The following is a 54448-nucleotide window of genomic DNA, read 5'->3' as shown; positions in this document are numbered from 1 at the left end:
CCAGCGCCCATTCGTCATCAGATACATCAGACGGGTACGGCTTGCGGGCACTCATGTCCAACAGCCTGATCGTTACCAACCCGCTGGTCCATAACAGCCTCTAGGTTGGCGATGTCGGTTCACACCGGAGGTTCCGCCAGTCAGCAAGGATGGCATTATCCAGGGTGGCGCGTTACTAGCCTTGTTTAGAGCAAGCACTTCGACCGAGCCAATCGGCATGAGAGATTGATCGGACGTTTTCAGCGAGCCGTGCGAAGGTAATTACCAGAACTTCAGACCGTATCGCCTCGCGCCAGAAGGTAGTTGGCAAAAAGCTGTGCTGTTCTGGGCAGTCGTTCCGCCTGACGCCAGATGATGCAGATTTGAGGACGTGCCCAAGCTTCATCCAGTTCAACGAAGCGCAGCCCATAGAGCCGGCTTTGTGACTCCTGTAGAAAGGAGGGAGCCACACCCACCCCCATGCCCGCAGCGATCATCCGGCAAACCGCCTCAAAGCCACGCACTCGGATGCGGCTGCGCTTGATCATTCCACCCTGTTTGGCAGCATAGTCGAGCAGCTGTGACAGTGCGGTACTCGCCGATTGCTCGACCTGCTCATAGGTCAGCAGCGCGGCATAGGTGAGTCTGCGGCGCCGTGCAAGCACGTGTCCGGCAGGTAGAACGGCCGCGAGATTGTAGCCGCGCCAAGGCATCATCGTCAGGGCCTCCGGACGGAAAATATTCGGACCAATGCCGATCTCAGCGCGCCCTTGCAGGATATCCTCCATCAGCGCTGGCGTCTCGAATTCCTCTAGCTCGATCCGGATCTCGGGATGCTGCTTTGCGAAGGATTGAATATCGGCCGGCAGCCCCGCCGATAAAGCCGAGGAAGACGCACGTACACGTAGATGGCCACGGACCCCTTCTCCGTATTCCTCCATCTCTTGCTGCATCGCGTCCGCAACCCGCAACAGCTGCCGAGCATGGTGAAGAAACGCTTCCCCCGCTGCGGTGGGCGTCACCCCCTGCGGACCTCGTTCCAGCAGGGCAACGCCGATGATCGCTTCCAGATCCGACAGGCGCTTGCTGATAGCCGAAGCAACGATGTTCTCGCACCGCGCCGCTCGCGCGATGCTGCCGGCTTCCACTGTGCTGACGAACAGCCGGGCTGAAAGCAGCGCAGCGCGGTGCATTGCTGTCCCGTCTCGTTTTGAGATGGGGGGCGACGCCAAAGGTCGCTTCCCTGGGGGACGAGTCATCGCAACACTCCTGTCGCAAAGAAGGGGAGGCGGAGGCGGCATCGTCCCTCTCCGACAGGACCCACCCGGCGGAGGCCGGGATCAAGGGAGGAATGTACCATTATGCTGCGCCGCCATCTCGGGGCCCTGGCCCTTGCCGGTAGCTTGCCGGCGATAGGGCTCTCACGAAAGGCCCGAGCCCAGGCCTATCCTTCGCGGCCGATCCGCATGATCTCGCCATTTCCGCCCGGCGGCGGCACCGATTTGCTGGCTCGCGCGCTGTGCACCCGGCTTGCCGAGGCGAAAGGCTGGACGGTGGTGGTCGAGAACCGGGCAGGTGCCAATGGGGCGATCGGCCTGGCTGAGGCCGCTCGCGCGCCGACCGAGGGCTATGATATTGTGCTCGGCCAGCAAGACAATCTGGTTCTGGCGCCGCTATTGACCAAAGTGGCGTTTGACCCTGTGAAGGACTTTGCGCCGGTCGCCTTCGCTGTCCAATCGCCACCGGTTATCACGGTGGCTACCCAATCGCCGTACAAGAGCTTCGCCGACTTGGTGAAAGCCGCCAAGGCGGCGCCCGGCAGCCTGGCTTTCGGTAGCTCTGGCAGCGGCAGTTCCTCGCACATCATCAGCGAGATGTTACGCTTGCACGGCGGTATCCAGCTACAACACGTGCCGTATCGCGGTTCCAATCCTGCCATGGCCGATCTGATGGGCGGGCATGTGGCGGCAGTTGGGTCTTCCATTGCGTCGGCCAGCAGCGCCCTGCAATCCGGCGCAGCACGGCCGCTGGCGGTTGCCGGTGTCACACGAAGCTCTTCACTCCCGGATACGCCGACCTTGCGTGAACTCGGCTATGACGTCGAGATGACGACCTGGTGGGGAGTGCTGGGTCCGGCCCGGATGCCGCAAATGGTCACCGAGCTGCTGAACAAGGAGTTCAACCAGCTCATGAGCCAGCCAGAGCTGATCCGTGTGCTGGCGCAACAGGGCATGGAGCCAGCGCCATCCACCCCCGCTGCCTTCGCCGAGTTGATTCGCAAAGACGTCGAGACCTGCCGTGCCATCATCAATCAGATCGGCATGAAGCTGGACTGAACCAGGAGCAAATCATGCCGGATAGCGGCTACGCCCCCCAATACGGCCCGAGCCAGGGCTTCGTCGAGATCTGCGAGGCTGGAACTCGCGACGGGCTTCAGATTGAGAGCCAGATCATCCCGGCTGCGGAGAAGATCGCACTGGTGGACGCCATGCTTGATAGCGGCATCCGCCATGTCGAGGTGACTTCCTTTGTCTCGCCCCGTGCCGTGCCGCAGATGGCCGATGCCGAGGAAGTGCTGCGCGGCATCCGCAAGCGCGCCGACACCAATCTCATGGCGTTGGTGCCTAATCTCCGTGGTGCCGAGCGGGCGCTGACCACGCCGGTCGATGGTGGAGTGCTGCTGATCTCAGCATCCGAAACGCACAACCGCAAGAACCTCAACCGCGGCATCGACGAATCCCTGGAGAGCTTTCCCGCAGTGGCGGCACGTCTCCGCGATGGCGGCAAGGAGGTCCTGGGCGGCGTCGCAGTGGCCTTCGGCTGTCCTTTCGAGGGCGAAGTCGATCTGGACGGCATCATCCGCATCGGCCAAGTCTATGCCTCACTGGGCGTGAGGCACATGACGCTGGGCGACACCACCGGCATGGCCGCCCCGCGCAATGTGCGCCGCACGCTCAGGGCGTTGCGCGCGGCGCTGCCAAGCATGGAATTTACCATGCACCTGCACAACACGCGCGGTGTTGGCCTCGCCAATGTCCTTGTCTCGCTGGAGGAAGGCGTCCGGCGCTTCGACTCCGCCGCTGGCGGGCTTGGCGGCTGCCCCTTTGCCGCCGGTGCTACAGGCAATATCTGCACTGAGGATCTCGTCTACCTGCTGGATGAGAGCAACTGGACAACGGGCATCGACCTCGAGAAGAGCATAGCTGTGGCAAAGCGCATGGAGACGTTGCTCGGCCGGGCCCTGCCGGGCCAGGTCATGCGCGCAGGACCCAGGCTCCGACTGCACGCGGTGGATGCCGTACCGACGGCGGCCGGCTGAGCATGCCGCAGCCGCTTTCAGGGGTACGTGTCGTCGACCTGACGCGTATCCTCTCGGGTCCTTTCTGCACCGCGCTACTTGGCGACATGGGAGCAGACGTTATCAAGATTGAACCGCCGTCCGAAGGCGATCCGGTGCGCAGCGCCGGAGCTGGGCGAGACGGGATGAGCTGGTACTTCGCCGCTTTCAATCGCAACAAGCGCTCTGTCGCATTGGACCTGCGCAGCGAGGTAGGCCGTGAGACTCTGGCCGGCCTGCTGGCGAAGGCCGATGTGCTGGTGGAGAACTTCCGGCCCGGCGTCTTGGACGCGATGGGCTTCGGGGCGGCACGGCTGGAAGCGATCAACCCGCGTCTGATTACCGCCAGCATCAATGGCTATGGCTCCTCCGGCCCCTATGTCGCGCGCCCGGCCTTCGACTTTGTTATCCAGGCCATGAGCGGCTTCATGAGCACCAATGGCACGGCAGATGGCGAGCCGCTCCGTAGTGGGCCGCCCATCACCGATCTTGTCGCCGGTCTCTACTGTGCCTTCGGCATCGTCAATGCGCTGCATGCACGAAACAGCACGGGACGCGGACAGCGGGTAGAGGCGGCAATGATGGATGGCATCATCAGCTTGTTTGCTTATCTGGCCTCGGATCATCTGGTGACTGGCTCGGTTCCCGCTCGCGCAGGCAATCACCACCCGATTACCGCGCCGTATGGATTGTTCACCACGGCCGATGGTGAGCTGGCCGTAGCTCCCAGCACCGAGGCCATCCTGCGCCGTTTCCTGCGGACGTTGGACCTGGAAGCAGTGCTCTCGGATCCACGCTTCGCGAGCAATGCGTTGCGCATGCGGCATCACAGGGACTTGGATGCGCTCATCAATGCCCGGATGAGCAGCGAGCCGAGGCAGATCTGGCTGGAGCGATTGAACGCGGCAGGGGTTCCCTGCGGCTTTGTCCAGGATATTGGGGAGGCACTGTCCGATCCGCAGGTGCTGCATCGTGAGATGGTGCTCGATGTGGAGCATCCTGGGCACGGCACTGTGCGCATGCTGGGATTTCCGGTGAAGCTCTCGGAAACGCCGTGCCGTATCCGACATCCCGCGCCGGACCATGGTGCTCACACGGGCGAGGTGTTAGCCGAGTGGCGCAGTGACAAATAACCTGCTTGAGAGACATGGATTTGCAAGAACATGTGGTATGCCGCCTGAGATTCGGGAGGTATGGGATCACACAAAGTCATCATAAGGGATGCAGGGCAGGGGCTTTCCTGGTTCATTCCAAAGAGGCGCTGGGCCATGGACCTCGGCAGAGCTTGGCCGAAAGCTGCCTGACGAAGGTCGGACCTTGATTAGGCGGACCTGGACGTATGGCTTGGGGCGGCCGACCACCAGAACTGGCCTATAGCTGGCTTTGTGTGGCTCTAAACTCCATGGCCTATGGTGATATACACTGACCTATGACCAAAGACCTGATCACCCTCGCTGTCGCGGAAGATAGTGACATCAACGATTTTAAGAAGGAGCTACAAAACGCCTTCGCAGTGGCCGTAGCGAATGAGTTCGGATCGCTGCCGGGGGGACCGATCCCAGCTGATGAAGTTCTTGCTAAGTCAATCAGTGCTCCGAACTCCGTGGTGCTGCGCATCCTTCGCGATGGTCAGAAGGTCGGCGGTGCTGTGCTCACCATCAACACAGAGACCCATCATAACTCACTTGATCTCTTCTTCCTGAAGCTGGGCCAGCACGGTCATGGTATCGGCCTCAAAGCCTGGTTTGCCATTGAGCAGAAGTATCCCGAGACGATCACTTGGCAGACGCACACTCCGTATTTTGAGAAACGAAACATCCACTTCTACGTCAACAAGTGCGGCTTCAAGATCATCGAATTCTTCAACAAGTATCATTCAGATCCAAACCACCCTGGCCAGGATGACCTGCCCGGCGGCGACGGTGACGCGTTCCAGTTTGAGAAGGTCATGCGCACCGTCGAAGGCATGGCCAAAGGCCAACTCCCATGACCGCTTCCCACCCGATCCGGTCCACTCGTGGCCGAGGGTACGTGACCGATTTGTGAAAGATGGCAGCCCGAACATCTGAGAAGGGCGCCTAGCCGTCAATCCAGCCTCCTTGTGGGCAACATCGCCATGCACCAAATCGCGCCGGGACAGAATTGAGGCACTTCCTCGAGGCTCCCTGAGGAGCAGGACTTATCGGGAACAAGATGAGTAAGGGCTGGATAGCAGCTGCCTCTCCAGTCTTTCATCGGGGGTGAGCACCATGCACTCGTCGGAGTGCTGGCCGGAAGCGGCCAGGCCGCTTCCAAAATCACATTACGAAGGATCAGACACTCGGCGAAAGCTGCCGCTTTACCACCCGTGGCCCGAAGCGGGCTGTCTGAGGGCATGGCCAGCGGCCGATTGGCAGGGCATCCTCCCGGAGATCCAGGAGAAGAGCAGACTGTGACCCAGGCATCCGAAGAGCAGAACTCCCATTCTGCACCACTCGTGGCCATCAGCCTGATCCTGTTCTCCAGTCTGCTGTATGTGGTCGGCTACTCCCTGTCCAAGGTGCTGGTCGAGAGCTACGGCCTCACAGCCCTTCAGGTGACCTTTTTGCGTTGCGCCATGGTGCTTGGTGGGGGTCTGTGCCTGCTCCCATGGTCCGGCTCCGGCATCAACCTGCCGCGCCTTCTGGTGCCGCCGCGGGCGTGGGAGCAACGGGCTGCGGCAGCCGCCCTTGTGGTGTCGAACGCACTGGCGATCGTCTCCTATAGCTTGATGCCGGTGACCACCGCCTCTGCCCTTGGCTTCACCACACCGTTGCTGCTGGCTGCCTTTGGCAGCCTGTTCCTGGGTGAGCGCGCATCCTGGGTCCGCTGGATCGGCACAGGCATCGGCTTCTCCGGGATGTTGCTGATCGTGCGGCCAGGCACCAGTCCGGTCGGCCTTGGGATCGTGGCCGCGCTGGGCGCCGCCGTGACCTACTCGCTGTACCAGATCCTGATTCGTCGCCTGCGCACCGTGGCCTCCAGTCTGGACACCGCCTTGCAGGTTGCGCTGGTCGGCACCGTGCTGCTGGCCGGACCAATGATGGTTCTCTGGCAATCCGTCAGCTTGCAGGCCCTAGCGATCATGGCGCTGTGTACTCTTATCCAGACGGCCGCCCTGGCCAGCCTTGCCGCCGCTCTACGTCGTGGGGAAGCCTCACAGCTGGCGCCATGGCAGTTCTCCGGCCTCCTTTGGGCGATGCTGATCGACGCGGTGATGTTCTCGCTAGTGCCGAGCGCCTACTCGATCCTTGGAGGCGTTCTGATCATTGGTGGCGGCATCCTGGCGCAGCTTCGCTTCGGACGATGAGCGAACACTGTGGCAAAGCACAACTGATGCCGCTCTCGACCTTGGCCAGAAATGCCGGTTAGATTGACTGGCGCGACAGGCGCCCTGCACCGTTCCCGTGCATCGAAAGCAGTTGTAGTGATTATTCATACCAATAATGATGGGCTGAATGCGCATCCGCCGGTCCACCTTGATCTCCCTCAGCCCAGAATTTCAAACTGTCGCTGATAGCCTCCTGGCAACAGCGCGCTACGGCAATATCAGCGATGATGCGAACTGCTCCACGCTTGCTCGAAGAGCATCAAATCGCTTTCCAGGTCCACGAGGCCACGATGAAGGCGCCCCCAGCCGGCCTCAAGTCAACGGCTCTGCAGCCGGGGAAGGGAAGATCCAATGCCCGGTGAGCAGCCCGCACAGGTGCAGCCGTTGATCGGCGGGGGCAAGATAGGGCAGCATGTCCGCGACACGGATTGGGCGGCTACCCCCTTGGGTGACTATGCCGGATGGCCGCAGTCGCTCCGCTCCGCCCTGTCTCTGGTGCTTAACAGCAAGGGTGTCGCAGCCTTGTGCTGGGGGCCGCAGCAATGGCTGCTCTACAATGATGCCTACAGCGCCGCCCTCGGTGACCGGCACCCCTGGGCGTTCGGGCGCCCGATGCCCGAGGTGCTCACCGACCTCGCTCCCATGCTTGGCCCGCAGGTGGCCGAGGTCCTTGCGACCGGCCGAGGCTTTGCCATCGAGAACCTTGCAATGGTGATGCGGCGGCACGGCCGGGACGAGCCAACGATCTGGACCTACAACTTCTCACCAATCCAGGGCGAAGGCACAGGCTTCGCGGGTGTGCTGTTACTGGCCACGGAGATGACCCAGCAGAAACTGGCTGACCGGGCCGAGCAGCAGGTCAGAACCCGCCTCACGACGGCTCTTCAGGTCGCGAAGCTCGGCGCGTTCGATTGGTGCCACGCGGCAGGCACTGTTGAGGTCGATGCGCGGAGCCGTGTCATCTTCGGCTTGCCGCTCCACGGCGCCATCCGAGAAGAAGACATCTTCGGCCGAATCGCTCCCAAGGACCGTGACCGCGTACAATCGGAGGCCACGATGTATGCCAGGCTGGAGGCGCCATCCGAAGGGCTCGATCCAGGGCGGACGGTTGAATTCAGCTACGATGTCGTGCATCCGGATGGCTCCCTGCATTCGGTTGAAAGCAACGGCCAGGTGGTGCAAGCGCCTGATGGCACGTACCGGGTTGTCGGCACCTTCAACGACGTCACCGACCTCAGATGCGCTCAGAAGGTCCTCCAGGAGCAGAAGGCCAGCCTCGAACAGCAAGTCGCCCAGCGCACGATAGAGCGCGACCTCCTGTTCGGGATCTTCGAGACGACCGACGTCATGATCATGGCGTGCGGACTCGACTACACGATCCTCGCCATCAACAAGGCCAATGCCGACGAGTTTGAGCGCATCTACGGCGTTCGGCCGAAGGTGGGCGACAACATGCTCGACCTGCTGGATGATCAACCAGAGCATCAGGCGCAGGTCCGGGAGGGTTGGGGACAGGGACTGACCGGCGGGGAAATTACGATCATAGAGGACTATGGCGATCCGGCCAGGGCGCGGCCCGATTACGAGGTTCGGTTCCGGCCCTTGTGGAACGAGCGCGGCGAACGCATCGGCTGCTACCAGTTCGTGACCGACGTGACGGAGCGGCTGCGTGACCAGGCCAAGCTCGCCCAGATGCAGGAAGCCCTGCGCCAGTCGCAGAAGATGGAAGCCGTAGGCCAGCTCACCGGTGGCCTAGCGCATGACTTCAACAACCTGCTGACCGGCATCAGCGGCAGCCTGGAAATTCTCAGCGCGCGCGTGGCTCAAGGGCGGACAAAAGACCTGGAGCGCTTCATTGCGGCAGCCGAGGGTGCCGCTGGACGAGCAGCGGCGCTGACTCACCGGTTGTTGGCCTTCTCGCGTCGCCAAACGCTGGCGCCACAGCCGACCGACGTGAACCGGCTGATGGCGGGAATGGAGGAGCTGATCCGGCGTACAGTCGGACCATCCGTCGTGCTGGAGGTGGTCGGCCCCGAAGGCCTTTGGCCGACCCTAATCGACCCGAACCAGCTGGAGAACGCGCTGCTGAACCTCAGCATTAACGCGCGGGACGCCATGCCGGAGGGCGGGCGCCTGACCATCGAGACAGCCAACATGTGGCTGGACGAGCGTGCGGCGGGTGAGCGCGATCTGGCGGCTGGACCGTACATCTCGCTCTGCGTCACCGACACCGGCACGGGGATGACGCCGGAGGTGGTGGAACGCGCCTTCGACCCGTTCTTTACCACCAAGCCGCTGGGCCAGGGCACGGGCTTGGGACTGTCCATGATCCACGGCTTCGTGCGCCAGTCAGGCGGCCAGGTGCACATCCACTCGCGGCTGGGCCAGGGCAGCACGATGTGCCTGTACCTGCCACGGCACCTCGGCGCGGCGGATGCGACGGAAAAGGTGCCGGTTCCGACCCAGGTGCCGCGGGCGGAAGCAGGCCAGACGGTGCTGGTGGTGGACGACGAACCCACCGTGCGCATGCTGATCCTGGAAGTGCTGGAGGAGCTCGGCTATGCAGGTCTGGAAGCTGAAGATGGTGCCGCCGGTCTGCACATCCTGAGGTCCGACGCCCGGATCGACCTTCTGGTCAGCGATGTCGGGCTGCCCGGCGGCATGAACGGGCGCCAGATGGCGGATGCGGCGCGCGCCCTGCGGCCGACCCTCAAGGTGCTGTTCATCACCGGCTATGCCGAAAATGCCGTGCTGAGCCACGGCCACCTGGAACCCGGCATGCGTGTGCTCACCAAGCCTTTCGCGCTTGAAGCCCTGGCGAGCCGCATCAAGGAGCTGACCTCGGACCGGTAAGAAGTTGCGGAAACAGAGATGCCGCCGCCTTCCGCCTGTCTTCTAACTGCTCCAGAGCATGCCCTGAGCTGAAGCATGCCTGTGCCAGGATGGTCGAGACAGTCAGTGTTATTGTAGCTCGTTTATCCGTTGCGGGCCTTGGCAGTCCTCCGTCAGCCTGAAAGCTGGTGTCCGCTTTGTGGAAGGCTGCAGAGCTGTTCTGAATGATCGGGGTGTGCGCGCCAAGCAGCCGATGCCATCCATCTTCCATGCCCGCGCGGTACTACGCTGGCGTTGAATAAGGCGCCTCGACCAAGCCGCTCAGATGGGAGGTTTGTCGAATTGTCTAAGCGCGTGGAATGCCGAGCGGGGAAGCATATCGTCTTGGCCTCCGGCAGATTGGCTCAGGAGTTCAGTCTTTCATGCGTCCATCCACGCTTCGGAGAGCAGCTTCCAGGTGCCAGTCATAGGCGCGGAGGTGGGCCAGGAAGGCCCGCATTGCGGCGCCCGTGTGGCGTCTGTTTGGATAGTAGAGGAACCAGCTCGGCAGTACTGGGCTCCAGCCGCGCAGCACCTCAACTAGGTCACCGCTCGCGATGCGGTCACGGACGTAATCCTCAAAGACATGCGCAATGCCCTGGCCGGCAACCGCCGCCTGCATTTCCTGATGCGCCGAGCCGAGCGTTAGGCGGCCATTCGGTGTGACCTCGAAGGCCTCGCCATCCTTTTCGAAACGCCAGGTGGCGAGGGTTCCGCCCGGGAAGCGCCGGCGGATGCAGTCGTACCGGGCGAGCTCCTGCGGCGTGGTGGGCGTGCCCCGCCGCTTGAGGTAGTCGGGCGAGGCGACGATCGCGTATCGGAGAGGTGGCCCGAGCGGCACGGCGATCATGTCCTTTTCCACCTGCCTGCCGAAGCGCACGCCAGCATCGAAGCCGCGCTCAACGATATCCATGATCGCCGCGTCACTGATGATCTCGACCTTCACCTCCGGGTAGGCGCGCATGAAGCTGAAGGCCAGCGGGCACAGCACATGGTCGGCCGCCGGTCCAGGTGCGTTGATGCGGATTGTGCCAGAAGGGTTCTCCCGCAGCTGGTCTAGATCGGCGACCGCTTGCCGGATGTCGTCCAGCGCTGGAGCGAGGCGTTCCAGCAGGCGCTCGCCGGCTTCGGTCGGGGAGACGCTCCGCGTTGTCCTGTTCAGCAGGCGGATGCCTAGCGTTGCCTCCAAGGCAGCAACAGTCTGGCTGAGGGCCGAGGATGACACCCCTCGCTCGATCGCTGCTGCCCGGAAGCCGCCGCACCGGACGATGCCGACGAAAACGTCCAGGCTGTCAAGGCGAAGTGGCTGCATTATGAAGCACAGCTTACCAAGTCGCAAAGCTTTAGGCCAGTTCAAGACGCAGTTCTCTGGGAGCATCTGTGAGCCGAACAGCTCGCTCCACGACAGTGATGCTTTCGCCAGTGCCGTGGCCGGGGCTGTTCAAGGAGAGGGCAGGAGGATCCGCGTGAACAACTTCATCGCTTTCCAGCGTAGAACGGCGTTGACAACTGCTGCCGGGGCGGCGGCCTTCCTGCTAGGAGGCGCCCGAAACCGGCCGGCTTCCGCGCAAGGCGCCCTTCCACCAGTCGGCAACGCTGGCCACTACCGGTTCCGGATTGGCGAGATCGCCGCGACCGTGCTGAGCGACGGGCTGATCGGTGGTCCCCCCCGGATCTACGCCGCCGATGCACCGGATGGCGAATTGCAGGACGTCCTGCGGCGTGCGTTTTTACCAACGGACCACCTGACGCTGAACCTGAACACCTTGCTGATCGAGACGGGCGGTCGGCGCATCCTGCTGGAGGCTGGCGCGGGGCAGACCATGGGGCCGAATGGCGGCCGCCTCTTCAACCATCTCGCCGCCATTGGCCTGACCCCGGCCGATATCGACGCCGTGGTGATCTCGCACACCCACCCCGACCATGTCGGCAACCTCCGGGCGGCCGGTGGAGGGAGGGCCTTTCCTCGAGCCACGGTCTTTGCGCCTCAGGCCGATTGGGCCTTTTTTGTCCGCGGGGAGCCGGACCTTTCCTACATGCCGGTGCCGGAGGATTTCCGCCGCCGCTTCGCTGCGGCGATCAAGCGCAGCGTCGAGCCCGTAGCCAATAGCGTGGAACTCTACGAGAGCGGCTCCGAGATCCTTCCTGGACTGGCCACGGTCGCGGCCCCTGGCCATACGCCCGGCATGGCGGCCTTCCTGGTTCATTCCGGGAACGACCAGCTCCTGCTGACCGCCGACCTCGCCTATCACCCGGTCGTCAATGTGGATCGTCCCTGGCGTCCGGGACCGGACCGGGATCCGGACGCAGCCCTTGCCGCGCGTCGAAGCCTGTTTGATCGGGCGGCCGTCGACCGCATCCCGGTGCTCGGTTTCCACTACCCGTTCCCTGGCATCGGTCACTTGCTGAAGACCGATGCTGGCTATGGCTGGGTTCCGGCGGCCTGGCAGTTCTGACGATAACTCCAGCCAGAGAAAGGTCATCGCCCATGACAGACAACACATCCCATTCCAGCCGGCGTGGCCTTCTCGGCGCGGCAGCTCTTGGGGCGACCCTGGTTGGCATGCGGAGCCTCCAGGCTCAGACTGGCGGCGCAGTGCCCACGACCACATCTGAGGCCGCGCCAGTGATCACGCGTCGGATCGGACGGACGGGCCAGACGGTGACGGCGCTGGGCCTCGGCACCTTTCTGACCTTTGACCTGAAGCCAGGTGACCGGCGGGACGGGCTGCGTGAGGTGATGGGGCGCTACGTCGCCGGCGGCGGTCGCATGATCGACACGTCGCCGCTCTACGGTTCAGCCGAAATGAATGTTGGGTGTTTCATGGCTGGCCTTCCTGAGGAGCCGGATCTGTTCGTCGCCAACAAGATTTGGTCGACCGGCGAGTTCCTCGGCGATGAGAGCCACGCACTGGCAAGTCTGGAGCAGTCCAGGCTCCGCATCTGGCGCTCCTCCATAGACCTCATGCAATGCCACAGCCTGGTCAACGCGGCGGTTATCATTCCCCTGCTGCAAGCGTGGAAGCGCGAGGGGCTGATCCGACATGTCGGCATCACCCACCACGAGACGCCAGCCCAGGACGAGCTGGTGCGGATCGTCGAGGGTGGTGGGGTGGACGTAGTGCAGACGAACTACTCGATCTTTTCCCGCGGCGCGGAGAACCGGCTGCTGCCGGCCGCGGCCGAACGCGGCGTCGGGGTTTTGGTGAACCTGCCCCTCGAGAAGGCGCGGCTGATGCGGCTGGTGGAAGGACACCCGGTACCCGACTTTGCGCGCGACTTCGGCGCGGCAAGCTGGGCACAGTTCTTCCTCAAATGGGCGATGGGCCATCCGGCCGTCACTTCCGTGCTGTGCGGCACGTCAAACCCGGATCATGCCGCCGACAACGTCCAGGCACTCCGTGGGCCACTGCCGGACCAGGCCATGCGCCGCCGGATGGTCGCGCATATGGAGACGATCCCCGGCTTTGACGAAGTCGGCGGGACGCCCTGGTATCCCGGCAAAGATGGTTTGTACCAGGGCCTTATCCGAGCGGCACAGGCCCGGGCCAAAGCCCGGCTGATTTAAGACATTTCGAAAAGGCAAAACGAGATGCCGGGGTCATCGACGAGCAGTTGGGTGTTATTCACGTTGGGGGATGTGCTTCACACCCGTCCGGTGCAATGAGGACCCAGCGCATGCCGGAGGCTCGGCGGCGCTGCACCGAGAAAATCAGGAGCGGCTTATCAGGTGGTGCTGGCAGCATACCTAGAGTGCATGCAGAATCTGATGGAACCAGCACCTCGCCGCATTCGCGTCATTGACCTGGAAACAACGGGAGACAGCTTCGCGAATGGCGGAGTAGTTGAGATCGGCTGGCAGGACCTCATGCCCGGGCCTGACGGACACTGGGCGTTGCAAGGAGGACCGGAGGCGAAGTTTGTGCGGCCTGCCTTCCCCATCTCCCCAATGACCTCGGCTGTGCATCACATCGTCGATGAGGATGTAGTGGATGCGCTGACTTGGACCGATCTGGCGCCGAGGATCCTGAAAGCGGAGGGAGTCGTGGCACTCGCCGCGCACCGGGCCGCTTTCGAGCAGCGCTGGTGCGCGCCGCGCCTGACCGGCCATGCGCACTGGATCTGCACCTACAAATGCGCCCTTCGCCTGTGGCCAGAGGCGCCCTCCCACTCCAACCAGGGACTGCGCTACTGGCGGAAGCCGGCAGGCCTTGACCGCGCGACGGGGCTGCCCGCGCACCGTGCGGGACCGGACGCCTATGTCACGGCACACCATCTGCGTGATATGCTGGCCGAAGCCGAGCTGGAACGGCTGCTGGAATGGTCGGCGCAGCCGGCGCTGCTGGTGCGGGTCCCGACTGGAGCGCTGCGAGGCCGGCGCTGGGCTGAGCTGAAAGAGACCGAATTGCGGCAGGTTTTGAGCGGCGAGTTCGGGCACAACAGCGACATGATGTTCACGGCGCGAACCGAGCTTGAGCGGCGTAGCAGCGCTGAGCCGGAGCCGCCGCGCCAGCTCCGGCTCGGCGTTTAGCAGGCTTCAGGCCCGCCGCACATTCCAGGGATAAGGCGCGTTGCCCTGGCGGACGCCCTGCAGGTCAGCACGATAGGCGGTTTTGCCCATCAACTGGCCTAGCGGAATGGTGGCCGCCCCCTCCATGCACAGGCGGTTAATCCGGAAGGCGATTTCCTGCCGGCTTTGCGGCTGGGGAGCGTAAAGCCATTCATTCACCAGCTCCTCCACCGCCTGGTTCTCCCACCAGCCGAACCAGCCCTGTGTGCCCGAACCGCGCACCAGCGGCGATAGGGCAGGGGTGCCATAGACAGTGGCGGTGCCATAGGTGTGGAAAATACTCCATCCGCCGCGCTCCACCGGCTCTCGGCTGGCACGGCGGCTGGAGATGGTGCCCCAGTCACCGGTCTGCAAATCCACGTTCAGCCCGGCACGGCGCAGCACGTCGTAGGTCACCTGGCCCAACGGCTCGATGGTACGGTGGTCAGCCGGATGCAGCACCGCGATTTTCTCACCGGCATACCCTGCTTTCTCAAAGGCCTCCCGCACGTCAGCGATCGAGGCATCGCCGGGCATCAGCTCCGCCGCGTTCTCTGTGTAGTAGGGCGTGCCACGCGGGAACAGGCTGGGGCAGGTGGTCCAGCCGGAGCGATCATCTCCGCCGGCGGCCATCATGTAATCTTCCTGATTGACCGCCAGCATCATCGCACGTCGGATCGCTGGGTTGTCAAAGGGCGGCTGCAGGCAGTTCAACCGCATCAGCCCCATCTGGCCCGAGGGGTGGATGCGGTCGATCTTGACCTGCCGGCTCCGGGCCAAGCTCGGCAACAGGTCGGCGATCGGCGCCTCCAGCCAGTCCACCTCGCCAGTCATCAGCGCGGATTGAGCGGTGGCCGGGTCACCCACGATATGCCACTCGATACGGTCAAAATGCGCAACCTTGGCGCCGCTGGCCCAGTCGGGGACTTCGTTGCGCGACTGGTAATCTGCGAACTTGCGATAGACTACCCTGCTGCCGGAAACCAGTTCGTCGCGCACAAACTCATAGGGGCCCGAGCCAATCATCTCCGTCACCGGGCGGCGCGGATCGCTGCGGGCGATGCGCTCCGGCATGATGAAGGGCACGCAGGGATCGGCCTTGCCCAATGCATCCAGCAGCAGGGGGAAGGGGCGCTTCAGGTGGATGCGCAGCGTTCGATCATCAGGCGCGTCGTAGCGGTCCACGACATGGCCGACGATCTGACCGAAGGTATCGACGCCCTTCGTCCAGCGCTCGATGCTGGCCGCGCAATCGACCCCACGCACCGGCGCGCCGTCATGGAAGCGCAGCTCCTCGCGCAGCCGGATGGTCCAGACGCGGCCATCGTCGGAGACGGAATGACCCTCGGCCATTTGCGGCTGTGGCTCCATCTGCCCATTCACGGCGTAGAGCGTGTCGAAGACATTGTAGCCGTGATGGGCGCTGATGACGGCAGTGGTCGTAATGGGGTCGAGTACGGCGAGATCGGCATGCGGCACAATCCGCAGCGTCTGCCGGCGCGTATCCTGGCCGATGGCTGGTGCGGCGAGGCCCGCGCCGAGCAGGAGCGGCGCTGAGAGGAGGGTGCGGCGATGCATGGATGGGACGTTCCTCTGATTACGACGATGGTGCCCGCTTCAGAAAATGAGGCTCGGCGGCGCATCATCGTCGAGCGGCCACAGCGGCCGCTGGATCTTTTTGAAGGGAAGGAGGCGGTAGTCGCGCGGGATCGGCCCGTCCGCATCTACATAGATGACGCGCTTCGCAACAAGGCCGAAGGCACCGCGGAAATGGTTGGTGGATTTTACCAGGATGAGCTTCCGGGCCGTGGGCTCGATCCCGACGTTGCGGAACAACTCCAGTCCCATCGCCTGGGACCGTTCTGTGATCAGCACCACCTCTACGCCGCCGATGCGAATGGCGGCGCAGTCGCCGAGATTGACGCGCGTCTCGCCGAACATCTGCCATGCATCGGTGGCGAGCGCCGTCACTTCGACCTCGGCATCAATGGGCAGGCCAGAGGTGGAGGCGATCTTGCCGCCGAAGCGCAGTGCCAGCCGCGCGCCAATCCCGGCATCAAAGCATAGGCGTGCAGCGATCGGGTCCCAGATTGGGCCGACGGCCACGTCCTGCAGATCGCGATCGATCAGGCGGCGCAGGATGGTGGTATTGTCGCCGGGAGCGCCGCCGCCGGGATTGTCGGCGGGGTCGGCGAGCACCACGGGTCCGCCCTCCGTGGCCAGGGCGGCGTCAATGGCTTGCTCGACATCCATGTAGGGCGGGGCGGTCTGACCGCGGACCTCCACCAGTTCCTGCCCTAGCGCGGTGGCGAGCGCCTCTGCCCGGGCCTTGTCGCCATCGGCAATAACCAGCACGCGCACCCCGATCTCCGGTACATCCGCATAGGGAAAGGAATGGCAGATGGAGATGGAGAGGATGCCATCCTGTCCTTCCATGGCCTTGATGCGGTCGATGAAGCCGCGCATCCAGGGTTCGGTGGTCGGATAGGCGCCGAGTTGCCGACAGTCGTAGACGGCGGAGACCGGGCGCACCTCGCGGCGGATGGCACGCAGCATAAGGGTCAGTAACTCCTCCGCCCGCTCCACGATGTCGGTATGCGGAAATTCCTTGTAGAGCATGATTAAGTCGGATTCCTGCACGCGCTTCACCGTCAGGTGGCAATGCGGGTCCAGCTCCACGGCGATCACACAGTCCGGCCCCACAATTGCACGCGCGCGGACGATGATGTCACCTTCCACATCGTCGTATCCGTAAGCCACCATGGCGCCGTGCAGGCCTAGCAGCAGACCGTCCAGGGGCAAGGCGGCATGGATTTGCACCAGCACTTCGTCGCGCATCGCCTCATAGGCGTCACGGCTCGTGGTACCGGACGGATGGGTAGCGAAACAGCTTCCCTCGATCAGGGTGAAGCCTTCAGCGCGGGCGCGGCGACGCGCCACGAAAAGCGGTGCGCTGAAGGAACGCGGAACGTCGTCCGGCAACTCGCCCGGGCGATACCAACCTTCGTCCTGGTAGGAGCGCAGACTGGTCGGCAAAGGCGAGAAGGTGTTGGTTTCCGTCGCGATTGTCGCGGAGAAGAGTCGCATCCATGGAGTCCCGCCTGATGCAGGGCGCGGCGCCATCCGGCGCGTCGCCATACCTGTTTTCACTTGCCGGCGGAAGCGGAGCATGACCCACCGGCGGCGAAGTACTGCCCACAAGGGCGCGAGGCCGACTGCCTCGAGCAGAATGCTGTGAGCGACACTCGATCGAGCGGCTCCTATGACGTCGATCGCTTCCTGTTTGATGCCGTGGAAGATTAGGCAGATGGAAGCGTATTGCCAGAGAGAATGTTGTCTCGCATCGGAGACACATGAGATGACCGGGACCTTGAATGATGGCGGAGAGCAAGGCGCCTGACCGGCAACGCGACGTGGATCGTCTGATTGAGCTGCTGGAGCCGATTAAGCGGCCGCTTGCAAGACCGCACTGGTGGACCAGCTGATCAAGGCTGCTACGGCCTTGTCGATAGCGCTCCAGCACTGGCCTGGGCCGCCTGAATGCGGATTATCAGATTGAAGCCGCGACAATAAGGGGCAGGATGAGCATCCCCAGTTCCTCATAGGCAGCCATCTAACCGCATAGCTCGGTTTGGGTCGCGCGACTCCACCGGGTGCATCACTCGCCAGCAGGTGGCCAACAACGAAATGGCTGCTACCGGAGCCTGGCCGGATAGTATCGGACATCATCCCGCGCCACCCCTTTTGACCGTCGGCTCGGTGGCACTTTCTATGATCAAGGAACGGATGCTTGTCCGTTGACTAGGCGACCCTTCGAAGCTCCATCCGGGGTCTGGCAGCGGCTGAACACGAAGCCATGGGATTTATGAGCAGGAAGCTGACTGGCGGAGGCGCCGTCCTCGTCTCCAGCGGGGATGACGATGTTAACAAGCGCCCTGGTACGATCGGTTATTCGATCGGAACGGAACAACGTCAAAGAGCGGAGTAACGCGCTGCTGAGCGGAGTAGACCTGATGCTACCCTGATCATGGTTGTCCAGATCAACGACGGCTTTCGCAGCATCAACCTCCGGCACATACCGATGCAGTGGAGGCGCGCTTCACAAGCGGTGCGGGCAGCACAACGGTCTCGAAGGGACGATCCGGCACTTCGATCCTGGCCAGGATCAGCCGGGCAGCCGCCATACCAATCTCTTGCTTGGGCAGAAATGGACTGGTCAGTTCGATCCCAGGCAGGGCAGATAGGAAGGTATCCTCCAGTGCAAGCAGCGAAAGATCCTGCGGGACCGAACGGCCCGCCGCTTGGAGCCCGTCGCGCAGGCCGAGCGCCAGGATGTCATTGGCGGCAATAACGGCGCTAGGCGTCGCCGCAAGCAGCGCCGGCACCGCCGCGCGTCCTGAGTCCAGATCTGTATGCGCCATCCGGAGGATCAGCGCCTCGTCGACCGCACCGAAGCGCTCGCGCATGAAGCTGCAATAGATGGCCAGGCGCTCCTCCGCCGTGGTGGAAGGCCTGCCTCCGAGCAGGGTGATGGCGATCCGACGATGCCCCAGCGCGGCCAGATGCGTGAGTCCTTCCAGCAGGGGGCCACGCAGGTCGATCGTCACATGGTCGGACAGCTGCTCCATGTGACGGCGGGCCAGCAGCACGAATGGAATGCCGGCGCGCGTTAGCAGCGACACATCCTCGTCCCGTGACGAATAAGGCTGCAGGATCACCCCGTCCGCGCGCTGCGCCACCAGGTTGCGGATCTGTCCAGACTGACGCTCCGGCCGAGCATCGTGGCTGGCCACAAGCAACTGGTATCCGGCTTCCTCCAGCACCTCTGCCGCGCCCCGTGCAATCTGGCCAAACATAGGATTGGCGATGTCAGGAATGACGAGACCCATGGACCAGCTTCGCTGCATCCTGAGGGCACGTGCAGCCGGAGAGGCGCGGTAGCCTAGCCGCTTCGCTGCCTCCATCACGCGTTCGCGTGTCTTCTCCGACACTCGCCCAGTGCCCGATAATGCGTTCGAGACCGATGCTACGGAGACGCCACAATGACGTGCCACGTCGGCGATGGTGGGTCGGGCATCGGGTTCGGCTGGTGTACAAGGTGGCAGCGCTTACCTCCATGATCTTGCATATTGACAGGATCGAGGATCAATGTCCTGATTGATTAAACCTTTAATCACGCCTCGCCAAGAGGCTCAGGGGAGGACTTTATGAGCGATATCATCCGGCAGCGCCGGGCCGAGGGCCGTGCCATCCTCAACGGCTGGCTGAGTATTCCTTCCGGCATCAGCGCAGAGATCATGGCGCGGGCAGGATGGGACACCATCACCATCGACCTTCAGCACGGGATGATCGATCTGCCAGATGCGATCCAGATGCTGCAGGCTATCGGCAACACCTCCGCCTTGCCGCTGGCGCGGCCAGAATGGAACGAGCCGGGCCAGATCATGAAGCTGCTGGATGCCGGGGCCATGGGCATCATCTGCCCGATGGTCAACTCAGCCGAGGAAGCCCGCCGTCTGGTTGCCGCTTGCCGCTACGCGCCGCTCGGCGAGCGCAGCTTCGGACCGCTGCGCGCGAGCCTCATCCACGGAGCCGACTACTGGAAGACGGCCAATGAGAAGATCCTGGTCCTGGCGATGATCGAGACGCGCCGGGCGCTGGACGCATTGGATGAGATCCTGGCGGTCGAGGGGCTGGACGGCGTCTATGTTGGCCCGGCTGATTTCGGTCTTTCACTGTTCGGCAACCCGGATTCCGAGCCAGAGGATGAACGGGCCATCGCTGCCATTGCCAGTGTCCGCCAGAAGGCGCAGGCAGCGGGGCGGATCGCGGCCGTTCATAACCTCTCGGCCGAGCATGCGCGGCGTATGGCCGGACAAAAATGGGATTTCGTCACCGCTGGCAGCGATACGCGCATCCTGTCGCAGGGCGCGGCGAGCTACATCCAGCGATTCAACGACGCCGGCTGATCCCTTCCCCAGGCGGCCCCGCGCCGTCTGGCCTTCGCGATCATCACGGGCGGCCAACGCCCGGAAGGCAGGAAACCCCTTCATGCAACGCCGTACCTGCGTCTCGCTTCTTGCAGCCCTTCCTTTCGCTGTCACCCGGCGCGCTCAGGCCCAGGCGCCGGCAAGCCCGGCCTGGAAGCCCAGCCGCCCAGTCACCTTCATCGTGGGCTTCGCGCCGGGCGGCAGCACCGATACCGCCGCCCGCATCCTGGCTGAGGCCGTCGGCTCGGTCCTGGGGCAATCCGTGGTCGTGGAGAACCGTGCCGGCGCCGCAGGCAACATCGCTTCGGAAGCCGTCGCCCGTAGTGTTCCGGACGGCTCCACCTTCGTCGCCGGGGCGATCGGCACCCACGCGATCAACCAGTTCTTGTATCCCGACATGGGCTTCCACGTGGTGCGCGACTTCGCGCCCATCTCCCTCACGGCCATGAATTCCGCTGTGCTGGTGGCTCACCCGTCGCTCCCATCACGCTCAGTGGCGGAGCTGGTGGCTCAGGCCAAGGTCAAGCCCGGGCATCTTAATTCCGGCACCGCCGGTTCCGGCAGCACCCAGCACCTGGCCTCTGTGCTGTTTGAACAGCAGGCCGGCGTTGAGTTCACCCATGTGCCCTACCGGGGAGGTGCGCCGGCCATCGCGGATCTGATTGCCGGCCGCGTCGATATTGTCTTCGCGCCGATCGTCGAAGCCCTGGCCCATATCCAGAGCGGGCAGCTGCGTGCCCTGGGCGTGACGCGGCAGGATCGTTCGCCGATCCTGCCGGAAGTTCCGGCGATTGGCGAAGCGCTGCCGGGCTATGTGTTCAATACCTGGCAGGGCCTTTTCGCGCCGGCGGGTACCCCGCCGCACATCGTTGCAGGCATGTCGGCCGCCGTTGCCTCGGCCCTGCGCCAGCCACGGACGCGGCAGCGGATGGAGGAACTGGGCTTCCAGCCGATGGGCAGCACGGCGGAGGAGTTTGCGACCTTCCAGCTTGCCGAGGTGGCGAAGATGGAGGAACTGGTCCGGCTGTCGGGCGCCAGCGCCAAGTAGCCAGTTTCCGGCGAGCAGCGGAGCGAGGACGCCCTTAGCCGGGTGTTGTTCGCTCCAAGGATATGGGGGCATAGAAGGTCAGGCTGCCGGGCATGTTGGCGAAACCCTGGACCTCGGCCTGCATACCGAAGGCCTGGGAGCGGAGCGAGAGCCAGACAATGGGGCATTCCTCCGCGGCAGCCCGTTGCAGATCGTCGTAGATCTTGCGGCGTTTCAACATGTCGGTCTCCTGCCGCCCGGCCCTGAACAGGGCATTGATGCGTGCGCTATTGAAGCCGTGCGATCGGGTATAGGCTCCGCTCCCGCCCATGAAGATGCCGAGGCCGTCCGGATCAGGCCACGGCGCGACGGTGCCGAACACGGCGAATTCGTATTGGCCCCGGTTACCGAGGGCAACGCGGGTTCCCCATTCCGGCAACTGCAGCGCCACATCGATACCAATCTCGCGCAGGTTCTGCTGCACCACCTCCGCCGTGGACTGGTGCAGCGTGGGGCTGGACGTTGCCAGAAGCGTGGCGCTGAAGCCGCTGCCAACACCTGCTTCTTGCAAGAGTTGCCGGGCCTTGCGGGGGTCGTAGGAGAAGATGTTGGCGCTGGGCAGGTCGTCGAAGGGCGCCGGGAAGGGCATGCCGAAGAGTGGCGTGCCACGGCCATAAGTCGCGGCCCGCACCACCTCGTCGCGCTTGACGGCATAAGCGACGGCACGCCGCACCCGCGCATCGGCGAAGGGGCCGCTTTGCGTGTTGAACAACAGGTTCATGAAAGGACCGACCGTGGCATCCATCTTCAGCCGCGGATTCTGTTCGACCGCCGACATGCTCTGCCACGGCACCCCTTCGATGATGTCCACATCTCTGGCCTGCAAGGCCGCGACCCGGAGGTTCTCGTCGCCATAGCCCTGAAAACGGATGCGTGACACCTGCGGCACGCCCGGCTTGTAGAAATCTGGGAAGCGCTCGACGGTGATCGCCGATCCTCGTTCCACAGCCGCCAGGCGGAATGGCCCGGCGCCCACCGGCAGCCCCTGCGACATGGCCTTTCGTGCGGAAAGCACGGGTGCGTGGTAGCTTGCCATGAGGTGCGGGAAGGGGCTGTAGGGTTCCTTCAGCACGATGCGCCCCTCACGTAGGCCAAGGACCTCCACCCGCTCTACCACGCCGAGGAAGGGCTTCATGTAGGCCACCGAGGTCGCCTGCAGGATCTCCTCGATCGTGAACTTCACATCCTCCGCCGTGACCGCGTCACCGTTGTGGAACCTGGCGTTCGGGCGCAGGACAAAGCGGTAGGCCGCGGCGCCATCCGCCTGCCACTCCTCCGCCATCTCAGGCTGCAACTGTCCGTCTGGATCATAGGAAAGCAGCCCGCGATAGATCATGAGCTTCACGGCCGCCTGGGATGAGCCGGTATTCTCCAGCGGCCGGATGTTGGGCGGGAAGTTCACAAGGCCGACCCGCAACGTCCTGTCGGCTGCCGCCGCGATGCGCGAACGGGCTGACCCCAGCAATGTCAAGCCACCCCCCATGCCGATAAGGGTGCGCCGCCCCATTCCCATCGATATACCGCCGTCAGTCATCGCGCCTGCTCCCGCTGTTGGTGCCCCGTTCTCCCGACGGTTCGGTCCCCGAGTGTGCGTCGGATCGGTCGCGCCGGCGAGCGGCCAAATACATGCTGCGCTCCGGACCGGAGAGGATCGGGGCTGGCATGGCTTGGCAAGCCACGCCGAACCAGGACACTTTGTTTCGGATCCGGCAGGACGACCGGACGCTCACGAACAAGGTTTAAGAGGAAACGCGCATGAGCATGATCAGCCGCAGGACGCTGGCGGCCGTCGGGGCGGGAGCCCTCACACTCCAAAACGCTGCCGCTCAGTCCTACCCCTCCCGTCCGATCCGCTGGATCCTCGGCTTTGGTGCCGGCGGGGTGGGCGATCTGATCGCCCGGCTGGTGGCGCCGCGGATCTCGGAGGGTCTGGGCGGGCAGCCGCTGGTGATCGAGAACCGGCCCAGCGCCGGCGGGATTGTCGCCGCGGAAGCCGTTGCCCGCGCGGAGCCGGATGGCTACACGCTGCTGCTGGTGACCACCACCACGGCCACGGCTGCGGCAATGTACCGGGCGCTGCCCTTTGACACGATCCGGGACTTCACCTTTGTCGGCCAGTTGGCGGTGTTCGAGCATGTTATCGCTACGGCGGCGGATGGTCCCTACAAGAATCTGCGTGGCCTGATCGCCGCGGCGCGAGAGCGGCCGGGCCGGATCAATCTCGGATCGATCGGTGTTGGCAGTGCGCAGCACCTTTCAGTGGAACTGTTCAAGTCGGTGGCCGGGATCGAGGCCACGGTCGTCAACTATCGCAGCACGCCGGAGCTGATCAACGCGATCGCGACCGGCGAGGTTCAGGCGGGCTTCGAGACCCTGGCGCCAGTCATGCCGCAACTGGGCGGCCGACTGCGTGGTCTGGCCATCCCCGCCCCCGTCCGCTTTTCTGGCTTGCCGCAGGTCCCCACCACAGCAGAGGAGGGCCTGCCGGACTATGTTATCAGGTCCTGGAACGGGATCTGCGCGCCGGCGGGACTGCCACCGGGCATAGCCGAGCGGCTCAACCGGGAACTGATCCGTGTTGCGGCCATGCCCGACGTTCAGAACCGATTGCGGGAACTCGGTGTCGAGCCGATGTCCGGACCTCCGGATGCCCTGCGTGATCTGATGAAAGCCGAGATCGCGCGTTATGATGGCATCGTTGCCAAGGCCGGGATTGAGCGGCTGTGATCCATCCCTTGGCGATTCCTGGACCTGATCCCGAGACCCGGCAGCCCGCCAATGCGCTGCCGCCGAACGCCTGCGACGCCCACTGCCATGTATTCGGTCCTGGAGGCCGCTTCCCCTATGTGGCCGAAAGCACCTTCATGACGCCGGACGCACCGGTCGAGGCATTGTCGGCGATGCACCGCGTCCTCGGCATTGAGCGAGTCGTGTTGGTTCAAGCAAGCTGCCATGGCTACGACAACAGCGCCATGATGGACGCCATCGCCGCCGATCCATCTCGGCGGCGCGGCGTCGCGATGGTGGCCATGGATGTGGCTGACCAGGATCTGGCTGCCTTGCAGGCCGGAGGTGTTCGCGCCATCCGGCTGAACTTCGTACGGCATCTGGCGCAGCGACCGGATTTGGCGGAAGCCAGGCAGATCATCGCCCGCGTCGCTGAGCGCGGGTGGCATGTGGAGCTGCACATGGACGCCCACGACATTCCTGACCTGGAGCCATGGATCCGCACACTGCCCGGTCGCTTCGTGATCGACCATATGGGACGGGTTCCGGCCACCGCCGGCACCAACCAGCCGGCGTTCCAGGCCGTGCTCCGGCTGATGGAGCGGCCGAATGCCTGGGCCAAGATCTCGGGAGGCGACAGGCTCTCATCCGGACCGCCTTTTCACGATGCGGTGCCGTTTGCCCGTGCATTGATCGCTCAGGCTCCGGATCGTCTTGTCTGGGGAACCGATTGGCCACATTCCAACATCAAGACGGCGATGCCGAATGATGGGGATTTGGCGGATCTTCTCGAAGCGTATGCAGGCCAGACCGCAATCCACCGCATCCTCGTGGAGAACCCGACGGCCTTGTATTGGCGATAGAGCGCCAGCGGCATCTCTGCAGCCGCTTGGCGCCAGAAACTCCGCAGCGGTCGCTGTCATGATCCCAACCGCCGGCTCAGCCCGCATCGTTGCAGGCGGAGCCGCGCCCCCGGAGTCGCTGCTCATCTCGCGATAGTAGCGCTGGGTGCCGCAGGTGATGCTCGCCATCACAAGAGCTGCTGAAGCCTGTGGGACAAAGGCACTGGCTGCGCACCACGTTGCTGCCGGTGCCAAGTCCACACACAACCCGCGCTGCTTCGGGCAAAGCATCGCGGGCGAAACCAGGATGCTACGGGACATCGGCTGCAGCGCATGCCAAATCCCACCATCTGCCTCATTCACGTATTGAAGCAATGAGCGAAAAAGGTCAGTCGGCATCGAAGCCGGCTTCCACCGCTCATTCTTCCTGGAAAAGGGGGTGCCAAACACATCAGGAGGATAACGAAGTGAGGAGCCTCATCCGCAGAAATATGTGCCGCAACTGGGCCCAGCAGGGCGACGGCTTATCGATGCCTTCAATGCGTTCGGCTATATGATGGAGCTTGTATCATGGGCTCCAGGTAGCCCCGTTCTTTGAAAGGGATTGTGGTAGCTTACCGGTCTGCAGCGCACCCTATTTCAGATAGCGGCAGGCTGATGCTGCAACACAGGCCCTCTGGCTGAAAATCCAGGCAGGTTTCCGCCCCTAACTCGTAAGGCAAGGCCTTCTCGATCAGCTTGCGCCCGAAGCCGGATCGTGCCGGAGTGCCTATCGGCTTGCCGCCGCGTTCAATCCAACGGATCTCCAGTTGAGGCGCGCCAGACTGATGCGGCCGCAAAGCCCAGGAAACTGCAAGGCTTCCACAACTCGTCAAAAGCGAGCCATGGACGAGGGCGTTCGCGAGCAGTTCGTCAATGGCTAATGAAAGCATCTGTACAGCATTGCCGCCGATCCTGACCGAGGGACCTTCAAGACGGACAGTGGCCGGATCGGTCCTTGGCCATAAGGCGCGACTCAAAAGATCGAACAGCGTGACCTGACTTGCGGCCTCGAGCCGAGCGTCATACGCGCCGGCCAATGCCACGATGCGCCGCTCCAGAGCAGTGCCGACATCCTGGTCACAGCTTACGGCTCGCACTGTTTGCAAAGCTATCGCGTGCACCGAGGTCAGCGCGCTCCGCACCCAATATCGTGCATCCTGGATCGTTGAAGTTGACGGATCCTCCGGTAGCGGCAGGCTCGCATCCTTGAAGCTGACCAGGAAGCCAGATACCGCGCTGTCTCCATGCAGCCGCAAAGTCGTTGTCCCAGTGGCCCAGAAACGGCTGCCATCGCAGCGCCGATGCCAACGTTCCACCGGCGAGCATCCCTCGCGGAGCGCCCGCGTCAGGCCATCTATAAAGATGATCCCGTCACGATCCTCGGCGCAGAGCAGAGCGCCGCCAAAGCGCCCCAGCACGTCTTCCGCGGCATAACCGGAAAGAGCCTTGGCGCCGCCGTTCCAGCCAACGATTCGACCGCCAAGATCCAAACTGACGAGAGCAAAGGCGGGTTGCGGCTCGTTGCAAGGCTCATCGCTGGCGCGAGCCTGTGGATGGTCAATCCAGTCCAGGTTCCGCATCACTTTAAGCTGCGCCATGCGGTTCCGCCTCCTTCAAGATTTCGAACAGGAAGCCGGCCCTGCGTACGCTGAGCGGGCGCAGAGCCACTGGCCAGCAGACAGGCCAGAGCTAGGACACGGCCCAGAAGCGACGTTGAGATGCCGTACCGCATGAACGTCACTGCAGCCGAGATAAAGAAAGTCGTGACCCGTAGCGGTGCACTGATGGGGCGGGCATCGCGCGCGCCATCTTTCATTCGTGTCGGCATCAATGATGACAGGAACCGTACCGGTCGTTGTGCAGCGGGCCTCGCCTCGAGCTTGGCACTTGATCTGCCGTGAAGACCAGCCAATGCGGTAGTCTACCTCATGGGAGGCGTCGTCGAGTTCAGTGATGGCATTCGATCCCTGGGCTGATCCGCCTGCCAGCGGGCATGAGCCAAAGCCACGAAGTTCTGGCGGCTTGACCGGCGGACCACCGCGCTCGCTCCAGAGGATGGCGACGGGAGACGTTTTGGAGTGGTTTTCAGCCTCGACCTGCCTGTTCACCAGGACCCGTCCTTCTGGCGTGGACGAGGTCCCGTACTTGGCGACGTTGTTGACCAGTTCGTAGAAGGTGAGGTCAAGAACGGGCACGTCGCAGGCCGGTAGGTGCACCCAGACTCTGTCCAGGCAGCAGAAGAAGCTGGCGTCTAGGGGAAAGGCACCCTGCATGACAGCAGTCTCGCTCAGGCCGAGCACAGGACCATTAAACCAGATTAGTATTCGTTTCGACTTCGTAGGGAATTTGCCGGTAACCAATGATGCAACGATCTGCTGCCTCGTTCCTAGTGCAGTGTAGGATCTGAGAGTTAGTGATTTGCGCGATGATCTGACAAAGGCATCTGTGCAGAGCCTGGAGGCCGTGCATGGTCCACCGCCGATAGTACGCCTGCCGCAATCCTATCCAGGACGCCCGCGTAAAGCTACTTCGCTCGGGCGTGGGAAAAAGAGCTGAAGATCCAGCGGATCAGCATGAGCAGAACCCGCCAGATTGATGCACAGGCGGAGGCCAACCTGCAGTGGGCCCAGGACGCTGCTCTGTCACCAGGCTGGGTCCCTGATGACGGGGCCGTGAAACCAAGTTGCCGAACCTACCATGCGATAGCCTGGCCATGGCAGAGCAAGCCGGTCGCGGCCACAGCATCCAGCCGCTTCTATGCCGCGGTCGCTGATCAGCGACCTTGTTCATGATCCAGCCGACCACGAGGCATCATGGAAGCGACCGAAAAGGCTACAACAGAGCGAAGAAGCTGTGTTCCATCTTCGACTTCGACGCTGATCTCAACGGCAGAACTCTGTACGCCCTGAGCGATGTCCTCGGCCAGCATAGCAACTGCACCCCGAATACCCAGCGCCAAAGCAACCTCAGGTTGTTCATATTCTGCGCCATGGTCGCAAGAATGGAAAGTTGCGTTTCGAGCATGGATATAGAGCAACGGCATGGCCTGGCCTCCCATGAGGCGAAGGCTCACACCCCCAGCCGTCAGCGCCTCAGTTTGCCAGCCGACGATGATCCATATCTAAAGGAATATCGCCGCACGACAATATACAGAGTTAATATAAGTATTATATGTTCGATGAGCGGTAAGCCCGCAGCTTCCTATGCAGATAATTGTCGTCGAAGCCGGAGATCCGGGTCAGCTTTGCTGCGTCGAGGATACGCAGCAAACCCCTCTGCAGCTCGATGGCTCCACTTTGCCGCAGCTCCTGCAGAACTCTGTTGATATGCACCGGCGTCATGCCAAGCGCATCTGCGAGAACCACCTGCGACAGCGGCAGCTCGACCTCGTCGTCATGCGCGATGCCGATGCGCACACCACGAACGTAGAGTTCCAGCAGCAGGTGCGCCACGCGCTCCGCGCTGCCTCGCCGACCCAGGCTCACGATCCATGCACGGAGTGTGCCTTCATCCACAAGCTGGGCCACGTACATCGCACGCGCGACGCTGGGATGCGTCATCATCAGCCCGTTCATCGTCTCGCCGGCGATCTTGACGATTTTCGACGGGCTCACCGTCTGGATGCTGTGGTCCATCTCGGCCAGCATGCCGATGTTCAGGTCACAGGCATCACCAGGCATTAAAAAGGCCATGATCTGACGCGATCCGCTCGGCAAAGCCTTGTAACGGATGGCCCAACCCTCCAGCACCACGAAGACAGGGCCAGGGCGGTCGCCTTCGCGAATCAGGTCCTGGCGTGGCTTGAAATCCTGCGGCCGATGGGTCGCTGCTGTCAGTGCAGCGACTGCCTCCTCAGTGAGGTCAGCGAATCCCTGGAGCTTCTGAATAAACCGATTGGCCATCCCATCGGCCTACACGTTGTCCTTGATGCAAAATATCGCTTCAGATCAATGAAAGAAATTATTATCTGGAGAGATTATACTTTTTGGAGGTCAGACTCATGAAGGCGGTTGCACGGTTAAGGCTATAAGCGACTGCCGCTGGCTCTGAGCCCACAAAGAATGGAATGGCGGTTTCTGGCCAAAACATCGTCAATCACAATGCCGGGCGACGTTACTGCCGAACAAGCCGCTTTGCCGTACCTCGTGCGGATGCGCGGCGGGTGATCAGCGGCATTATCCACGTGTTGCGGTCTGGTGGGCGACGGGCCGCTGCGCCTGCCGGCTGGCCATGCAAGACGCTGTGCAATCGCTTCGTGCGGTGGGCGAGGGCGCCTGGACCCGGCTCTTCCAGATGCTGGCCGGTACAGGCTGTCTGAGGGCCGAACCGCTGCTCGAACGGCAGCTCCATAAAGTCCCATGGCCGTGCCACCGGCGGCAGAGGGAGCAGACGTTGCAGGCACTCGACGTTAGACGGAGCGGACGCGCCACCAAGATCCACACCCGCGGCGACAGCCTGGCTCGTCTGCTTGCCGTCGTGCTGATGCCTGGTCAGGCGGCGAATTGCCGCGCTGCTGCGGAACCCTCCGCGAGCAGCCTGATCATGGCCGACCGCGCCTATGACACCAACACTGTTTGTCAGAGATCCAGAGCAAGCGCGGCACGCCCAACATGCCGCCAAGGCGCAATAGGCTCTGGAAGCACTGCTTCAGTCCTTTCCTCTATCGAGCGCTCAACTCCGCTGAGTGCATGTTCTGCAGCCTCAAGGGCTTTTGCATCGTCACCCCGCTACGTCGCTGCTGGCGGGGAAGAAGGTTGCCGTCATAGCGACGTAGTGAGGCCTTGTTGCCCAACACTGCTTTGAACATGCCATTGCAGCCTATCCCTGCAGCTTCACCAGAAGAAGCGCACCATGGGCCTGGAAGGGATATGGCAGAGGGCTAGATAAAGACACATCACGCTGACACGAACCACCCTGATCCTGTTGAGCCGTTCTCAGGCCCTGCTCCTGCCTGAAAGCGTGGCTTCCGAGGGCGGGCATCCGGGAGTAATGATGCTGCGCGACGGTGCTCGCCGCGGGATTGTGCCGGCCGAGGCGCTGCGGGATAATTCTTCGCCAGTCCGGGCGCGCATCTTGGTGAACGCCGGAAGCCAGCCAGGCAGGATCGTGAGGCGCTGTGACGCTGCGCTACCTGGTGGATACCAGCCTCTGCATTCGGGTGCTGCATGACCGCCTGGCGGAGCTGCGGACGCGCTTCAATGCCGAAGCCGAGGCGCTCTGCATCTCCGAAGTAGTGCGCTACGAGCTGTTGCATGGGGCTGAGCGCTCGGCCAGGCCAACGGAGGGGCGACAGCGGCGCATATGGCAGAGATCCGCGCAAGCCTGGAGCGACAGGGCACCGTGACCGGTCCTTATGATCTGATGATCGCGGGGCATGCATTCAGCCGCGGCTTGGTGGTGGTGACCGGCAGTCTGGGCGAGTTCAGCCGAGTAGACGGCTTGCGGAGCGAGGACTGGCTCCCCTAAGCGTGAGAAAGCTTCCGGCTGCGGACGGGAACCCGAGTACGATCATGCTTAAGGGGTGCGCTGTAGAGCGCTGTGTTCAAACATCGGCGGTATGCAGAGCTACCAGCCGCGGAACATCGCGAAGAGCAACTTTCGGCAGACCGGCTCGTGGCCCATGAGGTTCATTGTCGGCCGATGCTAGCGGCTGACCCAAGGAAAGCGAGAACGGCTCGACATGATGCGCCTTCTTGCGCAGGCACTTACCAGCACTGCGGCGAGCTTTGACAGCGGATGCTCAACACCATGCGCACTGCCGTAGGCAGGGGCAGGGGCCATCACGGCCGCCTACCAGATTGTCTACGACTATCTGATCTGGAAAACCACGAAGCAGGCGGAGCATCAGGCACAGACAGCATCCTGGCATCCGGCGCAGAGTAGTGCCCAGATGCAAGCGCTGGATACTGCAGCACCATCGCCTATAGCTGCCGTCATACAGGCCCTTCTAATGTCGCATCAGGAAAGCGCTCGACAATATGTCGCACGGCCGTGCTCCAAAGCTCGAGCGTCCCGGCTGCCTTCCAACCTCATGCCGGTCGTCAACAGCGCAGGTCATATGTGAAAGCGACGGAAGATTTTGCCGAACTCCTCGTTCCAACTTTCCAAGGTTGCTTCCACAACTTTGCGGCCGGCAGAGGTGAGCTGGAAATCTGTCTCGCCCGCTCTCTCGATCAGGCCGAGCGCCTTGACCTCGCCCAGATAGCGGCGGGACGTATTCGGCCTGACGCCGTCTATGGCACCGCTATCGGAGCTTTCCGTATCCATATCCCCAATGATATCCGCCCGGCTCACCCGACCGCCTTCGAGATAGGCGATGGATAGGATGAACCAGTAGTACATGTAGTTCGGGTTCTTCCACTTCTCTGCGCTCGTAGCACCACGGCTGCCCTGGAGCCTTGCAAGAGGAGTCTCTCTCCGGATGTTCTCCTGCCAGACCTTGAACTGGCTGTTGGTGATCCGGATCAATTCTTTGGCTTCCGCAGGGTCCATCCGTCGCATCTTCTTTGATCGAAATCGCGCAACCATGCGCGGATGGTTCGTCTAGCAGATCGTTGCGATTTCGACCAACAGGCTTTCGCGCATCGGAAATCGGCGCCAAGCCCAGGTGCATGAGGGCCAGATTGCTGCCCATAGCTTGGCAAAGAGACGCAGAGATGTGGCTGTTACAAACTCCCGCATGGCAGACGCTCGCGCATCGTTGTTCCGCGTCCAGATCGGCAGGAGCAGGCCGCTCCTCCCTTGTCTGGCCAAGCACGACACTACGGAACGGCGAGTGGATCACCGGTTCACATCCAGTCCTCGCAGGAGGCAGCCAGGCCTGCTTAACGGTTCAAAGTCGAACCGCCACCGTAACGAATTTTTTATTTCCGCAAATATCGAGATTGCTGGAAATAGCGCCCACGGCTCGCTGCCCGTCACAAAGAGGAAATGGTAGAAATCATGGCCAATTACTATGGTTCTATAAAAAGCGATGTGATTGCTGTTCCTGGAAATACGTCTGACGACGTCATTCTCGGTAATAGCGAGTATCCCGCAGCGTGGTCATTTCCGCGTGACAACAATATTCTGGTCGCGGGCTCGGGTAACGACACGATCCGCGGCGGACACGGCCACGATCTCATCACGGGCGGTGCGGGCAACGACACGATCATGGGTTTCGGGAACGGTTATGCGCCTTCCTATGACGCCTATCTGGCAATGGCAGCCCTCGACTACTCGGACATCATCGACGGCGGAGCGGGCGATGACAAGATCGACGGCGGCGGCGGAAATGACACGCTGCTCGGAGGCACGGGCCAGGACGTCATCCAGGGTGGTGCCGGCAACGACCTGATGTACGGCGGCGCAGGTGACGACTGGCTGCGCGGCGGTGTCGGCGGCGACCGCATGTGGGGCGGCGGGGGACGCGACCTCTTTGTCTTCAACTTCAGCAGGGAGGGTGCTGACAACGGGGTGGGGCCTGGACAGCGCGACGTGATCGAGGACTTCAACCTCGCCGAGGACAAGCTCGACTTCTACGGCTATGCCAGCCTGGAGGACGTGCGCGACTTTCAGATGAGCGAGACAGCCGGAGGCCTGCTGTTCGAACTCGAGTATGCGGGTAGTGCGCGCGAGATCGAACTGGTTGGCCTGCGGCTGTCCGACGCCGATTCCATCGTGCTGATCTAGCAAAGTCCATTCGGAGGGTGGGCCGCTTGGTGTGCCGCCAGGCGCGGCACCGTCAAGCCGGCACAGAACGTTGCTCATCGCCACAAGACGGTATCGTCATGGAGCCAAACTCCGTCACCACATTGGCTTTGTCATTGTAGCCGTCTTGCAGCGGCGCGCTGAATTGACGGAGCTCCGTTCACACAAGCGCGGACGAGCAGAACACCATGGAAGACCGGATCGTGGTCTCTTCCCGGCACGGCATCGCAGTTCCCGTGGTGCCGCCAAGCACTGATTGGATGGCCGATTGAGCAGGAACGGCCCAATGAAGGGCCGTTAGCGCCGATCTACCGCATCCAATCTCCGACTATTTCTCAGCCCGCCTGCCAGTGGGCCGACCATCAACGTAACCTGCGGGGGCGATCGCCGATCCCGCGATCAATCTGGAACCGACCATGCATCACTTATCCTGCCTTTGCTGTGGCGGAACACCTCATGCCTTCCCGGCTCCGGGCCGCCGTGGCTTTCTGGCGGGCGGGATAGCCGCCGGCCTTGCTGCCACTGCCTTGCCCCGCCGCGACGCGCTGGCAGCCAGTCTTGTGCCACAGACCGCGCTGACGCCCGACCAAGCACTCGCGTTGCTGAAGAAGGGCAATGACGAGTATATGCACGAGGCGCCCTACAGCTTCGCCCATGGCCGAGAGCGCAGGGTTGAGCTTGCCATGGGCCAGGCTCCTTTCGCGGTGCTGGTCGGCTGCTCGGACAGCCGTGTTCCGCCTGAGCTGCTGTTTGGAAGGGGCCTGGGCGAGCTCTTCATCGTGCGCAATGCTGGCAACACGGTCGACACTGCGGCCTTGGGCAGTGTCGAGTACGGCGTTGGCGTGCTGGGCTGCCCACTGGTGGTTGTTCTGGGCCATGAGGGATGTGGCGCGGTGGCTGCGGCACTGGAAGTGATGGAGCGCAACACGAACTATCCCGGCGTGATCGGAGAGATGATCCAACCCATCGTTCCTGCCGTTCTCTCGGCGCGCAACGCGATCGGTAAGGTGTCGCTGGATGACGCCGTCATTGCCAATGCCCGCAGGGTCGCTACCCGCTTGAAAACTCAGAGCCCCATCTTGCAGGCCGCAATCCGGCAGCAGAAGCTCAGAGTTGTTGCCGCCCGGTACGATCTAGACGATGGCGATGTCCAGTGGTTCGAGGACGTCTGATCAGAGCCTCTGTTCCTGCGTTTGTGACTGAACCTTTAGAAGTCCTGCTGAGGCTGCCTGTAAGACATTGGCGGCATTGCAGGCACCCCCTTTCCCTGGAGACCACCGATGTCCGCCCTGCGCCAAATTCTCATCGTCGAGGACGATGCCGTGCTCCGTGCCACCTTGGCCGAGCAGATCCTGATCGGCGGTGAGTTCAGCGCCGATGAAGCGGAGAGCGCGGCCGAGGCTGAGAACAAGCTGTCCAGCGCGGGCGCACGCTACGACGCCATCCTGCTCGATGTCGGGCTTCCGGATGCGGATGGGCGGGAATTTTGCGCCAAGCTGCGCCGTGACGGGCGGCGTATGCCGGTGATCATGATCACCGGTGCCGATGCCGAGCAGGACGTGATCCGCGGCCTGAATGCCGGTGCTAATGACTACCTGTCGAAGCCGTACCGTCTCCCGGAACTGCTGGCCCGGGTGCGGGCCCAGCTGAGGGTTTTCGACAACTCCGAAGATGCCACCTTCCCCATCGGTCCTTTCGTTTTCCGTCCGAGCATGCGCCTGCTGCAGGAAACGGCCCGCAACCGCAAGGTGCGTCTGACGGCCAAGGAAACCGACATCCTGAAGTATCTTTACCGTGCCGGCGGCAAGCCCACGTCTCGGCAGACCCTGCTGAACGAGGTCTGGGGCTACAGCAACGGCGTCTCCACGCATACGCTGGAGACCCACATCTACCGGCTTCGCCAGAAGATCGAAGTCAACCCTGCCCAACCTCGGCTGCTGCTCACGGAGCACGGTGGTTACAAGCTGAACGCGACGGTGTTCGAGGTTGCCGACCTTTGATAGACTCGCTGCCAGAATGGCTGCTGTCTGTTTAGATCATAGGCATAGCCACGGCACCGCATCTCGTCGGAGTGGTGCCTTGATCCGCCACCAAGGCGCCGTGGCATGAACCTTTTGTCCCAGAACATTTACAGCATCAGAATGGCGACAGCCCGACACCTCCAGGAGCCTGAATGCCGTCGAGGATGATGTGCGATCCAGGGCACGGCGGTGTTGGTCTGCAAACCCTGCGTGACTGGATTCCGCGCTTCAATGCCAAGGGTTCTGCCGGGCTGGTCGACACTAAGGCGCCGGGACAACTATTCAAGCTTGACGGCCAGCAGCGTCAGCAGTTCCTACAGCTGGTGGGGGAGGGGCCGGCGGCTGCAATACATGGCGTAGTCCGCTGGTGCCTGATCAACTTGGCCCAGCGGCTCTTTGAGGAGCACGGCCTCTCGACCGCCAAGCAGACCCTCAACCGAGAGATGCGGACACTCCGCCTGCGCAAGGTTTCCGCGCGGCCGCAGCACCATGTCCAGGATCCAGAGCCGGCAGAGGTTTTTAGAGAAACGTCGCCACTTGTCTGGCAAAAATTGCCCGGCCAGGGCCGCCAGACACCAAGGTAGAGATCTGGTTCTCCGACAATACCGGGGTAGGCCAGACGAACACCATCCGCCGCCGCTAAACGGAGCGTGGCAGCCGCCCGCTTGCTCCACGCGACCAGCGTACCCGCAACACTGCGGCCGTGGGACTGCATCTGGTCGACATCTCCAAGGCGGCCGCATCGGGTGCCTATGCCGTCCTCATGGTCGATCAGGCTGCCGGCATATCAGGCCCAAGCTCGCTGTGCCCAGCAACATCACCCTTTTGCCCCTACTGCCCCGTTAGACCGAATTGAACCCGGTCGAGAACATCTGGCAGTTCATGCGCGACAACTGGCCGGCCAATCGGATTTTCAAATCCTACGCCGCCATCGTCGCACCCTGCTGCTTCGCCTGGAACACCCCCATCAGCCAGCCCTGGAAGATTATCTCTATCGGCCTGCGAGATGGGCTCACCGGTGCCGATCAGAGAGACTTGGTATTCGATGAAAGCTTGATAGCCCGACACTGCCCTTGATCCTCGGGGAACGCGATGCAAAGACCAGCACATGGATGACGTGCGCCAGCAGTTCGGTACTGTGCAGATCCTGCCCTCAGACCCGCGATGGCCGCTGCTTTTTGAGCAGGAATGCGCGCTGCTGCAGGCGATCAGCCCGAACCCGTTCGCCGCGCTGGAGCACTTCGGCAGCACGGCCGTGTCCGGGCTGCCCGCGAAGCCGGTGATCGACATACTCGTGGCCATCACGACGCCCGAAGCCCTGGCGCACGCCGAGCCTGCCCTGATGTCCCTGAGCTATCGCGCATTGGACGTCGGCTTCCAGAGGCGGCGCTTCTTTCGCAAGGAGGCTGCGACCGGCGGTGTTGCGTACCACCTCCACGCCATCGGGGTGGAACGATGGGCGGACAAGGGCGAGCGGCTGTTCCGTGACTGGCTGCTGCGTGATCCCAAGACAGCGGTGGACTACGCCCGCCTGAAGAAGGATCTGGCCCGGCGGCATTCCAACAACTTGTCCGCTTATACGCGCGCTAAGACGGACTTCATCCGGCGTGTGGTGAATCTGGCCCGAGCGGAGCGTGGCCTGCTGCCAGAGACGGGCTGGAACGAGTGAGAACGGCGAATGAAGAAGATCTTCCGGGTCACCCTTCAGGCTTCCTCCATTGCATTAGGTGGAAAAGGGGCACGCGCCGGTAGTGCGCAGCGTCCCGCGGGTCACCACCCTCAGGGGCGGGCTCATCGAAGTGGACAAGCTGCAAGCCGTGCCCGAGCAGGCGGCCTACGTAGGCGCTCAAGGGACGGTGCCAGTTCTGGACGCGGATGCCGCGCCAGGCAACCCAGACTGCGCGCTCCTCGAGGTAGCCGTCGATGACGAAGCGTGGCTCGCCACCAACCTCTGAGTGCCAGCCGTCCGGCATACCCGCCGTCGCGAAGCTCGTCAGGTTTGCGATAAGGAGCGTCCCTCCCGGCCGCAGGACGCGGACCATCTCCGCGAGGCCCGCACTGAGGTCGGGAATGTCGATGAGGCTAAGATAGCTCACAACGAGGTCGAAGGAGGCACTTCCCATGCCAAGCGCCTCGGCACGGCCGACCCTGTACTCGCCTGTGGGATCCAGCTCCCGCGCACGGCTGATGAGGGCCTCCACGGGGTCGACCCCAACCGTGCTGATCCCCTCCAGCTGCATCAGGCGGCAGAAGCGGCCCTCGCCGCAGCCCACGTCGAGGGCCGTGCGAAAGCCGCGGCCGCGGATGCACGCGAGCATTGGGCCGTCTAGGACAAAGCGCCGGCCGTAGTCACCCGCCTCACCCATCTCCCTGATCCAGGCCTCGGTTGAGGCCTGCCAGCCGCCGTGCGTGTCCGCGTTCATGGAAGTTGACCATCTTTAGGTGCCGAACCTAACGCTTTAAGCGCCGCACGCGAACCCCGCCGAGCATGGCTGGGAGAGCAGCCGCATCCTCCTGGTCGAGTCTCAATGCCCGCTTCATAACGGTTGCGCCAGACGCTTGACAGGACCATGGCGACGGCAGAGCTGGCGGTGGCTGCGTGATCGCGGGCGAGGCGTCGGCAGCGGCCGAACCAAGCGAAGGACCTCTCCACCCTCCAACGCTTGGGATGTACGGCGAAGCCCTTCTGTCTTGGCGCACCGCCGAAGATGGTGACGACGATCGGCGAGGCTTGGCCGCATGCGACCTGGCATAGGCGTGGTTGGCTAAGCATCATGTGCATAGGCCGGCGGCGCGGGCGACCAATCGCGGCCGGAGGAGAAGGAACGGTGCCGCTAGCGCCCATTTGGCGTCGGGCACGTTGCATAGGGCTTGGCCGGACGTGCAAGCAGCGCCCGGGCGGCGGGGTCCATACCGGTGACCTCGAGGGACATCAGACACTGTTTGGACGCCGGACGCCGGATGCCTGACGCCTTCTCCGCTCGCGGTGCTGTATGATGAAGTCATTGCCGTGGCGGTGCTGAAGGAAAAGAAGTTGGGTGCCGAACTGAGGTCCGTGCTTGAAGCGGCCTTCCCGGGTCAGGAGGCGCGCTACTTCCTCCCAATGTCCATCGGGAATGCCCCTGAACACGCGGACGAGGGCGCCGCATTGATCCTGGAGGGGAGGAAGACGCTCACCTCCTCGCCGCTGTGGGACTACCTCGACGGGACAATTCCGTTCGTCGGGGCGCTCGGCGTGCTGCTCGACGGCGCGGGGCAGCCGCGTGGGGTTGTCGAGACGACATGCGTCGAGATCATGCCGTTCAGAGCCGTAACCGAGGACATGGTCCGCGCCTATGGTGAGGGGGAGCGGACGCTTGAGTGGTGGCAGAGCGTCATAGGCAATCTCTATCGCACCTCGGCGATCCGCCACGGTGCAACCTTCACCGAGGACACCCCACTGATCTGGGAGTGGTTTAGGGTCGTGCGGCGTTTGTAGATCGGGGCTGATCACCGGGCTGGCGCTAAGTCCGGCTCGTCATCCCGACTGCATTCGGAACGGGTTCTGAGGCAACGTAACGGGCCTTGCTTCCACTACCGTTCCAACTGGCTGTGATCCATGTCCGCTATCAGGATGTTGGTTGCTTGACTTGAACGGCTGCTTTGGGCGTATTCCGTTGAAAACTCTCTGTTGATCGGGCTGACTTCTGCTGATTCAATTTTGTCGATCAGCAAGGGCTAAGACCATGATGGGGCCGCGGCAAGTCGAGCGGTGCTTCTGATCTATCAGTTCTCGCTCGACATGTGCCGGGGCGTCGCCTGCAGCGGTCCTTCGATCGCTTCGTTGACCTGTCTGGCCCTCAGCAACAGTTGGCCGGCTCTATAACTCAACAGGTCGGCTTCCATCGATCCGGTCCTGAAGCTCGACCGGCTCCGTCTCAGAGATCCAATGGCGCCCGTGACGAGTTCTACCTCGCCGCCACGGCGCAGAACCTCTGGAAGATGGCCAAGCTGATCCCGATGCTAGAGTTAACCTCACGTGAGCGGCTCGAGCGATCCAAACGAGCTAGCTCAAGAACCTCGAAGCTAACCCGGCATCAGCATCCCGCGGCTTCTTGAACGGAATAGGCCTATGGCGGTCGGTCTCCCAGTGAATCCGGCTTCCTGAAAGCGGACGAGACCCTACTTTCGGATCCTGTGGTCTGGCTGGTTCTCAGATCATCCGCTTGGCAGCCTCGATGAGATGTTCATGGCAAATCATGGTGTCGAACGTAGATGGAGGAGCGGGTAGGGTCGGCCTTGCCCGTCCAGCTCCGATCGGCCGATCCGCCTGAAGCCAAGATGATTGTAGAAGCTAACCGCTTGCACGTTTTGTTCGTTAACATCGGTCGTGATGGTGGTGTGCAGTGAAATCGCGTATCCTACCAAGGTACGACCAACGCCCTTGCCCCGGTACACGTGGTCAACGAACAACGCTTCCATGTGCGACCCGCTCAGCAACATGAACCCAGTCGCATAGTCTCGCGCATCAACGGCCAACCAGAGCGGAGCACTTGGCAAGAAGGCAGACACCTCGCCTTCGATGGAAAGGCGGTCCTGGGCCGTCAGAAAATCATGCGTGGCGTCAACTGCGCTGCGCCAAATCTGCACAACGCGGCTGCCATCACTTGGGATCGATGTTCTGATCGTCAGCATGAGTCCACAATTGGTCGAATAGCAGCAGGCCTGAGGTGCCGCTTGGCGGTTATACTCCAGGCAGCTACGTTCCGCTCTGGTCAGATGTCGACATGGTGGCACACCAGAAACTTCACCACGTACGCGCGCTCCGGATCTGGCATGAGTATACCCTCAGACCTTGGCGTTCCAACGGTAGAGCACGTCGGCTTGTGTTCTTCGTTGTCTCGGCCATCTGTCTGGCAGATAGAAACAAAGCCGCGGCGCTCATAGAACCGGCGTGCAGGAGCATTGCGTTGGAAGGTCCACAAGCACAATTCGCTCATACCGTCTTTGGTGGCGGTCACCAACGCTGAACCGGTACCTCTGCACTGTGCCTGCGGTAGAACATATAGCTGATCGATCCAGCCTTACCGGAATGCCACGATGCCCAAGAGCGTGTGATCGCCGAAGGCGCCAAACAACGTACAGCTCTAAAAGACGTGCTTGCGGAAGAAATGCCGATCTTCATCGGGCGTGTAGAGGCCTGACAACCAAGGTCATCGACGGTCAAAAGAAGTACGAGGAACACGCGCGGCGCTGTCCATGTCGCCTAGCACCAGACATCTCAAATGCATGTCAGATATTCTGCCTTTCAAGCTCCTTCCCTGCAGGACTCCTGCGAGATGGACACACCATCTACCCAACACTGACGTTCTGTTTGGTGATGCGATCCCCTCACGAGCCTGCAACTTCTGGGAACAGGTGCAGTGCTGCGTATTGCAGCAGCATGATGGTCTTGGCGTCGCAGATCTCGCCTTTCTCCATCATTGCTAGCGCTTCCGCTATCGGCACCTCCAAGAGGTCGATGTCCTCTCCTTCCGCCTCCTCGCCCCCGCCTTCGGCAACACGGTCCGCGGGATGGTAGGCGCCAACAAAGAAGTACAGCTTCTCCGTAACCGATCCTGGGCTCATGAAGGCTTGGAAGACCTGTCGGACAGCGCGGACGCGGTAACCTGTCTCCTCTTCGACCTCAGCCCGGATGCGCTGCTCCGGGCTTGCTTCGTCGAGCAATCCTGCCGGAACTTCGATGAGCAGCCCGTCGTAGCCATTGATGAAGGTGGGATAGCGGAACTGCCGCGTCAGTATCACGGTGCGGCGCGTGGGGTCGTAGAGCAGGATCGCCGCGCCATTGCCGCGGTCATAGGCTTCCCGGCTTTGCTGCTGCCAAGTGCCATCCCGCCGCCGATACCGGAAGGTGGCTTTGGTTAAAAGGTACCAGTCGTCCGAGAGGACCCTGACATCCTCCACCTGAAGGCGGTCAGCGACACTCATCACACTGCCGGACATTGCACAAACCTTCTTAAAATGCGACATTCATTATCTAGAAAGGGCTTATTCGTGCAAATTCAGGATGGGTCAAGCGAATTCGTGCAGGCGGAGCAGCGATGCTGACACGTGAAAGAAAGGACCACATCCTGGCCATCCTGCAGCGGGATGGGCGCGTGGTTGCCAAGGCTGCCAGCCGGCAGCTTGGCTTGTCCGAAGACACCATCCGCCGGGACCTTCGGGAGCTGGCGGCCGAAGGCCGCCTGCAACGGGTCCATGGCGGCGCTCTTCCTGCCTCTCCGGCCATTGCAAGCTTGGAGCGGCGGGAGGAGGTTTCCATGGCGGGCAAGGTCGCCATCGGTCAGGCGGCGGCGCGCATGGTGCGCGGCGGGCGGGTCGTCATGCTCGATGGCGGCACCACGGCGCTGCAGGTCGCGCGACACCTAGCGCCGGAGCTGCGAGCCACGGTGATCACGCACAGCCCGACCGTAGCCGCTGAACTGGGACGTCATCCAACCATCGAGGTAGAACTCATCGGCGGTCGCCTGTTCAAGCACTCCATGGTATCGATCGGCGCGGCCGCAGTAGAAACCATTGCGCGCATCCGCGCCGATATCTTCTTCATGGGCGTCACCGGCGTCCATCCGGAACTCGGCCTCACCACTGGCGATGCCGAGGAAGCGGCCATCAAGCGCGCCATGAGCCGCCAGTCGGCAGAAACCGTTGTGCTCGCCTCGCACGAGAAGCTCGGTGCCGCCTCGCCGTTTCAGATCATGCCGCTGGAAGAGGTCGACAGTTTGGTTGTCGAGGTGGATCTTCCTAGGGAGCTGCTGCAGCCCTACCTGAAGCTAGGCCTCTCGGTGGTGCGCGGCTGACGCCACTCAGGCCTGGTTCGCCCAATAGCACAGGATGTCCCGCGATGATGGCTGCTTTGAGCCTAGCCCCAGAAGCAGACCAGCGGCTTCCGACCAAGCGCAGCAGAAGCAGCCTGATGCTCAGTTCCTTGATGAGCGGCGTATCTACGTTCCGAAACCGATCGAGTTCGCATGGATGATGGAGCGCGTGGGGCGTTGCGAGGCGCAGATCGGAGTTTGGCCCTTCACGCAGCAGCGAGGGGGCTCCCCGTTATTCTGGATCTCGGCTTCACCCAGGCAGAGTATCGGGCAAGGCTGGCATCCCTGGCCCGCAGTGCAAGGTTCAGTGCCCAGCTTCATGTGCTGGAGAGCGCGGCGGAAACACGCTGGGCCTGAATTCAGATATGCAAAAGGTTCCATCTTTGCCGTGCCGGTCAGCCGAGCAATGTTCGACTTGTTGAGGGGCCCTGGGAGGCGCCACGGAGATGATAGACATGCACGGGATCCGGATCGGCTGACCGCCCATGGCCAGGGTGGCTTCAGGTCGCCGGCCAGTGTAAGGATTTTTGTCTACCACTGAGATGCCGCGCCACAGCGTTCAGTTGCGCCACCCCGTGATGACGTCTTCCGGCATCCAGACCCCGACTGTCACACGTCTGCTTTCGTAATAGCTGGATTCAAAAGCAGCCGTTTCGTTTTCGCCCAAGAATTTTACCAAGTCCGACGGCAAGCGCCTCTATGGAAAGGACCAGGAAAGCCTCTGCCCCGCGCCTGACTATGGCTTCGTTGAATCCGATAAAGCCGGCATGCCACTTGGATTAGGACCACGCTGCCGCCATCCCTGCTGATGCGAAGAAGCAGATCAGGCCTTTGCCTTGACCGGAAGCCGAAAGGGCGCGCCGAGCCGGTTGAAGGCGTTCATCGCCGCGATGGTGATCGTGAGGTCCACGAGATCCTTAGGCGTAAAGGCTGCGCTTGCGGCTGCGTAGGCTTCGTCGGAAGCATGCGTCTCGCTGACGAGCGTGACTTCTTCCGCCCATGCGAGTGCGGCGCGGTATTGGTCAGAAAACAGCTGAGGAACCTCGGACCAGACCGGAACCAGGGCGATCTTCTCGAATGGCATCGTCTTGAGGAGGTCCCGGGTGTGCTGGTCGATGCAGTGCGCGCAGCCGTTGATCTGCGACACGCGCAGGAAGACGAGGTGGATCAGTTCGTGGGGTAGATCGGTGCCCGTGGTGATGTAGTGGTGGATGCCGAAGAGCGCCTTCGCACCCTGAGGCGCGATCTCGTTCCAGACCAGCCGTTTGTTCTCGCTCATGACAATGTCCTATGCTCGGAACGCCGGAGATTGACGTTCGGAGCCATGACGAACCGTCCAGCCGGGGTGTGACATGCCAGGCCGCATTCACGCTCTACAAGGCCCATGTCACATTCGGGCACGTCCCCTCGTCTTGTCCTTGAAATGGGATACGCGCGCGATCGGGGACACGAATATGGTGGGCAAGGAGACGATGCGAGTGGAGGCGATGGGCGATCGGCGGACAGTCGACTTCGAGGCGGAGCGCAAGCGGCTGACTCGACTGGCCTACCGAATGACGGGCTCGCTCACTGAGGCGGAGGACGTGGTGCAGGATGCGTGGTTAAGGTGGGTTGGGGTCGGAGGCGACATCGATTCACCTCCCGCCTACCTCACCCGAATTGTCACCCGACTCTGCCTCGACCGGCGCCGGTCGGCTCGGGCTCGGCGGGAAACCTACGTCGGACCCTGGCTACCCGATCCGCTGATCGGATCCGCGGAGCCGGCCGAAATAGTCGCGGATGACGTCACGGTCACACTGATGCTGGCCCTGGAGCGTTTGTCGCCCTTGGAGCGAGCGGCCTTCCTCCTGCACGACGTTTTCGACGTGCCGCTGTCCGAGGTGGCGGTCACCCTCGACCGCGAGCCGGCCGCGGTCCGCCAGCTCGCGTCGCGCGCGCGCAAGCACGTGCAAGCCGCACGACCCCGGTTCATTGTTGAACCAGTGCATGCGGAGCGGATAACCCGCGCCTTCTTCGTCGCCGCGCGCGACGGCGATGTTGCGGCCTTATCGAAGCTGCTGGCGAAGAATGTTGAAATCCATACCGATGGCGGCGGCAAGGTCCTTGCCTTCCGCAATGTCATTCACGGCATTGAGCGGGCCCTGCGCCTCTTCGCGGGGCAGCGTCGTAAGGCTTCCGCGCTGCCGACGCTGCTTCGTGTTGTTACCATCGACGGTCTACCAGGCTACGTCGGCCTCGATCGAGGTGGCGTGCTACAGACGATAGCGCTGGACATCCGCGAGCACGGCATCGCCGCGGTCTACATCGTTAAGAATCCGGACAAGCTGTCTCACTTGGTATCAGAAGGAAGCCTCCAGAACACATCTCGCCGATACCACCACTCTGTTGAGTCGTCCGAATGACTGCGGCAGCACGGATAACCGCTCGACAGGCGGTACAGGTCGCTCCTTTACGGTCGAAGTTCCGCTTTCTCCCGGCTGCCGCGGGGGAGCGGCCATACGCCTTCCGGCCGAACTCTGCCGGTCCCGAAAGTTGGCGTCCGCAATGAGAAGCACCAGTGGCCCCTGCGCCGGCGGTCACCTCTTTGCCAGACGGCGCTCCGGAACCTCCATGCGGTCCTGTCCCGAGTGGACCTCCTCACCGCGGACGTAGCTTCGGCGCGCTGAAGACGCCACGCGCAAGCGCCGCACGCGTGTTATCCGCTCGCTGCTTCGTCCATCGCTCTTGTGCAACCAAGGCCAACAGGGACTGAGCATCCAGAGCCCTACACGATCAATGAGTGCTGCCAGGACGTCCCGGTCTCCGGCCGCGCCGTCCACCGCCCGGCACAGCACGCGCAGAAGGCCGGGCAGCTCCGGCAAGGCGTCGTCGGTCCAGCAGATCCATGAAGCAGGGGGCAGGCACTGGCGGCGGAGCTGATGGTGGCGGAAGGCTCGGCGGCGCCCACCTCATGGCCGAGCGAGGCGAGTTAGGCGGCGTCCCGGCCACTGCCGGCACCGAGATCGAGCAGGGCGGCCGGTGCCGTCGGCAGCAGGTCGCGCCACCAGCCATGCAGGGGCTCCTGGCCGCACCGCCTCGTAACGTGGCACCAGGGTCTCAGCCTATGCGTCGTCCAAGGACATCGCCTGAGTCTCCTCGCTAAGAACCGACGCTGCCAAGTCAGCGATGGAAGGCGTTGTCCTAGCGGCAGATCCTCTCGCAAGGGATGTCGTCACGATCGCTATCCAGCCGGCTCAGCCTGCGTTGTCGCAAGTGAAAGCATGCTCGGCGCAGCTGGTCATTTCGCGGCAGTAGCGCTTGCTGCCGCAGGTGAAGGCCTCCGTGTTGGGGGCCGCCGAAGTCTGCAGCCCAGAGTTGTCGAGCGTTCCTTTGGCTAATTCGCCCATTCTGTTAGTTGTTCATGACGACGAGTGCCAGCCTGAGACGCTGGCGGGCCTGCACCTCGTCGCCTTCACCATATTCCTGCTCAGGCACGCTGCAGAATTCGCTGCCAGTGCGGAACACCCTCTAAAATCAGTGCTGGCATACCGGCCGATAGACAAGAGGCGGGTAAGCGGGCTGTTCATAGCACTGCCGATCAGGGCGGGCCCTCCTTTCAGGCGGCACGCCGATCGAGCCAGTCACGGAAGCGGTACCAATTGCCAATCACAGGGAGCATCCAGGGGTGCCCTGTGTAGAAGGGGCGGGTAGGAAAGTCCCGCCCATCGAAGACGGGCATGCGGTTGCTCTTCCCAAGCAGCTTCTTACCAAGCTCAGCGCCAAGGTAGGACAGCATGGCAACACCCGCTCCGTTACAAGCCATGGCATAGTGCAGCCCTTTTGGCGTCACGCCCATATGTGGCAGGTAGTCGAATGCGAAGGCGACGTTGCCGGTCCAAGCGTGGGTGATGCGTAGGCCCTTCAGTTGCGGCCAACGCTCAAGCATCATGTGATGCAGGATCGGCGCAGAAATCTCCGGCGTTGCCTGGGTGAAGCGCGCACGACCGCCAAAGATGACGCGGCGGTTGTCGTGCGACAAACGATAATAGCTCAGGATGCGGCGGCTGTCGGCCAGGGTACGTAGATTCGGAATCAGGCTGCGTGCCAATCCCGCATCCATCTCTTCTGTCGCGATGATGTGCGATGCCACCGGGATCAGGCGGCGGCGGAGGTCCGGTGTCAGCGAGCCGGTGTAGCCATTGGTGGCAATGACTACCTCACGCGCCATGATGGGTCCACGTGACGTTTCTACCCGCCAGCCATCTGCGACGCGAGTCAGGGCACCGGCTTTGGTGCGACCGAGCAGCGTGGCACCATGGCGTTGCGCAGCATTCATCAATCCTCTGTGGTACAGCCCGGGATGGATCTTGCCCGTTCTGTTCACGACCATGCCGCCGTAATAATAATCGGTGGCGATCTCCTCCCGTTGCCGCTCACGGGGCAGCATGGAGGCATCTGCATCGGCGAACTCGTTTAATGCGTCGATCTTGGCCGCCATGCCATTGAAATGTTTAGGTGTCCAGGCGCCGACAAAGCGACCGGTCCGCTCATAATGGCAGTCGATCCCTTCCCGACGTATCAAGGCCTCGATATGGGAAAGCCCTTCGGAAGCATCTCCCATGATGGAGCGCAGCCAGTCGCGCATCTCCTCCGGACTCTGGCGGCCTTTGGCCCCTGACAGACCCTTGCCGACATTGTTGCCGCCCGATACTCCGCCTCCGTTACGCGTCGAAGCGCCATAGCCAAGCGGCTCTGCATCCAGCACAACGGCATGGGCGCCACCTCGACCAAGCTCGATAGCGCAGTTGAGCCCTGTAAGACCACCGCCGACGATAACGATGTCGGCGCGCGAGGGCAGCTCTGCAGGTGGGTCATCCCCACCTATATCGATCGCTTCCCACCAGAACGGGCGAGCTTTGAAGTCGGGATGGAAGATGGACCTGTCCATGGCATACCTCAGCGCGTGATGGTCGTGGTAAGCGCGCCACGGCCGAACAAGGTGGTCAGGCCGAGCGCTATGCTGACCAGCAGGATCTGCAGCACCGACACCGCGGCGATGGTCGGATCGATTTCCATAAGAATATTGTCGAACATCTTCTTCGGCAGCGTCATTGATGCACCGGACAGGAACATGGCCAGCACTAGCTCATCGAAGGAGCTGATGAAGGAAAGAAATGCCGCCGAGACGAGGCTGGGTCTCAGCTGCGGCAGCGTGACCCGCCAGATGATCCATGGCCAGCGTGCGCCAAGGCCAGCGGCAGCCTGTTCCTGTGCCTCGTCGAAGCTGCGCAGGCTGGCACTCACCAGGATTACGACAAAGGGCAACGCCAGCACGGTGTGCGCGATGGCAACCCCATACCATTCGCCGATCAGCTGCAGGCGGGAGAAGACGCCGTATAGTGCGATGGAGAGAATGATGGTGGGTACAATAATCGGCGCCGCCGTGAGCCGATCCAGCGTGCGGATCCCTGGTAGCCGTGAGCGGACAAGAAAGAAGGCCAGGGGCACACCCAGTGACATGGCGAGAATAGTGCAGAGCGTGGCGACTTGCAGGCTGCGCCACGTCGCCTCGATCCAGCTCGGGTCGTCGAAATAGCGCTGGTACCACTGCCATGAATAGCCCGGTGGTGGAAACTGAAGGTAGGAAGCGGAAGAAAGCGAGATCGGGAACACTACCAGCAGCGGCAACAACAGGAAGCCGAACACCGCCGCGGCGAAGAGCCCGAGAAGCAGTTTTCCGGAAGTGTGGCGTCTAGTGCGTCGCAAAGCCCGCCCCCCGTGTCAATCGGCCGATTAGGGCATAGATGGCCAAGGTTGCCAGAAGCAGCAACGTTGACAATGCTGCGGCGAAAGGCCAGTCGAGGAACTCCCGCACCTGCTGCTCGATGAGCATGGACACCATCACCACGCGCCCGCCGCCAAGCAGCGCCGGTGTGATGAAGAAGCCGAGCGAAAGCACGAAAACCAGTGCGCAGCCGGCGGATACGCCTGGCAAGGAAAGTGGCAGGGTGATGCGCAGGAAGGATCGTGACGTCGGTGCACCGAGGCCTTCCGCGGCGCGTGGCAAGTCAGGATCGATGCGCAGCAGGGCAGCGTAGATCGGCAGGACCATGTAAGGTAGCAGCACATGCACCATGCCGATCAACACGCCCGTCATGTTGTGCAGCAAGGGCAGCGGCGCCTCGATCCAGCCCCAATCACGCAAGGTGCGGTTGATTACGCCGTTTCGGCCCAGCAGCACGAGCCACGCATAAGTACGGACCAGCACGCTCGTCCAGAAGGGCAGCAGCAAAGCGAACATGCCAAAGGCCAGGCCCACCTGGCCGGCACGCGACAGCCAGAAGGCGACGGGATAGGCCAGGACCAGGCAGATCACCATCACCATCAAGGCGATCTTCATGCTGTCCACAAGGACACTGGCGTAGAGCCCGTCCAGCGCCGCCTTCTCGAAATATGCCAGCGTGCCGCCCTCCACCGAAAGCGACAGCAGGCGCAGAACAGGCCAGGTGAAGACGACGCCGAGCAGCAGCAGGGCAGGCGTCGCAAGAAGCAGCAGATGGCGCTCACGCCGACGCGCGATGATGCCGCGATTATGCCTGGGGGACGACATGCACATCCTCCGCGGAAAAGCCGACAGGTACGCTGTCACCCTCACGCGGGAGCGGAGGGGCCGAAGGTCGTAGCGGAATGCGCGCGAGCACCTCCGTCCCTTCTTCCAGGCGCAGGCGCAGCTTGGCGGAAAGACCCAGATACACGGTGTCGACAACGGTGCCGTGCGTGCGGCAGGGCAGGCCGGACGCCTCCTCCCCCAGCCGCAGTGCCTCGGGTCGCAGCAGAAGAGTGACCGGGCCGTCGGGCTGGCGAACTGGCAGCGGCACGGCGCCGAAGCTCCCCAACGTCGCCGTGCCTTCACTGGCCTTTCCTGTCAGCAAGTTGGACTCGCCCAGGAAGTCCGCCACAAAGCGCGTCGCCGGTCGTGCGTAGAGATCGCCCGGAAGACCGATCTGCTCGATGCGCCCCTTATCCATGACCGCGATGCGATCAGACATGATGAGCGCTTCTTCCTGATCATGTGTGATGAAGATGGTGGTCAGCCGGAGGCGGCGCTGTAGCCGCCTTACCTCAAGCTGCAACGCTTCGCGCAGCTTACGATCCAATGCGCCGAACGGCTCGTCGAGCAGCAGCAGACGCGGCCCGAAAACAACGGCACGCGCCAGGGCCACGCGCTGTTGCTGCCCACCGGAGAGCTGGCGTGGCAGGCGCCGGCCAAAATCCTGCAATTCGACCAGCCGCAACGCATCCTCAACGCGCTGGGCGATCTCCGCGCGAGGGCGCCGGCGCATTTCAAGTGGGAAGGCCACGTTCTGCGCAACGGTCATGTGCGGGAACAAGGCGTAGTTCTGGAAAACCATGCCCACATCCCGCTGGCGCGGCGGCGCGAGCGTGACGTCCTGGCCGCCAACCAGAACAGCGCCTTCATCCGGGATCTCGAACCCGGCAATAGCCTTCAGAAGCGTGGTCTTGCCCGATCCGGAGGGCCCGAGGATGGTCAGGAACTCACCCTCGGTGACGTCAAGATCAACCCCTGCCAGGGCGGCTACGGGGCCGAAGCGGCGGACAATTCCTTGTACAGAAAGCTGCATCGCCTCAGCCTCTCTGCAGCATCCATCGTGTCCAGCGCTCCTGTGCCCGCTGCCCATTCTCCGTCCACCAAGTGGTGTTGAGCCAGAACTGCTTCTCTAGATTGGCTGGTGCCGTCGGCAAGAGTGGCCGCAGCTCCTCCGCCACGTAGTTGACCGTGTCGGGATGCAGCCCCGCGTAAGACAACTCGGTGGCATAGATCGCCTGACGCCGCGGGTCTGACATGGTTTGGAAGAACTTCTGGCCCCAGTAGGCATTGCGCGCGCCTCGCGGAATGCCCCAGGCGCTGCTTTTCAGGGAGCCTTCTTGGAATTCTGAGCCAACGGGCGCTTGCTTCTTCGCAAGTTCAAAGAAGCGCCCATTCCAGCCGGTGGCCAGTACCACCTCTTTGTCCACCAGCATTTGCGCCGGCTGCGCACCGGTGCTCCACCAGACCGCTATATGCGGACGAATCTCATCGAGCTTGCGGAAGGCGCGATCGAGGTCGAGCGGGTACAGCTTGTCCTTGGGCACACCATCGGCCAGTAATGCGAATTCCAGGTTGTCGACCGGGTGATTGCGCAGCGATCTCGCGCCGGGAAAGCGGCGGACATCCCAGAACTCGGCCCAGCCCTTTGGATGGCTTCCATCCTTGAAAACGTCACTGCGATATCCCAGCACGGTGGAATAGGCAGAGCCCACATAGATATGCGACTGGCGTCCGATCTCAGGGTAGCGCGAAAGATCAACAATCGAGGTGTCGATAGGCTCAAGGAGGTTCAACTCCTTCGCCCGATCCGCATCCTGTCCGCCAATCTCGGTGACTGTCCATTCTGGATTGCCGCTGTTCACCATGGCCCGCAGCTTACCGAAATCCACGGGCGAGGTATCGACGATGCGAATGCCGTGCTCTTTCTCGAAGTCGGCGAAGTAGGCAATGCGTAGGAACTGTGCCATGGCGCCTCCAGAGGCGTTGACCACGATCCGGTCCGGCTTCGGTGGCGGCGCCGCGGCCATCACGGCTGGCAAGGGCAGGCCTGCGGCGAGAAGGCCGCCACCCGCGCGAAGTACACTGCGGCGATTCATGTTGAAGGACATGGTTGTACCTCCCTCTGGCTTCTCGGTCGGACGATGTGTCGGCTCGGGGCGCCGGGAAACGGCGGGTCCGGCTCGGCGCTTGGTCAGCTCGCTCTCTACAGCTGTGGCGGAGACGAATGGCGATGCAGCCGGCTGGAAGACCTTCTTCCTGTTCCCTACTGCATTTGATGGCAAGACAAAGCGATACGATACCACAACATTGTGGTCTCATGCAGATCGTCGACGCTACCTTGATCGGTGGCGCAGCGGGCGCAGGGCGCCTTCAGTTGCCGCTAAGCGTCCGGTCCACGCCTTCCCCAGCCGCTCGACGTTCTTCTCCGGCCGTGCGGTATGACGACGCAACAATAACAAGGTCACCGGTACGGTCATCGATGGCGCCGCCCATGGGATAGATCATCACGCCGGCCGCCATGGCCGCGCCTTCACCACCTCGTCCATCTTACAGGCAGGATCGAAGCTTGGCTGGCCGCTTCGGTGCTCGATGATTTCCGCCGCCCAGGACAGGCCACCGCAACGGATGTTGCCGACATGGCGTGGTTGTCGAAACGCTCCTGCAGCTCCGCTTCCCCCCCGCGCGCCCGTGGCACAGATAATGCCCCTCGCCTGTCGAGCCTGACCTTGCCCAGGCCGATCCCTTGTCATGGCTGTTGCCCCCTTGTGGACGGTCACTGCCGCCAGCAGCCACAGCACATGACGCCTCAAGGACAATGTCAATATACGAGATGCAATCCCAACATACAGGATTTGGCGTCGCTGATCTTTGTCTCGGTTGCGCCACCATGAACAGAGCCGCCGAAAGCATTCGTACCGCCGTCCGCAAGAGCCCCCAGGCCCTGAAGGCCATGGCAGCACCGTCGTGCCCCGTCTCTAGCTGGCGCAGAGGGCTGGCCTCATCCGCTGCACTCTGTTGTGGTTGGCGCTGAGCTCCGCGGCGTGGGCTACCTTGACCGCGCGAAGGGGCTTGGCTGGCAGCTCGGCCTCGCCCCGCTGCCTAGGTAGTGGTGACGAGCGAGTTGGGCGCGTGGCTGTCCATCGCTGGACAGCGCTCGGCCACGCCGTCCGCCACGGAGAAGCGCCGAAGTCAGGAGTTGCTGCAACGCTTGCGGGACAGCGCCGGCCCCGCGTAGCCGGCACAGCAGGCGGCGCTCGGTGCCTCTATCGCATAGCTCAGGCGGGATGGCTTCTGCATCGTTTCGGGACAGATGCGCGACGACGTGGCCGCGATCGGCGTGCTTCTTGTGGACCCGCGCTAGGGTAGCACCTTCAGCTTCAGCTGCGTGGCGATCGGCTTCGTGGTGGAGGCGATTGGCCCGCGCCTGCTGCACATGGTGCGACAGGTCGGCCTCGCCCTGAGCATGGAGCAGGCGTAGGGCTAACACAGAAATGCAAACCGCCGGCAGATCTCTCCGACCAAGCGGTTCGACGACAGGTCTTGGCTCGAAGAGACCAGCGCCGCTCATCAACCGGATGCCATTGCAGCCTGCGCCGCTTGACAGGGTCAAGTGGCCGCGTCGCTGTTACGGCGGCCGCGCATGTAGTGCTGCTCAGGATGGTAGCGCAGCGTTGCGAGCCATGTTGTGAGAGCCTGGATCCAGAGCATGGTTCAGCGCGCCGCCAGGGGAATGGCACGATCGGGCAGGGGCCGGTAGACAATGCCCTTGTCGTCGCCCAGGTCCACGGGAAGGCCCGGTGCCCGGCGCGAGGCCGCCTGCTCGAGGTGAACGATCCGCAGGTCCTGACCGAAGGTGTCAACACGCACCTGACCGCCGCCCACCACATTGCCGGTGTTGCTGTCGCTGTAGGCGACCGAGAAGTTCTCGCCCAAGACCTTCACGCTTATCTGGGCCTGGGCGCCGCCGGCCAGCGAGGTAAGGGCCAGGGCGGTGAGGAGGAAGCGGGTGTTGATCATCATCGTATCTCCTGTTTGGCGCCCTCGGGCGCCGCGTTGTGGATCGGCGTTGCCGCCGGAACGATGCTGACTTTATGCGGCGAACTGCTGCGGCGCCGTCGCGGGGTTGCGCCGACTACGCCAGTGTTGCGATGGCCATCGATCGGAAGCCGCAAACCGCCACATGCGTCCGCCCGCATCCATGTAGCGGCGCGTGCGATTGGGCAGGATGGATGGGAAGGTGTTTGCCGCTTGAGGCAGCTTGCAGAGCCATCTGCTTGATCTTGCGTGCGCGGCTGCCCGCAGCGCTGGGGCAGAATGGAAAGCGCCTTGGGATGGAACCTGTTCCGGCTAAGGCGGAGCCAAGCGGCCGGTGAGGCCGAGGCGGCCGATCATCTCGTCCCGCACACGGTCCATCACGGGGATCACCACCTCGGCACCATCCCGGACAGGATCGACATAGAAGCGGAAGGGCCGCTCGCCCGCCGGCAGGTCGACGATCATGGCCACGGCACCCGCTGCCGCTCCGAGGATTGCACCGGCGGGCGTGACGCGCCGGACCGCCTCGCGAATGGCCTCCGCCAGGCCTTGGGTGGCGCCGGCCTCGTACTCGGTCACGCGCGCGGTGTCGTCGGGCTGTAGCGCATCGGTGAGGGGCATCACTGCCTCGCTGAACATGCCCGCAACAACAATGCTGGATTCAATGCCCCAGGGGGCGATCTCGCGCGCGTACTGCACGGCCATCGCTTCCAGTCCGGCAACAATGGCGCAGTGGAACGCCAGATAGGGTGCCGCGCCCCCGGTCGAGGCGCTGCTGATCAGCCAAGCCATCAACCCCTGTGATTGCCGGCGCATTGCCGGCAAAGCAGCGCGCATCAGGCGCTGCGTGCCGAGGATGCTGCGATCATGCGCCCTGGCCAGCTGGGCGGTCGAAAATGCCTCGGCCGGACCAAAGATGCGCGGAAGGGCGTTGTGGAGGATGACGTCGATGCGGCCCTGTTCCCGCAGGATCCGGGCGATGGCGCAAGTGGCGGAGCGATCGGCTGTCGGGTTGAGTTCGATTGGCCGGATGTCGATACCTTGCTCCCGGGCGTAGGCGCGCAACCTGGTTGCCTGAGCTCGGTTGCCGCCGCGGCAATCCTGCAGCGCCGCGTAAACCGTGTGCCCGCCATGCCCGAGTGCCCCGGCCGTCAGGTTGCCCAGGCTGCCAGGCGCCTCCGTGATCAGGATAACCTTTGGTTGCGACATTGGCCCCTGGCTGCCGAGAGTGGATTTGTGGTCTCCCATGATGGAGCCAGGGTCCGGCCCTCGCTGTTGCCGGATTGCGGCCGATGTTCCGGTCTTGCGGCGTTCAAAGGCCGCGTCGGAAGGCGGAAGGCGTCATGCCGGTGAGCCGCCGGAAGCTGGACGCAAAGGCCGAGGGCGTTTGGTAGCCGACCGCCAGGGCAATGTTGGTCACCGGCATGTCCGGCTGGGCCAGGAGCCGGCGGGCCTCGCTGATCCGCAGGGCGGTCAGCCATTCATGCGGGGTCTGGCCGGTGGCCAGGCGGAAGGCGGTGCAGAAGTGGAACCGGCTCAGACTCACCAGACCCGCCAGCTCATCCAGCCGGATCTCATTGTCGATGAACTCCTGCATGTAGGCGGTCACCCGCCGGACCTGCCAATCGGCCAGCCCCTTGCGGATCACCGGCGGCTCCGCCGCACCCTCCGAAGAATGGGCGCGGAGGAGCTGTGTGCAGAGCAAGTCGATGGCCTGTTCCACGAACAAGGAGGAGGCGGTGTCGCCGCGGGCTGCCTCCTGGCTGAGCAACTCCAGGATGCGCGAGCAGGCCGGGTCCTCGAAGCAGATGCGGCCGATCAGCTCCGCCCGGCCTTTCTGGGCCAGCGCTTCCGCCGCGGATTGCAGCCGGGCATCGGACAGGTAGACATGCGAAACCTCGATCGGCCCCTCGACGTCCCAGCGCCCGTCCTGCCCTTCCGGGATCAGGGTGATCGAACCGGGCCTGGTCCGGGCAGACATGCGGCGCGAGCCCTGCCGCCAGCTCGAATCCTGCGCCGCACCGTAGTAGGTCATGATCACATGGCTATCCATGCCCGGCAGGCTGGCGTGGAAGGCCCCATGACCCCATCGCTGGGTCAGTCGGGTTCCACTACGCAGGATGCTTTCTGCCAGAGCAGGCGGACGATCCAGGATGCCGCCAATGGCGCCAACCGCGTCGCTGGCAGGCGCGGACCCTGCATCCAGGGCGGCGATAGCGCCGGATGTTGCTGGCATCATGGTCCGGCCTTCCTCGCGGCAGGGCTATGTCTCCGCCTGACCATGTCGGAAAAGCAATGGAAGGGCAAGATTGTGGCCGGAAACGGATATCCCGGACCATGCCCGCAACATTGCGACAGGCGCCGCAAGCCGGCGAAAGCCGCAAGGGGCGGCCCTGCGTAGGGTTTGCCTCGTTCCGGCGCGCTGAGGCGCCGGTCGGAGGAGAGCCGAACCATGGGTGTCGCGAAGAAGATCGTTGTTATTGGCGG

46 protein-coding genes and 2 pseudogenes are annotated in these 54448 nt (G+C 62.9%); 23 read left to right on the top strand and 25 right to left on the bottom strand.

Going from position 1 to position 54448, the window contains the following annotated elements:
• Positions 1 to 272: 272 nt before the first annotated feature.
• Positions 273 to 1172: a LysR family transcriptional regulator gene (locus ACFOD4_RS00240; protein WP_379592383.1), complete on the bottom strand. Its 900-nt coding sequence runs from the start codon at positions 1170 to 1172 to the stop codon at positions 273 to 275.
• Positions 1173 to 1340: 168 nt separating this feature from the next.
• Between ACFOD4_RS00240 and ACFOD4_RS00235 the strand changes: the two genes are divergently transcribed.
• The 6 genes from ACFOD4_RS00235 to ACFOD4_RS00210 all read left to right on the top strand — a co-directional run bounded on the left by ACFOD4_RS00235 (position 1341) and on the right by ACFOD4_RS00210 (position 9518).
• Positions 1341 to 2315: a Bug family tripartite tricarboxylate transporter substrate binding protein gene (locus ACFOD4_RS00235; protein ID WP_379592379.1), complete on the top strand. Its 975-nt coding sequence runs from the start codon at positions 1341 to 1343 to the stop codon at positions 2313 to 2315.
• A gap of 14 nt (positions 2316 to 2329) precedes the next feature.
• On the top strand, positions 2330 to 3298 hold the full coding sequence (locus ACFOD4_RS00230; protein ID WP_379592377.1) for a hydroxymethylglutaryl-CoA lyase: 969 nt from the start codon (positions 2330 to 2332) through the stop codon (positions 3296 to 3298).
• Between the two features lie 2 nt (positions 3299 to 3300).
• On the top strand, positions 3301 to 4449 hold the full coding sequence (locus ACFOD4_RS00225; protein WP_379592375.1) for a CaiB/BaiF CoA transferase family protein: 1149 nt from the start codon (positions 3301 to 3303) through the stop codon (positions 4447 to 4449).
• 296 nt (positions 4450 to 4745) lie between these two features.
• Positions 4746 to 5306, top strand: coding sequence for a GNAT family N-acetyltransferase (locus ACFOD4_RS00220; RefSeq protein ID WP_379592373.1), 561 nt, complete (start codon positions 4746 to 4748; stop codon positions 5304 to 5306).
• A 441-nt stretch (positions 5307 to 5747) separates the two neighbouring features.
• Positions 5748 to 6644, top strand: a complete 897-nt coding sequence (locus tag ACFOD4_RS00215) for a DMT family transporter (RefSeq protein WP_379592371.1) — start codon at positions 5748 to 5750, stop codon at positions 6642 to 6644.
• 372 nt (positions 6645 to 7016) lie between these two features.
• Entirely contained in the window at positions 7017 to 9518 is a 2502-nt protein-coding gene (locus tag ACFOD4_RS00210) for an ATP-binding protein (RefSeq protein WP_379592369.1), read from the top strand.
• Positions 9519 to 9909: 391 nt separating this feature from the next.
• Here the strand turns inward: ACFOD4_RS00210 and ACFOD4_RS00205 are convergent, their stop codons facing one another.
• Positions 9910 to 10848 (bottom strand): LysR family transcriptional regulator, encoded by a 939-nt coding sequence (locus tag ACFOD4_RS00205; RefSeq protein WP_379592367.1) that lies wholly within the window; start codon positions 10846 to 10848, stop codon positions 9910 to 9912.
• 154 nt (positions 10849 to 11002) lie between these two features.
• Here ACFOD4_RS00205 and ACFOD4_RS00200 point away from each other — a divergent pair, with 154 nt between their 5' ends.
• The 3 genes from ACFOD4_RS00200 (at position 11003) to ACFOD4_RS00190 (ending at position 14067) form a co-directional block, all read left to right on the top strand.
• On the top strand, positions 11003 to 11992 hold the full coding sequence (locus ACFOD4_RS00200) for an MBL fold metallo-hydrolase (protein WP_379592365.1): 990 nt from the start codon (positions 11003 to 11005) through the stop codon (positions 11990 to 11992).
• A gap of 32 nt (positions 11993 to 12024) precedes the next feature.
• Positions 12025 to 13104 (top strand): aldo/keto reductase, encoded by a 1080-nt coding sequence (locus ACFOD4_RS00195; protein WP_379592363.1) that lies wholly within the window; start codon positions 12025 to 12027, stop codon positions 13102 to 13104.
• Positions 13105 to 13305: 201 nt separating this feature from the next.
• Positions 13306 to 14067 carry a DNA polymerase III subunit epsilon gene (locus ACFOD4_RS00190; RefSeq protein WP_379592361.1) on the top strand — a complete coding sequence of 254 codons (762 nt, stop codon included), beginning with the start codon at positions 13306 to 13308 and terminating at the stop codon, positions 14065 to 14067.
• A 6-nt stretch (positions 14068 to 14073) separates the two neighbouring features.
• Here the strand turns inward: ACFOD4_RS00190 and ACFOD4_RS00185 are convergent, their stop codons facing one another.
• The 3 genes from ACFOD4_RS00185 to ACFOD4_RS00175 form a co-directional block, all read right to left on the bottom strand.
• Entirely contained in the window at positions 14074 to 15663 is a 1590-nt protein-coding gene (locus ACFOD4_RS00185; protein ID WP_379592359.1) for an ABC transporter substrate-binding protein, read from the bottom strand.
• A gap of 39 nt (positions 15664 to 15702) precedes the next feature.
• Positions 15703 to 17172: a M81 family metallopeptidase gene (locus tag ACFOD4_RS00180; protein ID WP_379592357.1), complete on the bottom strand. Its 1470-nt coding sequence runs from the start codon at positions 17170 to 17172 to the stop codon at positions 15703 to 15705.
• A 974-nt stretch (positions 17173 to 18146) separates the two neighbouring features.
• A complete protein-coding gene (locus ACFOD4_RS00175) occupies positions 18147 to 19139 on the bottom strand; it encodes a LacI family DNA-binding transcriptional regulator (protein WP_379592355.1) in 993 nt (330 codons plus the stop codon).
• A 153-nt stretch (positions 19140 to 19292) separates the two neighbouring features.
• Here ACFOD4_RS00175 and ACFOD4_RS00170 point away from each other — a divergent pair, with 153 nt between their 5' ends.
• Both ACFOD4_RS00170 and ACFOD4_RS00165 read left to right on the top strand, forming a co-directional pair.
• Entirely contained in the window at positions 19293 to 20054 is a 762-nt protein-coding gene (locus ACFOD4_RS00170) for an HpcH/HpaI aldolase family protein (RefSeq protein WP_379592353.1), read from the top strand.
• A gap of 82 nt (positions 20055 to 20136) precedes the next feature.
• Positions 20137 to 21123 (top strand): Bug family tripartite tricarboxylate transporter substrate binding protein, encoded by a 987-nt coding sequence (locus ACFOD4_RS00165; protein ID WP_379592351.1) that lies wholly within the window; start codon positions 20137 to 20139, stop codon positions 21121 to 21123.
• Between the two features lie 34 nt (positions 21124 to 21157).
• Here ACFOD4_RS00165 and ACFOD4_RS00160 read toward each other — a convergent pair whose 3' ends face one another.
• Positions 21158 to 22696: an ABC transporter substrate-binding protein gene (locus ACFOD4_RS00160; protein ID WP_379592349.1), complete on the bottom strand. Its 1539-nt coding sequence runs from the start codon at positions 22694 to 22696 to the stop codon at positions 21158 to 21160.
• Positions 22697 to 22917: 221 nt separating this feature from the next.
• On the opposite strand from ACFOD4_RS00160, the gene ACFOD4_RS00155 reads away from it, so the two are divergent.
• Both ACFOD4_RS00155 and ACFOD4_RS00150 read left to right on the top strand, forming a co-directional pair.
• Positions 22918 to 23889 (top strand): Bug family tripartite tricarboxylate transporter substrate binding protein, encoded by a 972-nt coding sequence (locus ACFOD4_RS00155; protein ID WP_379592347.1) that lies wholly within the window; start codon positions 22918 to 22920, stop codon positions 23887 to 23889.
• Positions 23886 to 24752: an amidohydrolase family protein gene (locus ACFOD4_RS00150; protein ID WP_379592345.1), complete on the top strand. Its 867-nt coding sequence runs from the start codon at positions 23886 to 23888 to the stop codon at positions 24750 to 24752. Before ACFOD4_RS00155 ends, ACFOD4_RS00150 begins: the two co-directional genes overlap by 4 nt.
• A 593-nt stretch (positions 24753 to 25345) precedes the next feature.
• Here ACFOD4_RS00150 and ACFOD4_RS00145 read toward each other — a convergent pair.
• The 3 genes from ACFOD4_RS00145 to ACFOD4_RS00135 form a co-directional block, all read right to left on the bottom strand.
• Positions 25346 to 26371: a PAS domain S-box protein gene (locus tag ACFOD4_RS00145; protein ID WP_379592343.1), complete on the bottom strand. Its 1026-nt coding sequence runs from the start codon at positions 26369 to 26371 to the stop codon at positions 25346 to 25348.
• 1175 nt (positions 26372 to 27546) lie between these two features.
• A complete protein-coding gene (locus tag ACFOD4_RS00140; RefSeq protein ID WP_379592341.1) occupies positions 27547 to 27816 on the bottom strand; it encodes a hypothetical protein in 270 nt (89 codons plus the stop codon).
• A 124-nt stretch (positions 27817 to 27940) separates the two neighbouring features.
• A complete protein-coding gene (locus ACFOD4_RS00135) occupies positions 27941 to 28675 on the bottom strand; it encodes a Crp/Fnr family transcriptional regulator (protein ID WP_379592339.1) in 735 nt (244 codons plus the stop codon).
• Between the two features lie 1214 nt (positions 28676 to 29889).
• On the opposite strand from ACFOD4_RS00135, the pseudogene ACFOD4_RS00130 reads away from it, so the two are divergent.
• Positions 29890 to 30239, top strand: a pseudogene (locus tag ACFOD4_RS00130) (PIN domain-containing protein).
• 588 nt (positions 30240 to 30827) lie between these two features.
• On the opposite strand, the gene ACFOD4_RS00125 reads toward ACFOD4_RS00130, so the two are convergent.
• Positions 30828 to 31265, bottom strand: coding sequence for a hypothetical protein (locus tag ACFOD4_RS00125; protein WP_379592337.1), 438 nt, complete (start codon positions 31263 to 31265; stop codon positions 30828 to 30830).
• Between the two features lie 450 nt (positions 31266 to 31715).
• On the opposite strand from ACFOD4_RS00125, the gene ACFOD4_RS00120 reads away from it, so the two are divergent.
• The 4 genes from ACFOD4_RS00120 (at position 31716) to ACFOD4_RS00105 (ending at position 35067) form a co-directional block, all read left to right on the top strand.
• The gene (locus tag ACFOD4_RS00120) at positions 31716 to 32444 is read left to right on the top strand and encodes a calcium-binding protein (protein ID WP_379592335.1); all 729 of its coding nucleotides are present in this window, start codon (positions 31716 to 31718) and stop codon (positions 32442 to 32444) included.
• 434 nt (positions 32445 to 32878) lie between these two features.
• Positions 32879 to 33634: a carbonic anhydrase gene (locus tag ACFOD4_RS00115; RefSeq protein WP_379592333.1), complete on the top strand. Its 756-nt coding sequence runs from the start codon at positions 32879 to 32881 to the stop codon at positions 33632 to 33634.
• A gap of 108 nt (positions 33635 to 33742) precedes the next feature.
• Positions 33743 to 34462 (top strand): response regulator transcription factor, encoded by a 720-nt coding sequence (locus tag ACFOD4_RS00110; protein ID WP_379592332.1) that lies wholly within the window; start codon positions 33743 to 33745, stop codon positions 34460 to 34462.
• Positions 34463 to 34635: 173 nt separating this feature from the next.
• Complete coding sequence (locus ACFOD4_RS00105; RefSeq protein ID WP_379592331.1) at positions 34636 to 35067, top strand: helix-turn-helix domain-containing protein; 432 nt, start codon at positions 34636 to 34638, stop codon at positions 35065 to 35067.
• A 247-nt stretch (positions 35068 to 35314) separates the two neighbouring features.
• Here ACFOD4_RS00105 and ACFOD4_RS00100 read toward each other — a convergent pair whose 3' ends face one another.
• Entirely contained in the window at positions 35315 to 35551 is a 237-nt protein-coding gene (locus ACFOD4_RS00100; RefSeq protein WP_379592329.1) for a hypothetical protein, read from the bottom strand.
• 40 nt (positions 35552 to 35591) lie between these two features.
• Here ACFOD4_RS00100 and ACFOD4_RS00095 point away from each other — a divergent pair, with 40 nt between their 5' ends.
• A complete protein-coding gene (locus tag ACFOD4_RS00095; RefSeq protein WP_379592327.1) occupies positions 35592 to 36152 on the top strand; it encodes a GrpB family protein in 561 nt (186 codons plus the stop codon).
• Positions 36153 to 36180: 28 nt separating this feature from the next.
• On the opposite strand, the gene ACFOD4_RS00090 is transcribed toward ACFOD4_RS00095, so the two are convergent.
• Both ACFOD4_RS00090 and ACFOD4_RS00085 read right to left on the bottom strand, forming a co-directional pair.
• Positions 36181 to 36906 (bottom strand): class I SAM-dependent methyltransferase, encoded by a 726-nt coding sequence (locus tag ACFOD4_RS00090; RefSeq protein ID WP_379592325.1) that lies wholly within the window; start codon positions 36904 to 36906, stop codon positions 36181 to 36183.
• Positions 36907 to 37049: 143 nt separating this feature from the next.
• Positions 37050 to 37172: pseudogene (locus ACFOD4_RS00085) on the bottom strand (transposase); the annotation flags it as partial.
• A 321-nt stretch (positions 37173 to 37493) separates the two neighbouring features.
• Between ACFOD4_RS00085 and ACFOD4_RS00080 the strand changes: the two are divergent.
• The gene (locus ACFOD4_RS00080) at positions 37494 to 37961 is read left to right on the top strand and encodes an ASCH domain-containing protein (RefSeq protein ID WP_379592323.1); all 468 of its coding nucleotides are present in this window, start codon (positions 37494 to 37496) and stop codon (positions 37959 to 37961) included.
• A 758-nt stretch (positions 37962 to 38719) separates the two neighbouring features.
• On the opposite strand, the gene ACFOD4_RS00075 is transcribed toward ACFOD4_RS00080, so the two are convergent.
• The 3 genes from ACFOD4_RS00075 to ACFOD4_RS00065 all read right to left on the bottom strand — a co-directional run bounded on the left by ACFOD4_RS00075 (position 38720) and on the right by ACFOD4_RS00065 (position 40465).
• On the bottom strand, positions 38720 to 39157 hold the full coding sequence (locus tag ACFOD4_RS00075) for an acetyltransferase (protein WP_379592321.1): 438 nt from the start codon (positions 39155 to 39157) through the stop codon (positions 38720 to 38722).
• An 80-nt stretch (positions 39158 to 39237) separates the two neighbouring features.
• Complete coding sequence (locus tag ACFOD4_RS00070; protein WP_379592319.1) at positions 39238 to 39486, bottom strand: N-acetyltransferase; 249 nt, start codon at positions 39484 to 39486, stop codon at positions 39238 to 39240.
• Positions 39487 to 39853: 367 nt separating this feature from the next.
• On the bottom strand, positions 39854 to 40465 hold the full coding sequence (locus ACFOD4_RS00065; RefSeq protein WP_379592317.1) for an NUDIX domain-containing protein: 612 nt from the start codon (positions 40463 to 40465) through the stop codon (positions 39854 to 39856).
• A 98-nt stretch (positions 40466 to 40563) separates the two neighbouring features.
• Here ACFOD4_RS00065 and ACFOD4_RS00060 point away from each other — a divergent pair, with 98 nt between their 5' ends.
• Positions 40564 to 41319, top strand: a complete 756-nt coding sequence (locus ACFOD4_RS00060; RefSeq protein ID WP_379592315.1) for a DeoR/GlpR family DNA-binding transcription regulator — start codon at positions 40564 to 40566, stop codon at positions 41317 to 41319.
• Positions 41320 to 41490: 171 nt separating this feature from the next.
• Complete coding sequence (locus tag ACFOD4_RS00055; RefSeq protein ID WP_379592313.1) at positions 41491 to 41694, top strand: AAA family ATPase; 204 nt, start codon at positions 41491 to 41493, stop codon at positions 41692 to 41694.
• A 466-nt stretch (positions 41695 to 42160) separates the two neighbouring features.
• On the opposite strand, the gene ACFOD4_RS00050 is transcribed toward ACFOD4_RS00055, so the two are convergent.
• Positions 42161 to 42616, bottom strand: coding sequence for a carboxymuconolactone decarboxylase family protein (locus ACFOD4_RS00050; RefSeq protein WP_379592311.1), 456 nt, complete (start codon positions 42614 to 42616; stop codon positions 42161 to 42163).
• 175 nt (positions 42617 to 42791) lie between these two features.
• Here ACFOD4_RS00050 and sigJ point away from each other — a divergent pair, with 175 nt between their 5' ends.
• Entirely contained in the window at positions 42792 to 43739 is a 948-nt protein-coding gene (gene sigJ, locus ACFOD4_RS00045) for an RNA polymerase sigma factor SigJ (protein WP_379592309.1), read from the top strand.
• Between the two features lie 1193 nt (positions 43740 to 44932).
• Here sigJ and ACFOD4_RS00040 read toward each other — a convergent pair.
• The 8 genes from ACFOD4_RS00040 to ACFOD4_RS00005 all read right to left on the bottom strand — a co-directional run bounded on the left by ACFOD4_RS00040 (position 44933) and on the right by ACFOD4_RS00005 (position 54200).
• Positions 44933 to 46264 carry an NAD(P)/FAD-dependent oxidoreductase gene (locus ACFOD4_RS00040; protein WP_379592307.1) on the bottom strand — a complete coding sequence of 444 codons (1332 nt, stop codon included), beginning with the start codon at positions 46262 to 46264 and terminating at the stop codon, positions 44933 to 44935.
• 8 nt (positions 46265 to 46272) lie between these two features.
• Positions 46273 to 47022 (bottom strand): ABC transporter permease, encoded by a 750-nt coding sequence (locus ACFOD4_RS00035; protein ID WP_379592305.1) that lies wholly within the window; start codon positions 47020 to 47022, stop codon positions 46273 to 46275.
• A gap of 46 nt (positions 47023 to 47068) precedes the next feature.
• Positions 47069 to 47926, bottom strand: coding sequence for an ABC transporter permease (locus tag ACFOD4_RS00030; protein WP_379592303.1), 858 nt, complete (start codon positions 47924 to 47926; stop codon positions 47069 to 47071).
• Positions 47907 to 48959 (bottom strand): ABC transporter ATP-binding protein, encoded by a 1053-nt coding sequence (locus ACFOD4_RS00025; RefSeq protein WP_379592301.1) that lies wholly within the window; start codon positions 48957 to 48959, stop codon positions 47907 to 47909. The genes ACFOD4_RS00030 and ACFOD4_RS00025 overlap by 20 nt, the downstream gene beginning before the upstream one ends.
• Before the next feature lie 4 nt (positions 48960 to 48963).
• Positions 48964 to 49956: an ABC transporter substrate-binding protein gene (locus ACFOD4_RS00020; RefSeq protein ID WP_379592381.1), complete on the bottom strand. Its 993-nt coding sequence runs from the start codon at positions 49954 to 49956 to the stop codon at positions 48964 to 48966.
• A gap of 1681 nt (positions 49957 to 51637) precedes the next feature.
• Complete coding sequence (locus ACFOD4_RS00015) at positions 51638 to 51946, bottom strand: hypothetical protein (RefSeq protein ID WP_379592299.1); 309 nt, start codon at positions 51944 to 51946, stop codon at positions 51638 to 51640.
• Positions 51947 to 52273: 327 nt separating this feature from the next.
• On the bottom strand, positions 52274 to 53170 hold the full coding sequence (locus tag ACFOD4_RS00010; protein ID WP_379592297.1) for an SDR family NAD(P)-dependent oxidoreductase: 897 nt from the start codon (positions 53168 to 53170) through the stop codon (positions 52274 to 52276).
• A 103-nt stretch (positions 53171 to 53273) separates the two neighbouring features.
• Positions 53274 to 54200 (bottom strand): helix-turn-helix domain-containing protein, encoded by a 927-nt coding sequence (locus ACFOD4_RS00005; RefSeq protein ID WP_379592295.1) that lies wholly within the window; start codon positions 54198 to 54200, stop codon positions 53274 to 53276.
• Positions 54201 to 54448 lie beyond the last annotated feature (248 nt).

It is taken from the genome of Teichococcus globiformis, from assembly GCF_042646265.1.
GTDB lineage: Bacteria > Pseudomonadota > Alphaproteobacteria > Acetobacterales > Acetobacteraceae > Pseudoroseomonas > Pseudoroseomonas globiformis.
This window is presented reverse-complemented; position numbering and strand designations above follow the sequence as displayed.

Coding starts and splice junctions, on each gene's coding strand:
- ACFOD4_RS00055 (WP_379592313.1), top strand. CDS start 41,491: ATGGATGATGGAGCGCGTGGGGCGTTGCGAGGCGCAGATCGGAGTTTG.
- ACFOD4_RS00025 (WP_379592301.1), bottom strand. CDS start 48,959: ATGCAGCTTTCTGTACAAGGAATTGTCCGCCGCTTCGGCCCCGTAGCC.
- ACFOD4_RS00195 (WP_379592363.1), top strand. CDS start 12,025: ATGACAGACAACACATCCCATTCCAGCCGGCGTGGCCTTCTCGGCGCG.
- ACFOD4_RS00225 (WP_379592375.1), top strand. CDS start 3,301: ATGCCGCAGCCGCTTTCAGGGGTACGTGTCGTCGACCTGACGCGTATC.
- sigJ (WP_379592309.1), top strand. CDS start 42,792: ATGGTGGGCAAGGAGACGATGCGAGTGGAGGCGATGGGCGATCGGCGG.
- ACFOD4_RS00065 (WP_379592317.1), bottom strand. CDS start 40,465: ATGTCCGGCAGTGTGATGAGTGTCGCTGACCGCCTTCAGGTGGAGGAT.
- ACFOD4_RS00180 (WP_379592357.1), bottom strand. CDS start 17,172: ATGCGACTCTTCTCCGCGACAATCGCGACGGAAACCAACACCTTCTCG.
- ACFOD4_RS00240 (WP_379592383.1), bottom strand. CDS start 1,172: ATGCACCGCGCTGCGCTGCTTTCAGCCCGGCTGTTCGTCAGCACAGTG.
- ACFOD4_RS00050 (WP_379592311.1), bottom strand. CDS start 42,616: ATGAGCGAGAACAAACGGCTGGTCTGGAACGAGATCGCGCCTCAGGGT.
- ACFOD4_RS00185 (WP_379592359.1), bottom strand. CDS start 15,663: ATGCATCGCCGCACCCTCCTCTCAGCGCCGCTCCTGCTCGGCGCGGGC.
- ACFOD4_RS00110 (WP_379592332.1), top strand. CDS start 33,743: ATGTCCGCCCTGCGCCAAATTCTCATCGTCGAGGACGATGCCGTGCTC.
- ACFOD4_RS00135 (WP_379592339.1), bottom strand. CDS start 28,675: ATGGCCAATCGGTTTATTCAGAAGCTCCAGGGATTCGCTGACCTCACT.
- ACFOD4_RS00030 (WP_379592303.1), bottom strand. CDS start 47,926: ATGTCGTCCCCCAGGCATAATCGCGGCATCATCGCGCGTCGGCGTGAG.
- ACFOD4_RS00210 (WP_379592369.1), top strand. CDS start 7,017: ATGCCCGGTGAGCAGCCCGCACAGGTGCAGCCGTTGATCGGCGGGGGC.
- ACFOD4_RS00230 (WP_379592377.1), top strand. CDS start 2,330: ATGCCGGATAGCGGCTACGCCCCCCAATACGGCCCGAGCCAGGGCTTC.
- ACFOD4_RS00205 (WP_379592367.1), bottom strand. CDS start 10,848: ATGCAGCCACTTCGCCTTGACAGCCTGGACGTTTTCGTCGGCATCGTC.
- ACFOD4_RS00140 (WP_379592341.1), bottom strand. CDS start 27,816: ATGCCGTTGCTCTATATCCATGCTCGAAACGCAACTTTCCATTCTTGC.
- ACFOD4_RS00145 (WP_379592343.1), bottom strand. CDS start 26,371: ATGGCGCAGCTTAAAGTGATGCGGAACCTGGACTGGATTGACCATCCA.
- ACFOD4_RS00115 (WP_379592333.1), top strand. CDS start 32,879: ATGCATCACTTATCCTGCCTTTGCTGTGGCGGAACACCTCATGCCTTC.
- ACFOD4_RS00095 (WP_379592327.1), top strand. CDS start 35,592: ATGGATGACGTGCGCCAGCAGTTCGGTACTGTGCAGATCCTGCCCTCA.
- ACFOD4_RS00190 (WP_379592361.1), top strand. CDS start 13,306: ATGGAACCAGCACCTCGCCGCATTCGCGTCATTGACCTGGAAACAACG.
- ACFOD4_RS00235 (WP_379592379.1), top strand. CDS start 1,341: ATGCTGCGCCGCCATCTCGGGGCCCTGGCCCTTGCCGGTAGCTTGCCG.
- ACFOD4_RS00015 (WP_379592299.1), bottom strand. CDS start 51,946: ATGATGATCAACACCCGCTTCCTCCTCACCGCCCTGGCCCTTACCTCG.
- ACFOD4_RS00165 (WP_379592351.1), top strand. CDS start 20,137: ATGCAACGCCGTACCTGCGTCTCGCTTCTTGCAGCCCTTCCTTTCGCT.
- ACFOD4_RS00090 (WP_379592325.1), bottom strand. CDS start 36,906: ATGAACGCGGACACGCACGGCGGCTGGCAGGCCTCAACCGAGGCCTGG.
- ACFOD4_RS00220 (WP_379592373.1), top strand. CDS start 4,746: ATGACCAAAGACCTGATCACCCTCGCTGTCGCGGAAGATAGTGACATC.
- ACFOD4_RS00010 (WP_379592297.1), bottom strand. CDS start 53,170: ATGTCGCAACCAAAGGTTATCCTGATCACGGAGGCGCCTGGCAGCCTG.
- ACFOD4_RS00170 (WP_379592353.1), top strand. CDS start 19,293: ATGAGCGATATCATCCGGCAGCGCCGGGCCGAGGGCCGTGCCATCCTC.
- ACFOD4_RS00125 (WP_379592337.1), bottom strand. CDS start 31,265: ATGGACCCTGCGGAAGCCAAAGAATTGATCCGGATCACCAACAGCCAG.
- ACFOD4_RS00060 (WP_379592315.1), top strand. CDS start 40,564: ATGCTGACACGTGAAAGAAAGGACCACATCCTGGCCATCCTGCAGCGG.
- ACFOD4_RS00005 (WP_379592295.1), bottom strand. CDS start 54,200: ATGATGCCAGCAACATCCGGCGCTATCGCCGCCCTGGATGCAGGGTCC.
- ACFOD4_RS00105 (WP_379592331.1), top strand. CDS start 34,636: ATGCCGTCGAGGATGATGTGCGATCCAGGGCACGGCGGTGTTGGTCTG.
- ACFOD4_RS00160 (WP_379592349.1), bottom strand. CDS start 22,696: ATGACTGACGGCGGTATATCGATGGGAATGGGGCGGCGCACCCTTATC.
- ACFOD4_RS00075 (WP_379592321.1), bottom strand. CDS start 39,157: ATGCTGACGATCAGAACATCGATCCCAAGTGATGGCAGCCGCGTTGTG.
- ACFOD4_RS00155 (WP_379592347.1), top strand. CDS start 22,918: ATGAGCATGATCAGCCGCAGGACGCTGGCGGCCGTCGGGGCGGGAGCC.
- ACFOD4_RS00040 (WP_379592307.1), bottom strand. CDS start 46,264: ATGGACAGGTCCATCTTCCATCCCGACTTCAAAGCTCGCCCGTTCTGG.
- ACFOD4_RS00120 (WP_379592335.1), top strand. CDS start 31,716: ATGGCCAATTACTATGGTTCTATAAAAAGCGATGTGATTGCTGTTCCT.